A 56013-nucleotide genomic window follows, 5' to 3' on the forward strand; every position below is an offset into this window, starting at 1 on the left:
TGGCACCAACACCGTCACCTTCACCGTCACCCTCAGCAATGCCAGCAATCTGCCGGTCACCGTCGCCTACGCCACCGCCAACGGCACCGCGCTGGCCGGCTCCGACTATGTCGCCCAGAACGGCACCTTGACCTTCGCGCCCGGCCAGACCACCGCGACCATCACCATCACGATCCTGGACGACGCGGTCTACGAAGGCCCCGAGTCCTTCTCCGTCGAACTCTCCAGCCCGACCAACGCCGTCATCCTCGACGGCTCCGGCATCGCCACCATCAAGGACGACGGTACCGGCACTATCGTCGATCCCACGCCGACCGATCCGCCGCCGGCGCCCGATGACGACCGGCCGCGCGTGCTGGCCATCAGCAATGCCGTCGCGGCCGAAGGCTCGCCGCTCGACTTCACCGTCACGCTCAGCAACGCCTCGACCACCGCCACCAGCATCACGCTGACGCTCAGCGACGGCAGCGGCAGCATCGCCACCGACACCCCGCAGCAGATGCTGGTGTCCTTCGACGGTGGAACGACCTTCACCACGCTGAGCGGCATCACCAGCGGCACGGCCGTGAGCATCTCGGTGCCGGCCGGCGTGACCAGCTTCCTGGTGCGCGTGCCCACCACCGACGACACCGTCTTCGAAGGTCCGGAAACGCTGACGCTGCGGGCGGCCACCCCGACCGACACCAGCGCGGGCACGCTGCCGGTCACCGGCACCGGCACGCTCTACGACGACGGCACGAACAAGAGCACCAATGATCTGGTCTTCAGCGGCGCGCTGTCCGAGGAAGGCCTGAGCGGCGGTCTGGCCGACACCACCGGCGCGACGACCGGTGCCGACACCACCAATGCCACCACCTTCACCGGCACCCTGGCGCTGTCGAGCGCGCTGACCAGCGCCGGCCTGGTGCTGGCCTGGAGCGCCACCCAGGCCGCCTCGCTGCAGTCCTCCGCCACCGGCACCGCGCTGACCTGGACCGTCAGTGCCGACGGCCGGACCCTGACCGGAGCAGCCGACGGCAGCACCATCTTGACCGCGGTGCTGAACGACACCGGGGCCTACAGCGTCACGCTGTCGGGCCCGGTGCGCCATGCCGGCAGCGGCGAGGACACGCTGTCCTTCAACCTTGGCTTCACCGCCACCCAGGGCAGCTACAGCGCCAGCGGCGTGGCCACCATCACCGTCGAGGACGATGCGCCGGCCACGATCGCCGACCAGTCCACCAGCGTCACGCTGCAGGACACCAACCTGCTGATCACGCTCGACACCTCCGGCTCGATGCTGTCGACGCTGACCACCGGCGCCCTCACAGGCACGACCCGGCTGGATGCCGCGATCGCGGCGATCAAGAAGCTGCTCGACAGCTATGCCGAGTTCGGCAATGTCGCGGTGCAGCTGGTCACCTTCTCCGACACGGCCACCGCACCCAGCAGCACCTGGATGAGCGTCAGCGCGGCCAAGCTGCTGCTGGAGAACCTGACGACCGGCGGCAACACCAACTACGACGCCGCGCTGGCGGCGGCGCAGGCCGCCTTCTCGACCTCCGGCCGGCTGACGACCGGCCAGAACGTCGCCTACTTCTTCTCCGACGGCAACCCGACCGCACCGAGCGGATCCATCGGCGTGAGCCCTGCCGAGGAAGCCGCCTGGGCCGGCTTCCTGGCCTCGCAGCAGATGAACGCCTACGCGATCGGCATGACCTCCGATGTCAGCGCCTCGCGGCTCGACCCGATCGCCTGGACCACCACCGGCGGCACCGCGGCCAGCTCGATCATCGTGACCGATCTGAACCAGCTCAGCGGCGTGCTGCAGAGCACCGTGCCGATCCCGACCGGCGATCTGGTGACCGGCGGCGAGATCCGCGGTGGCGGCCAGATCGGCGCCGACGGCGGCTTCGTGCAGTCGGTGACCATCGACGGGATCAGCTACACGCTGGCCAGCGCCAGCGCCCGCACCATCGTCGTCAGCGGCGGCACCAGCACGATGCAGTCCTTCGACCCCTCCAGCAAGCTGCTGACGGTCACCACCGCGCAGGGCGGGCGCTTCATCATCGACATGGACGACGGCACCTACGAATACCGGGTGCCGGCCAGCGTCGCGGCCAAGGTCGCCACCGAGGAGATGCGCTACGTGGTGTCGGACAAGGACGGCGACACCGCCTCGGCCACCGTGACGGTGCGGGTCAACGATCCGTCCATCGTCGGCACGACCAATGCCGACACCCTGACCGGCGACGCCACCACCGCCGACTACATCAGCGGGCTGAGTGGCAACGACACCCTCAGCGGCCTGGGCGGCAGTGACACCCTGGTGGGCGGCACCGGCAGCGACTGGCTGACCGGCGGCGCGGGCAATGACGTGTTCGCCTGGTCGCTCAATGACCAGGGCAGCAAGGGTGCGCCGGCGGTCGACACCATCACCGACTTCGAGATCGGCGCCGACATCCTGGACCTGCGCGACCTGCTGGTCGGCGAGGGCTTCGGTGCCGGCAACACCGCCGGCAACCTGGCGAACTATCTGGACTTCGAGGTCAGCGGCACCACGACCACGATCCATGTCAGCACCACCGGCGCCTTCACCGGCGGCACCTACAGCGCCGCCGCCGAGGACCAGACCATCGTGCTGCAGAACGTCGACCTGCCCTCGGCGCTGGGCCTGACCAGCGGCGCGACCGACGCGCAGATCATCAGCGCGATGCTGACTCAGGGCAAGCTGGTGGTGGACCCGGCCTCGGGCACCTGATCGGATCGGATCAGACCCAACCGGATCAGACCGACAAGAACGAAGGGGCTGCAGTCGCAGCCCCTTTTTCATTGCATCGCGCGGCGGATCCGCGCTCGCATCAACAGTCGGCTCAGCGGTCGGATCAGCGGATCGCCGGCCCGGTCACGCCATCGACCCCGGCCGCCCACAGCGCAGGCAGATCGGCCGGATCGCGCACGCCCTCGACGAAGACCTGCAGTCCCACCCCGTGCAGCATGCCGACCGAGCTGCGCAGCCAGAGCCGGCGCGTCTCGTCGCCAGCCAGACCGGCGGTCCAGGTCGAGGCCAGCTTCACATAGTCCAGACCCGCCTCGAGCAGCCGGCCGATCGAGGCCAGCCGGTCGCCGGCATGCTCCAGCCCGACCCGCACGCCCAGCGGCCGCAGCAGCCGGCACATCTCGTCGAGCGACTCCGGATGGCGCTGCAGCGCCATCTCGTCCACCTCGATCCACAGCCACTGTGCGGCTTCGCCGGCCGCAGCCACCCGCGCACGCAGCCTCGGCAGGAAATGCGGATCGGCCAGCGACTGCGGCGACAGGTTGACGCCACGCGGCTGGTGGTCGGCGCCGATCGCGGTCAGCACCAGCGCGACTGCGGCCATGTCGACATCGCTGCCCAGCCCGGTGCGCAGGGCCATCGGCAGCCAGCGGCTGGCCGGCTCCAGCGGTCCGCCCTCGACCAGCTGCAGCCGCAGCGGACATTCCTGATGCAGCAGCACCCCGCGCGCATCGCGCACCGGATAGGGCTGCAGCTGGATGCGCGCGGCCATCAGCGTGTCGAGCAGCGCCCGGCGCCAGGCATCCTCGCCGCCCTGCACCGGCGCCTCGTCGATGCCATCGAGGTGGCAGCGGAACGGCCCGGCCGCCTCGGCCACCGCCAGCGCCCGGTCGGCGGTGGCCAGCAGCTCGGCCACCGGGCGATCGCGGTGGCAGGCGGTGGCCGACATGACCACCGCGACATCGTCCAGCCCCTCGATCACCGTGCGCAGGCGCCGCATCAGCGCCTCGGTCAGCTCGCGCACGGGGCGCTCGCGCGAGTGGATCACCGCGAAGTCGCTGCCGTTGAGCCGGCCAGCCACCAGCGGTGCCGGCTGTCCGGGCGCCGCCTCGGCCAGCACCGCGGCGATCGAGCGCAGCAGCTCGTCGGTGCGCAGATGGCCAAGCCGGCGATTGACATCAGCCAGCGCCAGCAGCCGCACCAGCACGATCTGCGTCTCGCCGGCGCCGTCCTCGCGGCCCAGCTCCGAATCCAGCACAGCCATGAAATGCCCGCGGTGCGCCAGCCCGGTCAGCGCGTCGCAGCTGGCCTGACGCCGCAGCTGGTCGACCTGGCGCGACTGCTCCTGGAAGAACTGGTTGACCCGCCCGACCATCATGTTCATGGCCTGCGCCACCCGGCGCAGCTCCGGCGTGGCCGGCTCGGCCATGCTGACGAAGCGGCGCTGCGTCAGCGCCTCGGCCTGCTCCACCACCGCATCGAGCTGTCCGCGCAGGCGCCGCACCGCCAGATGGCCGACCAGCGCGGCCAGCACGCCCACGCCCAGCGCCCACAGCGTCATGCGCACGCTCGACCACCACAGATCGGCATGCGCGAAGGCCGACTGGCTGCGCAGCTCCAGCGTGCCGATCTGGTTCCAGCCGTTCGAGACCTGGGCCACCCCGGCACGCGGATGCACCGGCACCTGGTCGACGAACCAGGCCGGCACGTCACGCACCGCCACCTGCGCGGTGCGCTCCACCAGGACACGGCCGTCGGCGCCAACCAGCCGGATCGACTGATAGTGCCCGGTGTCGAACTGCGAGGCGATCGCCAGCTCCAGCAGCGCCGCGTCCCCGCGCTGCTGCGACAGCGACAGCGCCAGCGTCTGCGCGTTGTCGTTGTTCTTCATCGACAGCTGGGTCTCGAGCGAGCCTCGCGCCGTCCAGACCGACATCAGCACGCTGCCGGCGCTGGCCAGCACGATCGTGCCCATGATGAGGATCCACACCTGCCGGATCAGGGACATGGCGGCTCCTTCGAAGTGCGTGTCGTCGTCATTGCAAAAATCATCGTTGTTTTTTCACCAACCGGTACCAATGCAAAGCCTCAGAAAAGACCCTGCTCGCGGGCCTTGATCAGCACCTCTCGCCAGCGGGACAGCCGCGCGGAGGGGTCACCGGCGCCAGGGCCCTGCGTGCCCTGCCACAGTCCGTCGGCATTGAAGCTGAACACCGGCTGCAGGTCGGGCCGGCGCGAGGCCGGGCGGATGTCGCCGATCAGGTTGTCGAGGATCAGCGGCTCGGCCGTCGGTGCCGGATAGTAGGCCAGCACCATGTGCGCCTGCTGCACCCCGCCGACGCCGCCCAGCGTCGCGCGCACATAGACCAGACGCAGCTTCGCCTGCGGCACGCCCGCGGCCATCAGCGCGAAATACTTGCCGATCGCGTAGTCCTCGCAGTCGCCCTGGCCCTGGGCGAACATCTCCAGCGGCGTGGCCCAGTAGTCGACCTGCCCCCAGACCTCGATGTCGTCACGGAAATAGATGCGCCGGTTGAAGAACTGGTTGACCAGCTCCAGACGACGCTCGTCGTCCATGCGCTGGCCCATCTGCACCGTCTCGATCAGGGCCTGCGCCAGATCGACGCTGCGTGCGCCGTGGCGCTGCGCCTGGCGCAGCATCTGCTGGGTGTCCCAGGCCCGCGCGCCGGCCGACCACAGTCCGCCGCCCAGCGCCAGCGCCAGCGCGGCCACCACAGGCAGCAGCGCCAGCAGCACCGGCGAGGCCCGCCCCCGCAGGGACCAGCCTCGCCAGCGATCGCGCACAAGCGGAGGTGAACCGGACACGACAACATCCATGCCCGCCTTGTCGGCAAGGAGTTGTCAGAACCGTAGGCATCGGTCACGAAACCGCACGCCCGGAAGTGAACAATGCGATTTTGTGCTCAGGCCACTTGGAGTCGACCGACCCGCTGTGGAATACTCGTTGAAGGTTGTTCGCGAGTTGCTCTCACATTTCCGCTCGGGAATCCAACCTCCATCCGCGTGTCACGAAGGGAGAGACACGCCGGCAATGTGTTTCTCCATCAAATGTCCCGTCCGAAGGCCAGCACAAGGATCCAGGAAACAATGAACAAGGCAGCCTCTCATCTCGTCATCGGCCTGATCGCCTTCGCCTGCCAGGTCGCCGTTGCCCAGAGCACCGACCCGCTCAAGGATGCGGTCCAGCGTGCGATCACCACCAACCCCGAGGTCACTGCACGGCTCAACGCCTTCCGGGCCTCCACCGACGAGATCGACGTGGCCCGCGGCGCCTACTACCCGCGCGTCGACCTCTCGGCCGAGGCCAACCGGATCAACGAGCGCATCGGCTCGGTCACCCAGAACATGAACAGCGCGGGTGTCGCGCTGTCGGCCACCCAGCTGCTGTGGGACGGCTTCCAGACGATGAACCAGGTCGACCGGCTGAACCATGCCCGCCTGGTGCGCTATTTCGAGTTCATCGACACCAGCGAGCAGGTCGCGCTCGAGAGCGTGCGCGCCTACATCGACGTGCAGCGCCAGCGCAAGCTGGTGCGCATGGCCGAGGACAACTATGTCCAGCACCGCCATGTGCATGACCAGATCCAGTCGCGGGTGCGCGCCGGCGTCGGCCGCGGCGTCGACCAGGAGCAGGCCGCCGCCCGTCTGGCGCTGGCGGAGTCGAACCTGACCACCGAGACCTCCAACCTGCATGACGTGACCGAGCGCTTCCGCCGGCTCACCAGCGGCCTGCCGCCGGTCGAAATGCCGGCGGTGACCGGCCTGGAGCGCGGCCTGCCCGCCACCAGCGGCGCGGCGCTGGAGCAGTCGGTCAAGCGCAATGCAGCGATCGCCGCGGCAGTCGAGAACCTGCGCGCCGCGCAGTCGGTCTCGCGCGAGCGTGAAGGCAATCTCTACCAGCCCCGGGTCGAGGCCCGGGTGCGTGCCGCGGCCGGCCGCAACCTCGACGGCACGCTCGACCAGAAGCGCGACACCACCGCCGGCGTGGCGCTGAACTGGAACCTGTTCAACGGCGGCGCCGACAAGGCCCGCGTGCGCCAGGCCGCCAATCTGCTGGGCCAGGCCACCGACACCCGCGACAAGGCCTGCCGCGATGCCCGCCAGACCGCCGCGATCGCCTACCAGGACACCCAGAAACTCGCCGAGCAGCAGGCCTACCTCGACCGTCATGTGCTGTCGAGCGAGAAGGTGCGCGATGCCTATCGCCAGCAGTTCGACATCGGCCAGCGCACGCTGCTGGACCTGCTGAACTCCGAGAACGAGCTCTACGGCGCCCGCCGCGCCTACGTCAATGCCGAGCATGACCTGCAGGTCGCACGGGCCCGCACCCATGCGGCCACCAGCACCCTGGTCGCCTCGCTCGGCCTGACCCGTGCCGGCAGCGCGGAAGACGAGCCCGCGGAAGGCCGCTACTGGCAGGCCGGCGACGATGCCGCCACCCGCTGCCCGATCAGCGCCACCGATCTGGTCGTCACCCCCAAGGCCGATCTGGACGCACGGGCGCGTCAGCTCGGCGCCTCGCTGGCGCCGATGCCGGCCGCACGCGGCGCCGCACCGGCAGCAGCAGCCGCGCCGGCCGCCCCGGTCGACATCTCCGCACCGGATCCGGCGCCCAGCACCCCGGTCTCGCAGCGCCTGCTCGACTGGGCGGCCACCTGGACCAGCAAGGACGCGACCCGCTACCTCAGCTTCTACGACCCGAGCTTCAAGCCCGAAGGCAGCGCCTCGCGCAGCACCTGGTTCGCCAATCGCACCAAGCTGCTGCAGAAGAGCGGCCCGGTCGAGATGAAGATCGCCAATGTGCAGCGCCGCACCGTCTCGGCCAATGTGGTGGAGACCCGCTTCGACCAGATCTATACCTCCAAGGACCTGAACGACAAGGCCCAGAAGGTGCTGACCTGGAAGCGCCGTGGCGCCGAGTGGTACATCGTCAAGGAAAGCACCAAGCGCTGATGCGCCTCTCCCCTGCCGGCCCCACGGGGCCGGCAGCGTCCCCGGCCTCGCGCCACAACCCGCCCCCACCTCTTCGCTTCCCCGCTTCCTGCCGCCCGTGTTGTGCAGCGCTTGCACAACAGATGTTCACATTCTCTCGTCCAACAGCGATCCCGCGATCGTGCTGAGCGGCGTGACCGTGAGCGGCCGCAGCAGCGGTGTGCTGAAGACCCGCCAGGTGCTGACCTCGGTCGACATTCTCGGGGCCGACCGCATCGAGGATCGCAACGTCGCGCAGAGCTGGGAACTGCTCGGCCTGCTGCCCGGCATCCAGCTCACCGAGACCCGCATGGGCGCCGAGTCGGGCAAGCCGACCTTCCGCGCCTTCAACGGCGAGGGCTACATCAACGGCATCAAGGTGCTGATCGACGGCATCCCGAGCAATGTCAACAGCGGCAACCAGCGCTTCATCGACATGGTGTTCCCGCTGGACATCGACAGCATCGAGGTGGTGCGCGGCACCAATGATCCGCGCCACGGCCTGCATGCGATCGGCGGCAGCATCGATGTGGTGACCCGCCAGGGCGGCAACGACGGCGAGGCACGGCTGAGCGCGGGCAGCTTCTCGACCCGCGAGGTCCAGATCGCGTTCGGGCAGGAGGCCGACGGCTTCGCGCAGAACTACTTCGTCGGCCACCAGCATTCCGACGGCTACCGGGCGCACTCGGCGTCGGAGCGGCAGGCGGTCGGCGGCAAGTGGTTCCTGTCCTCGCCGAGCGGCGACCTGCGGCTGGGCCTGATCGCGCGTCTGTCGGCGCAGCGGGCCGAGGAGCCGGGCTTCATGACCGCAGCGCAGATGGCCGCGGACCGCTGGCAGAGCTTCGCGCACAACGCCAACGACGGCGACACCCGCGACATGCGCCAGGCCAGCGTGCATCTGGACTGGAAGATCCGCCCCGATCTGCACCTGTCGGGCCGGCTCTACAACAACATCTTTCAGCCAGCCGACCACCACCTCCAACGACGACAGCCATTCGCTCGACAACAGCGCGGTCTTCGTGCAAGCGCTGGTCCAGGCCACGCCGACGCTGCGGCTGGTGCCGGGCTGGCGCATCGACCGCTTCCGGGGCGACACCCTGATCAACACCAGCGGCCTGCGCGGCAGCCTGCAGGACTACGGCCCCATCAACCAGCCCAAGCTCAGCATGATCTGGAGCCCCTCGGCCTCGACCAGCGTCTATGCCAACTGGGGCCGCACCTTCCAGATCCTGACCGGCTCGCGGGCGCCGGCCTATCTGACTTCGGCCTCGCAGGCGCCCTTCGGCGCCTCGATCAACACCGGGCAGGAGCTGGGCGTGAAGCTCGCGCCGCTGGACGGGCTGGAGACACGGGTGGCGCTGTGGCGGCAGGATGCCACCGACGAGGTCGCCAACATGCCCAGCACCGGCACCACCGTCGGCCTGGGCCGCACCCGCCGCCAGGGCCTGGACCTGCAGGCGACGCTGCGCGCCAGCGAGCAGCTGCGCCTGTGGGCCTCGCACTCGCTGCAGGAGGCGCGGGTGGTGCAGGCCTACACCGCCAGCGGCGTGTCGCTGGCGGGCAAGGAGGTGTTCTCGACGCCGCGCCACATCTCCAATCTCGGCATCGAATACAGCCCGGACGCCCAGTGGCGCCTGACGCTGCAGGGCCGCGCCCAGGGCAGCCACTACATCGACGACCTGAACGCGCAGGGCAAGCATGGCGCCCATGTGCTGTTCGACCTGAGCGTGCGCCGCGCCCTCTCGAGCCGTGCCAGCCTGGACCTGCAGGTGCGCAACCTGGCCGACCGCCAGCATGCCTACACCTGGTACGACAACTTCTTCTGGCCCTCGGGCAGCGCGCAGCCGATGAGTTCGCCGGGAGCACCCCGCTCGGTGACGCTGGCCCTCAACCTCAAGATGTAAGAACCGGATCCGCGCTCGAGTAGACCAGGCGCGGATCCAGCGGCGAGCACGGGTCGGCCCGCAGCAGCCCCTGGCGGACCATCGCGGCCAGCGTGCGCCGGCGCAGGTGATCAGGCTCGCGCTGCAGCAGCTGCGCCAGCACCTGCAGGCCGAGCGAGCGCCCGCTGCACAGCCTCAGGATGGTGTCGCGCAGCAGCGCGGCCTCGACCCGCGGCCGCACTGCCACCGGAGCGGCCAGAGCCATCAGCTCGGCACGCGCCGGATCCTGCAGGGCATCCAGCGCCAGGATCGGCACGGGCGGCCCGAGGAGCGCAGGCTCGGTCTGCGGCGGGGCTCGATCGGCACGACTTGCGCCAGCGACCGCGCCGCGATGGCCTCCAGCTCGGTCTGGAGCGCCCGGGCCTGGACGCTGGTGGTCACCGAACCGGCCCTCGCCGAGTCACTGTTGTGCTTCCTGCCCCCGTCAGGCCTTGACTGCGGCTGGCCAAGCTGCGGCGCCAGTCGCACCGACCGGCGCCGCAGCAGCCCAGGCCGCGTGGGTCCAGAGCGAGCGGGGGCCACCCTGGCAGCGCATCGCGCTGCTGGCCCGACAGCATGGCGCGCTGCTGATCATCAACCTGGCTGGAGCTTCGCCGGCGACGGCGCCTCCATCGTCGAGAAGACGATGACCTCGCTGGGCGAGCAGCTCGAGGCCGGCAGCCGCTGGCAGGGCAACCCGGCGCAGGCGACCGGCGGGGCCTGCTGAACGGCCGGCATGGCGGCCGGGCCGGATGCGCTCAGGGCGCCGCCGGCACGCTCAGGCCGAACAGCTCCGCCATCGCCACCCGGTACTGCGCCAGGCCGATGGCATTGGTGTTGTGGTGGGTGCCACCCTCGACCAGCTCGAAGCGCTTGGGGCCGCGCGCAGCCTCGAACAGGCGCCGGCCCAGCTCGGGCCGGATGGTGCGGTCTTCGCTGCCATGCACCACCAGCAGCGGCGAGCCGATCTGCGCGACCCGCTCGACCGAGGCGAAACGCTGGGTGATCAGCGGCTCCAGCGGCAGCCAGCCCCAGCGGTAGGAGGCGACCACCTCCGGAATCGAGGTGAAGGTGCCCTCCACCAGCGTGCCGGCCTCGTCCGCCACCCGGGTGGCCAGATCGATCGCAATCGCCCCGCCCAGCGAGTGCCCGAAGATGTAGCGCGGCCGCCCGGGATGCTCGCGGGCCAGCCAGTCCCAGGCCGCCCAGGCGTCCTCCAGGGCCAGGGTCTCCGAAGGCAGCTCATCGCTGCTGCGGCCAAAGCCCCGGTAGTCGATCGCCAGCACCGAGAAGCCGAGCTGCCGCAGCCGCTGCGCCCGCGCCGCCGAGCCCACCACATTGAAGCGCGCCCCGTGCAGATAGAGCAGCACCGGCGCCTGCGGATCACTGGCGAAGCGCTCGTGCGCGCTCCACAGGCCATGCAGCCGCACCGGCCGATCCGTCTCGGCAGAGCGGAAATCGATCCAGACCTCGTCCATGCCTCGCGCGATCTCCTCGGCTCGCCCCCAGCTGCGATCCGAGGGCTGGAAGATCCAGGCCCGCTGACGCTCGTCCAGAGAACTGCAGCCCGCCGACAGCAGCGCCAGCGTGGAAGACAGGATCAGCAGGAAACTCAGCGCGGACAGGCGTTTCATGGCCGACGCATGGTCGCAGAAACGGGAAAGGGGAATGCGGCATGGGGCTTACCGGCAGCAAACCCGACGCCAAAACAAAAAAGGACTTGGCACTGCTGCCAAGTCCTTGTCGCTGAACGCTTGTTGCGTCTTCTGTTCTGGTGGGCCCTGAGTGACTCGAACACTCGACCTACGGATTAAGAGTCCGCTGCTCTACCAACTGAGCTAAGAGCCCGTCACCACCGCGTGTGCGGTGAACGGTGAAACACTGAATTCTGGTGGGCCCTGAGTGACTCGAACACTCGACCTACGGATTAAGAGTCCGCTGCTCTACCAACTGAGCTAAGAGCCCGCATTCACTGCCCATGGGCAGTGAAGACGAATGAAACACACGACAGCTAGGCAAGTCTGGTGGGCCCTGAGTGACTCGAACACTCGACCTACGGATTAAGAGTCCGCTGCTCTACCAACTGAGCTAAGAGCCCTTGCCTGCTGGCCCTGATTTTCATCAAGACCGTGACTATATCATGTTTTTGGTGGGTCGTGCGGGACTCGAACCTGCGACCTACGGATTAAAAGTCCGCTGCTCTACCAACTGAGCTAACGACCCCCACCGGCCCGGCCAATCAGTCACTGATCAGCCGAGCCCTAGATTCTAATACACCTCACCTTGGTGCCGTCAAGCACCTCGTACGTCTGCGCGCACGCCTTCGAGAATCTGCGCCGCGGCAGCCAGACCGAAGCTGGCGGTGACCATCACGCTGGAGCCGTAGCCGTGGCAGTTCAGGCTGCCGTCGACGGCGCAGGCGCCGTCCGTCTGCGGGCGCTGCACCGTCTCGCGCGAGAAGATGCAGCGCACGCCGATGCGCCCCTGGCGCGGCGCGCCCTCGCGGCGCAGCTGCTGGCGCAGCCGGGCCAGCAGCGGGTCGTGCGTGACCTCGGCCAGATCGGCCGCCTCCACCCGCTCGGGGTGCGACTTGCCGCCTGCCGCGCCAGCCATCACCAGCCGGTGCCCGCCGGCCAGCGCCCAGCGCGCCATCGCCAGCTTGGCGGCATTGCGGTCGCAGGCGTCGATGACCCCGTCGACCTCGATCGGCAGCAGGGCCGGCCAGTTCTCCGGCTCGACGAAATCCTCGACCGCATGCACCCGGCAGCCCGGATGGATGTCGGCGATGCGCTCGCGCAGCGCCTGCACCTTGGCCGCGCCGACGGTCGCGCCCAGCGCCTGGATCTGGCGGTTGATGTTGGATTCGGCGACATGATCCAGATCGATCAGCACCAGCTCGGCCACGCCGCTGCGCGCCAGCGCCTCGACCGCCCACGAACCGACGCCGCCGACGCCCACCACCGCCACCCGGGCCGCACGCACCCGCGCATAGGCCGCGTCGCCCCAGAGCCGGCGCAGGCCGCCGAAGCGGCGCTCGAGATCGGCATCACCCTCTTGTGCGGCGAGCGTCGACATCACGGGAAGCACAGAAGCCACGCTCACTTCAGCTGCCTGATGCGCTCGGCGGCGGCCTGCGCGGCCTCGGACTGCGGATAGTTGCGCACCAGCTCCTCGAGGGTGCGGCGGGCGCTCTTCGGATCCTTCAGCTCGATCTGGCAGTTGGCCAGCGCCAGCAGCGCCTCGGAGGCGCGCGGATGGTCCGGCGTCGAGCTGACCAGCGTGCGGAAGATGGTCATCGCCTCCTTGACCTCGCCCTTGCCGTAGAGGGCGTTGCCGAGCCAGTACTGCACATGGCCCTGGTAGGGGCTGGAGGGAAAGCGCTTCTGGAAGCTGGTCAGCGCGGCGGCAGCATTGGCGAACTCGCCCTTGCGCAGGATGCCGATCGCCTCGTCGTAGGCCTTCTTCTCGGGCGCCTCGACCACCGCGTCGCGGCCGTCGAGCGAGACGCGCTGCGGCTCGAGCCGGCGCATGCGCTCGTCGATCGCGGCGAACTGGTCCTTGAGCTTGCGCTGCAGCTCGGCGATCTCGCGGGCCAGGTCCTTGCCGGACTGCACCTGCTGCTCGTCCTGGCCACGCAGCTTCGCCAGGTCGGCGCGCAGCGATTCGATCTGGGCATTGAGGTCCAGCAGGCTGCGCTTGAGCGTCTCGACCTGCTCGGCCAGCTCGCGCTGGCGCGCATCGCGCTCGCTGCTCTCCTGCTGGGCGCGCTCGAAGCGGCCGCGCAGCTCGACGATGGCCTTGCGGGCCTCCTCGTCATCGAACAGCCCGGCCTGGGCGCCGACGGGCCAGGCCGCGGTCAGCGCCAGCAGCAGCGCCGCCGGAGCCCGTGCAGCGCGGATCGACAGGGGGCGGCGCGTCATCTCAGCGGTCCTTCAGCTCGGCGCGGCGGTTCTTGGCCCAGGCGGCCTCGTCGCTGCCCTGGGCGGCCGGGCGCTCCTTGCCGAAGCTGACCGCCTCGAGCTGGCCGTCCTGCGCGCCCAGCAGCACCATCGAGCGCACCACCGCATCGGCGCGCTTCTGGCCCAGCGCCAGGTTGTACTCGCGGCCGCCGCGCTCGTCGGTGTGGCCCTCGACGATCATGCGGCGCTTGCGGTCGGCGCTCATGCGGCGGGCATGGGCCTCGACGACGCTGCGGTACTCGTCCTTGACGACGAAGCTGTCGAAGTCGAAGTAGACGACACGGCCGGCGCCCGCTGCCGCATCGGCATTGCGGCCGGTGTCGACCGGGGTGACGGCGGAGCTGCCGACGCCGCCGGTGCCGGCCCCCTGGGCCGCGCCGGTGCCGGCGCCGGAAATCGTGCCGGTGCCGCGGCTCTCGACCGGCGCGGGCGGCTCGACGCGGGTGTTCGAGGCGCAGCCCGCCAGGAAGGCGGCGCTCAGGCCCAGGGACAGGAAGGCGGCGCGGGAGCGAAGGATCTTGGACATTGCATGTTCTCCGTGAAAGCGGCCAGGTTCAGCGGCCGAAAGGACCCCAGACCGGCTCGCGCACATCGACCATCGGCGGGCTCAGGCGGGCCTTGATGGACCCGTCGAGCGTGGTGGTCATCAGCACATCGCGCCCGCCGGAGCGGCTGGCGTAGATGATGAGCCGACTGTTGGGCGCGAAGCTCGGGCTTTCGTCGTCGTTGGTGTCGGTGAGTGCGGTCACGGTTCCCGAGGACAGGTCCATCAGCTGCAGGCGGAAGGATCCGCCGCCGTTGCGGGTGATGTAGGCCATCCAGCGGCCGTCGGGGCTCAGTGCGGGACTGATGTTGTAGCTGCCGGAAAAGGTCACCCGCTCGGCGTTGCCGCCGGCCGCGCTCATGCGGTAGATCTGCGGGCCGCCGCCGCGGTCGCTGACGAAGTAGATCGAGCGGCCGTCGGACGACCAAGCCGCCTCGGTCTCGATGCTCGAGGCCTGGGTGAGCCGGCGCGGCTCGCCGCCACCGCCGCGCCCCACCAGATAGATCTCGGAGTTGCCGTCGCGCGTGAGCGTCACCGCCAGCTGGCTGCCGTCGGGCGACCAGGCCGGCGCGCTGTTGGAGCCCTTGAAGCTGGCCACCACCCGGCGCTGGCCGGAGGAGACGTCCTGCACATAGACCACCGGCTTGCCGCTCTCGAAGGAGACATAGGCCAGGTTGCCACCGTCGGGCGACCAGGCCGGCGAGATGATGGGCTGCGCGCCGCCGACCGCCACCTTCGCGCCCTCGCCGTCGGCATCGGCGACGAAGAGCGTGTAGCGGCCGGCGCTCTTGGAGACATAGGCGATGCGGGTCGAGAAGATGCCGCGCTCGCCGGTGAGCTTCTGGTAGATCTCGTCGGCGATGCGGTGCGCGGCGCGGCGCAGGTCCTCGCGCGGCACCGCCAGCGACTGGCCGAGCAGGTCGGCGCCCTTCACCACATCCCAGAGCCGGTAGCGCAGGTCATGGCGGCCGTCGGCCAGGCGGGTGGCCGAGCCGCCGGCCAGCGCGTCGGCGCCCCGGTTGCGCCAGCCGGGAAAGTCGGGGCGAGAGAGCTCGTCGATCGCCTCGCCGGCGGCCGGCACGATGCGGAACAGCCCGCTGCGCTCCAGGTCGGCGCGAATCACCTGCGAGATCGGCACCGCGGCACGGTCCTCGTCGCGGAAGGGCGCGATCGCGACCGGGATCTGCGAGGCGCCGATGCCGGAGATCTCGACGCGGAACTGGGCCTGCGCGGCCGGCACGGCTGCCAGGCCACCCAGCACGGCGCAGCCGGCCGCGGCCTGATGCAGGAAATGACGACGATCGTTGAATCTCATCGGTGGGTTCATCGGTGGGTTCATCGGGCCGGAGGTCGTGGAGAGCCCGGCGGCCGAGGCGCGTCGCCGCACTCCAGCCAGATCTTCAGGTAGCGGTAGTAGGACGCCTCGGCATTGTGGACGGCCAGCACGAAACCGAGACGACCGTCGAGAAAGCCCCGGCGCAGGATCCAGGTGCGCACGAAGGCCCACAGGCCATGGCCGATCGCGCGGCCCAGGCCGCCGCGACGCCCGCGCGCGGCCAGGTCGGCGGCGCGTCCGCTCGAATAGCGGTTCATCTTGTCGTTGGCCACCGTCAGCGTGACCATGCTCTCGTGCAGCAGATGGCCGTGGCCGTCGAGGTCGGCGCTGCGCCCGGACCAGAGCAGGCGCTCGTGCACGCGGTCATCGCTGAAGCGCGCGCCCTCTCGCGGGAAGAGCCGCAGCACCCGGTCGGGATACCAGCCGCCGTGGCGCATCCACTGGCCGCAGAAGGACGACAGCCGCGGCAGCCGCCACGCCAGGTCCGCCGGCGGCGCGGCGACGAGGCGCGCGACCTCGGCCGCCAGCGCCTCGTCGAGCCATTCGTCGGCGTCCAGGCTCAGCACCCAGCGCCCGCGCGCCAGCGCCAGCGCCCGGTTCTTCTGCGCGCCGAAGCCGGGCCAGTCCGGGGTGATCTCGACCCGCGCGCCCAGCCGGCGCGCGATCGCCACCGTGTCGTCGGTGCTGCCGCTGTCGACGACGACAATCTCGCCGGCGAAGGCCACCGAGCGCAGGCAGCGTTCCAGCCGCGCGGCCTCGTCGCGGGTGATGACAACGACGGACAGCTCAGGCACGGGCATGGCGCTGCCGGAGCGGGCCGCGCTGGATTCGCGGGAATCGGAAGGATCGGTCATGGGCATGCAAGGCGCCGATTGTAGGCATCTGCCGGAACCGGCAGGCCAGCCGCGGTCTGAAGGACAGGTGCGGCGCAGCGTCGATAATCGGCCCCGACACTTCGAGGAGACGCCGATGACCCCGCCGATCAGCCGCTTTCCCGTGCCCGACCTGGCCGACCTGCCCGAGGACCTGCGCACGCGCATCCTGGCGGTGCAGGAGAAGGCCGGCTTCGTGCCGAATGTCTTCCTGGCGCTGGCGCACCGCCCGGACGAATGCCGCGCCTTCTTCGACTACCACGACGCGCTGATGCTGCGCCCCTCCGGCCTGAGCAAGGGCGAGAAGGAAATGATCGTCGTGGCGACCTCGGGCGCGAACCGCTGCCTGTACTGCGTCGTCGCGCACGGCGCGATCCTGCGCATCCTCGAGAAGAATCCGCTGATCGCCGACCAGATCGCGGTCGACCACCGCAAGTCCGACGCCACGCCGCGCCAGAAGGCGATGCTCGACATGGCGCTCAGGCTCTGCCGCGAACCCGACGCGGTCGACGAGACCGACTTCGCCCGGCTGCACGAGCACGGCTTCTCCGACGAGGACATCTGGGACATCGGCGCGATCACCGCCTTCTTCGGCCTGTCCAACCGCATGGCCCACCTGCTGGCGATGCGGCCCAACGACGAGTTCTTCCTGATGGGACGGGTGCCGCGCGCGCCGCGCCCCTGAACCCTGCGCCAGCCCTCCCCCTGCCCTTCAAGTCCTTTCCCGGATGACGATGTCCCGTGCTGCCCCCGCCTCGATCAGCGGCTTCACCTTCCTGCGCCACGGCGTGAAGCTCGGCTTCCCGTTCGAGGCCTCGATCCGCTCGATCCTGCCGCTGGTCGACGAGTTCGTCATCGCGCTGGGCGCCGGCCAGGACGAGACCGAGGCGCGCATCCACGCGCTGGCCGCCGAGCAGCCCAAGATCCGCATCATCCCGACCCTCTGGAACGAGCGCATGGCCGAGAAGGGCTTCGTCTACGCGCAGCAGAAGATGATCGCCCAGTACGCCTGCACCGGCGACTGGGCCTTCTACCTCGAGGGCGACGAGGTGCTGCACGAGGCCGAGCTGCCGGCCATCCGCGCCGCGGTCGACCGCCACCACGCCAATCCGGCGGTCGAGGCGCTGGTGTTCGACTACCTGCACTTCTACGGCTCGCCAGAATGGCTGGCCGTGAGCCCGGCCTGGTACCGGCGCGAATGCCGGCTGATCCGCAACACCATCCGCAGCTACGCGCCCGACGGCCAGTTCTGGGTCGTGATGGACCGCCACCGCCGCGGCCGCCACCCGCAGGCGGCGCTGGCCGGCGCGCACATCTACCACTACGGCCATGTGCGCCGGCTCGACTACATGCAGGCCAAGATGGACCAGGTCAGCAAGTACTGGTCGCACCAGCCGCCGAAGATGAGCTACTCGATCGATCCGCAGGCGCTGCGCCGCTTCGAGGGCACGCACCCGGCCTGCATGGCCCACTGGCTGGCGCATGACGCCGAGCCCGTCTTCACGCCCGATCCGGCCCACCCGCTGACCCGCCGCGAGCGCAAGCACCGCAAGGCGATGGTGCTCGAGCGCTGGTTCGGGCTGGACCTGAGCCACAAGCACTACAGGCTGGTGGCCTGACAATACAGGCATGAGTTCCCGCTACACCATCGTCATCCCGGTGCTGAACCAGTGGCGCTACACCGCGCTGTGCCTCGACAGCCTGCAGGCGCAGGGCGTTCGACCCGCCGACATCCTCGTCATCGACAACGCCAGCACCGACGAGACCCCGGCCCGTCTGGCAGAACGTGCTGCAGAGGACGGCCTGGGCACGCTGGCCAACCGGGTCAACCTGGGCTGCGGCGGCGCCTGGACGCAGGGCGCGCTGCTGGCGCGCGAGTCCGACTGGGTCGTGCTGCTGAACAACGACGTGCTGGCCGGACCGCGCGCGATCGACGCGATGCTCGATGCGGCAGAGGCCCGCGGGCTGAAGGTGGTCAGCCCAGGCCTGCTCGAGGGCCAGGAAGACTACGGCTTCGCGGCCTTCGCGCCGCAGTACCTGCTGAAGATGGCCGGCACGGTGCGCCGCGGCTGGTTCCACGGCGTGTGCTTCGCGGTGCACCGCAGCGTGTTCGAGGCGATCGGATTCCCCGACACCGACCGCCGTCTGGGTGGCCACGAGGACATGGAGTACCTGGTGCGCTGCCTGCGCGCGGGCATCGAGGTCGGCACCGTCGGCGACGCGGTCTTCCACCACTTCGGCTCGATCACGCAGAAGGCGATGAAGCAGGAGTCCGGCGCGAAGTCGCTCGGCGACCGGCACTATTTCTACAGCCGCCTGGGCATGGGCTGGCTGGCGCGCAAGCGCTTCAAGCTGCAGCGCGAGCGCCAGCGCCGGCAGTGGAGCGCCGAGGAAAACGCGCGCAGCGGCCACAGCCTGCACATGCTGCGGGTCGAGGGCCAGTGGCGATCGGTCTGAACGCCCCCACCGTCCGCCAGCACCTGTCACGCTCCCGTCAACGCCTTTGCACGCATGAGTTCATTCCCCGGGGACGACCGTCCCCTCGTCACCATCCTGTTCCTGGCCTACCAGCAGTCTCAGTGGGCCCGGGCCTCGGCCGAGGCCTGCCTGGCCCAGACCGGCGGCCCCTACGAGATCATCCTGTCGGATGACCACTCGAGCGACGGCACTTTCGAGATCCTGCAGCGGGTCGCCGCTGACTACCGCGGCCCGCACCGGGTCGTCGTGCGGCAGTCGCCCCAGAACGTGGGCATCGGCCAGCACTACAACGATCTGGTGGCGCTGGCGCAGGGCGAGCTGCTGGTGACGATGGCCGCCGACGACTTCTCGGTCCCGGATCGGGTCGAGCGCCTGCTCGCGGCCTGGGAGTCTTCGGGCCGGCGTGCCGACCTGATCGCCTCGCATGTGATCGACATGGACACCGAGGGCGGGCTGCACGACATCATGCCGGTCGACGACCTGTCGCGCTGGCGCGGTCTGCAGACCTGGGCCGAGAAGCGCCCCTATGTGATCGGTGCCACGCATGCCTTCACGAAGCGCATGATGGAGCGCTTCGGCCCGCTGGACCCGGAGGTCTTCTACGAGGACCAGATCATGGCCTTCCGTGCGCTGGCCGGTGGCGGCGCGCTGACGGTGGATGCGGCGCTGGTGCACTACCGCCGCGGCGGCACCTCGCGCCGACCGACCTTCCAGGATCCGGACCAGATGAAGCGCTGGACACGCCGCCAGACGCTGCGCGAGCTGGCCGAGATGCGCCAGCTGCTCGGGGATGCCGAACGGCTGGGGCCGCAGGCCGTCGCGCTGGTCCGGCAGCATCTGGGCCTCAACCCCTACCGTTCGGACTACATGTTCCGGCTGGGCGAGGCGACGACCGCAGCCGAGCGCTGGGCGCTGGCACGCAGCTACCGCGAGCTGCCCTGGTGGTGGCGCACCCGCAAGGCGCTGCACCAGATCTTCCCGGGACCGACGGTGGCGATCAAGCGACTGCAGTCCCGCCTGCGCCGCAGGGACTGATCCTCCGGTCGCAGGCTCGCTCAGGCCGTCTCGGCCTCGACAGACCTGCAGGCCGGGGCCGGGGTCCTGGCACGATCCTCGGCCGCAGGCAAGCCGAGCATCGGCACGGTCAGGAACCAGGGCTCGAGCAGACTGACGCGGGGCCGATCGGCACGGCTCATGTCCTCGCGCTCCAGGGCCAGCCAGGGGCTGTAGGCCGGATCGCGCTCGAGCCGCACGCCCCAGCGCCGGCTCATGCACTCGACCTCCCGACGGAAACGCTCGGCCTTGGCCGGCGTGTCGTCCGCGCCACGCGAGACCGATTCATGGTGGTAGAGCTCGGCGTGCGGCGTCCAGACATTGCGCAGCCCCGCCTCGCGCAGCTTCAGGCACAGGTCGACATCGTTGAAGGCCACTGCCAGATGACGCTCGTCGAGTCCGCCGACCGCATCGAAATGGGCACGGCGCAGCACTAGGCAGGCGGCGGTGACCGCACTGAAGGACTGCAGCAGCATCGCCCGGCCCATGTAGCCGGCACAGTCGCGCGCGAGGAACTTGTGCGCATGCCCGGCAATGCCGCGCGGACCGAGCAGGATGACGCCGCCATGCTGCAGCCGGCCGTCGCCATAGAGCAGCCGCGCACCGACCGCGCCGACACCGTCCTGCGCGGCCAGCGCCACCATCTCGTCGAGCCACTCCGGCGTGATGACCTCGATGTCGTTGTTCAGCAGCACCAGGAATTCGCCGTCGGTGCGCCGGGCGGCCGCATTGTTCAGCGCCGAATAGTTGAAGGGCCGGTCGTCGCGCATCACTCGCACGCGGGCATCGCGACGCGTGAGGTCCGCGAGGTAGTCGAGCGTGGCCGGATCGTCCGAGCCATTGTCGATCACCAGGATCTCGTAGTTCGGGTAGGTGGTCAGCGCCAGCACGCTGTCGAGGCAGGTGCGCAGCAGCGCCAGCCCGTTGCGGGTAGGCACCAGGATGGAGACCCGCGGCGCCGGCTCCGGCCGCGACCAGATCACCCGGCAGCCGCCTCGTCCGTCATCGATCGCCTGTGCAGCCAGACCGCGCCGATCCAGATGCTCCTGGACCGCCCGGACACGCGCCCGGGCCGCGTAGGACTTGTGCGCGTCTCCCGTCGAGGTGCTGCCCTGATGCATGCGCCAGTGATAGAGGATGTGCGGAATGTGGACAACATCGCCGCCGTCCGGGCGCGGATCCAGCTCTTCCGTGCAGCGCAGCAGCAGGTCATGGTCCTGCGCGCCCTCGAAGCCCGCACGCAGACCGCCCAGCCGACGCACCCGCGCGGTGGCGATCATCGTGAAATGGCTCGGATAGTTCTGGCCGAGCAGCAGCTCAGGATTCCAGTCCGGCTTGAAGTAGGGCTCGCGGCGCACGCCGGCGGCATCGATCTTGTCCTCGTCCGAGTACAGCACCTGCGCCTGCGGCCAGTGACCGATCGCCTCGGCCATCAGCAGAAGTGCATGCTCGCGCAGCAGGTCGTCCTGATCGATCCAGCCGACATGGCTGCCGCGCACCAGCGCCAGCGCGGTGTTGCTGCAGGCGGAAATATGGCCGTTGGTCTCGCGCGCGACGACGCGGATGCGCGGATCGCGCCGCGCATGTTCGTGCAGGCGTGGCAGCACCCGGGCATCGGTGGAGGCATCGTCGGCGATGCACAGTTCCCAGTTCGGATAGAGCTGGCGACGCACCGAGGCGATGGCTTCGTCCAGCCAGCTCAGGTCCGGGTTGTAGACCGGCATGACCAGCGACAGCAGCGGCCGCGCCGGCAGCAGCTGCAGCCGGCGCTCGAGCGCCTCGAGGTTCTCGCCCTCGATCCGGTCGAACCGGTCGATCCACTCGGCATGCGACAGCGGCGCAGGCGGTCTGGCGACCCGCACCCGATGGCGGCGCTGCAGCCGCTCCCGGTTGAGCTGGCGCAGCCGCACCAGCATGCGGCGCCACAGCGGCGCCGCGCCACCCTGATTCTCTTGATGTTCTGTCATGGCTTTCCCCTGTCTGAGCATGTTGTCGGCTTCCGGACCGGAGCACGGCCCGTGCCGGCCGGCTCAGTCGGAAAGCGGGGCAGTCTGGCCCGGATTCGTTTCCAGACTTTGTGCGCGCACCATGTCGGCATAGACACCGCGCTGCGCGATCAGTCCCTCGTGCGTGCCCGACTCGACCACCCGGCCATCGCCGAACACGAAGATGCGATCCGCGCGCCGCACGGTGCTGAGCCGGTGCGCGATCAGGATGATCGTCTTCTGGCCGGACAGTTGCTCGATGCTTTGCTGAACGACCCGCTCGGATTCGGCATCCAGCGCCGAGGTGGCCTCGTCGAAGATCCACACCGCGCTGTCCTTGTAGAGCGCACGCGCGATGGCCAGGCGCTGACGCTGGCCGCCCGAGAGCCGGCTGCCGTTGACGCCGATGACGCTCTCCAGACCGTCGGGCTGCTGCTCGACGAAGCTCCACAGGTTGGCGGCCTTCAGGCAACTGATGACACGCGCGTCGTCGCGCGGCTGCGCGTAGGTGACGTTGGCGGCGATCGAGCCGTCGAACAGCACGATGTCCTGCGACACCACCGCGAAGTGGCGCCGCAGCGAGGGCCGGCGGATGTCCTGGATCGACACCCCGTCGATCAGCACATCGCCGCCGGTCGGCTGCACGAAGCCCAGCAGCGTGCTGACCATCGTGGTCTTGCCCGCCCCGGAGGCGCCGACGAAGGCCACCGTCTGGCCGGGGCGGATCGCCATCGACACGCCGTCGATCGCCGGGCGCGGGCTGTCGGGATAGCAGACCTCGAGCGCACGCACGTCGATGTCGCCGCGACAGGCCGGCAGGTCGCGCGAGCCCGGGTCGGGCTCCTCGGGCGCGTCGATCAGGTCGAAGGCGCCACGCAGCCCGATCAGGCTGTGAATGAAGGACTGCGACACGTCGGTGAGCTGCTTCAGCGGCGAGATCGTCATCAGGAGCGCGGTCAGGAAGGCGACGAAGTCGCCGACGCTGGCCTCGCCATTGCGCGCCTGCCACAGCGCCAGCGACAGGATGATCGACACCGCCAGCGCCGAGACGATCTGGGTCGCCGGCGTCAGCAGCGCGCTGCTGGCGATGCGCTTGACCATCAGCCGGCGCAGCGTCCAGGCCTCGGACTCGAAGCGGCCGCGCTCGAAGGCATGCGCATCGAAGGTGCGCACGATGCGCCAGGCCCGCGCGGCGTCGTCGACGATGTTGACCAGGCGCTGCTGCGACTCGTACTCCAGGCTGCCGACCGCGCTGACGCGCTTGTGCAGTCGCCGCACCACGACGATCATCAGCGGCACCGTCACCATCGCCAGGATGGTGAGCTGGAAGTTCAGGTACAGCAGATAGCCGAACAGGAACAGGAAGGTCGAGGACGCCCGCAGCAGCGTGTTGAAGTTGTTCGACAGCGTGGTGATCGAGCCCTGCGGGTCGTTGATCGTCTTGCTGACCGCCAGGCCCGGCGTCAGCCAGCCGAAGACCTTGGCATCGACCTTCAGCAGCGAGCCCATCAGGTCGCGGCGCACGTCGTAGACCACCCGCGAGGAGGCGTCGGCCATCAGGTAGGTGCCGGCGAAGGTGGTCAGGCCGCGCACCGCGAACAGCAGGATCACCACCACCGGCACCATCCAGATCGGGAAGCTGTCGGCCGCCTGGAAGCCGCTGTCGAGCAGCTTCTTGAACAGCGCCGGGATCAGCGGCTCGATCGCCGAGGTCATCAGCAGCGCGACGATCGCGGCGATGTAGCGGGCCTTGTGCTGCGCCACATAGGTGAGCAGCCGCCGGAGCGTGTCGCGATGGCTGGGCTGGGCGGGAGTCTCTGTGCTCATTCGTCTCGGTCGGTCGTCACATCAGGACGATGTCGTACTGCTCCGGGTTCATCGTCGCCTCCGCCTGCAGCGAGATCGGCTTGCCGATGAAGTCGCTCAGGCCGGCCAGGTGCGGGCTTTCCTCGTCGAGCAGCATCTCGATCACCGCCGGGCAGGCGATGACACGGAATTCCTTCGGATTGAACTGCCGCGCCTCGCGCAGGATCTCACGCAGGATGTCGTAGCAGACCGAGCGCGCGGTCTTGACCTGGCCGCGGCCGCCGCAGGTCGGGCACGGCTGGCACAGCATGTGCGCCAGCGACTCGCGGGTGCGCTTGCGGGTCATCTCGACCAGACCGAGCTGGGTGAAGCCGCTGACCGTGATCTTGGTGCGGTCGCGCGCGAGCTGCTTGCGCAGCTCCAGCAGCACCTGCTCCTGGTGGTCGGAGCGGGTCATGTCGATGAAGTCGATGATGATGATGCCGCCCAGATTGCGCAGCCGCAGCTGGCGCGCGATCGCCTGCGCGGCCTCGAGATTGGTCTTGAAGATGGTGTCGTCGAAGTTGCGCGCACCGACGAAGCCGCCGGTGTTCACATCGATGGTGGTCAGCGCCTCGGTCTGGTCGACCACCAGATAGCCGCCCGACTTCAGGTCGACCCGGCGCGCCAGCGCGCGCTCGATCTCCTGGTCGATGTTGTAGAGGTCGAAGATCGGCCGCTCGCCGCGGTAGTGCTGCAGCCGCCCGACCGCGCCGGGCGTGTAGAGCTGGCCAAACTCGCGCAGCAGGTCGTACTGCATGCGCGAGTCGATGCGGATCGAGCCGGTGCGGTCATCGACCAGATCGCGCAGCACCCGCTGCACCAGGCTCAGGTCCTCGAACAGCAGCGAGCCCGGCGGCGACTTCAGCGCCCGCTCGCGGATCAGCGCCCAGGTCTTGCGCAGGTAGGCGATGTCGTCGCCCAGCTCGGCGTCGGACGCATCCTCGGCATTGGTGCGCAGGATGAAGCCCCCGCCGCCGCCGGTCTCGCGGTTGCCCACCAGCGCGGTCATGCGCTGGCGCAGCTGGTCGCGCAGCTCGTGCGAGCCGATCTTCTGCGAGATGCCGATGTGGTCGTCCTGCGGCAGATGCACCAGCAGCCGCCCGGCGATGCTGATCTGGGTCGACAGCCGCGCGCCCTTGGTGCCGATCGGGTCCTTGATGACCTGCACCACCAGCGTCTGGCCTTCATAGACCAGCTTCTCGATCGGCGGCAGCGTCGTGCCCTCGCCGTGGTGGCCTCGGGCCGTCTGGCCGTTGATCTGCACATCGGCGACATGCAGGAAGGCGGCACGCTCCAGGCCGATGTCGATGAACGCGCTCTGCATGCCGGGCAGCACGCGCGCGACGCGGCCGGCATAGATGTTGCCGACCAGGCCGCGCTCGAGCGTGCGCTCGACATGCAGTTCCTGGATGGCTCCGTTCTCGACGATGGCCACGCGCGTCTCCTGCGGCGACCAGTTCACCAGAATGTCATGCATCAGCATCGGTGGGGCTTTCTGTCTGTGTTGTGGCGGCGCTGCCCGGATCAGGCCCGATCAGGATCAGACCGTGGCGCCGGCCTCCCGCAGCAGGCCCGCGGTCTCGAACAGGGGCAGGCCCATGATGCCCGAATAGCTGCCGGCGATGTGCTCGATCCAGGCGGCCGCGCCGCTCTGGATCGCATAGGCGCCGGCCTTGCCCATCGGCTCGCCGGAGGCCACATAGGCGGCGATGCGCTCGGGGCCGATCGGCGCGAAGCGCACCGTCGAGCGGCTCAGGCGCAGCAGCGGCGCGCGCGCGTCCGGCAGCGGCCAGGCCAGCGCGACCGCGGTCAGCACCTGGTGCTCGCGGCCCGACAGCGCCGTCAGCATCTCGCGGGCCTCGGCGGCGTCGGCCGGCTTGCCCAGGATGCGTCCGTCCAGCGCCACGGTGGTGTCGGCGCACAGGATGGGCAGCGGCGCCAGCGCGCGCCGGGCCAGCCGCAGCCGCGCGGCCTCCAGCTTGGCCAGCGTGACCCGCTGGACATAGTCGAGCGCCGCCTCGTCCGGCAGCACGGCCTCGAGCGCCTCGGCATCCTCGTCGTCACCGGGCAGCAGCAGCTCGTGGCGCACGCCGATCTGGTCGAGCAGCTGGCGCCGGCGCGGGCTCTGCGAGGCAAGGTGGATCCGGAAGGTCATCGAAGGCGACTCGGGCTCATTCACGGTGATAGGGATGGCCGGCGTTGACCGACCAGGCGCGGTAGAGCGCCTCGGCCAGCATCACCCGCACGAAGGCATGCGGCAGCGTCAGGTCCGACAGGCGCACGCGCTCGTCGGCGTCCTCGCGCAGCGCCGGATCGAGCCCGTCGGGCCCGCCGATCAGCAGCGCGACATCCCGCCCGTCGTGCTGCCAGGCCTGCAGCCGCTCGGCCAGCGCGACGGTGCTCAGCCGGGTGCCGCGCTCGTCGAGCACCACCCGGCGCACGCCACGCGGCAGCGCGGCCTCGATGCGCGCGCGCTCGGCCGCCATCAGCGCCTCCACCGGCTTGCCGGTGGTGCGCGGCTCGGTCTTGACGGCCTTGAGCTCCAGCCGGCAGTCCGGCGGGAAGCGCTTGGCATAGTCGTCGTAGGCCGTCTCGGCCCAGGCCGGCATGCGCTGGCCGACCGCGACGATCGTCAGCTTCACGGCGCGGACCGGGCGTCAGCCGCGCTTGGGCGCCGCGCGCTTGCGGGCAGCGGGTGCGGCGGCCTTGCGCTCGGGCGCATTGATGACGACGGTCTGGATCTTCGGCGTGGACTTGCGGGCGGCCGTCTTGCGCGGGGCGGCGGTCTTGCGGGCGGCCGGCGCGCCTTCCGTGGCGGAGGCCGCACGCGGAGCGCGCTTGGCAGCCGGCTTGACCGGCTTGGCCACCGCTTCGGCAGCGGAGGAGCCGCGCTTGCGCGCGGCCGCCTTGCGGGCCGGCACGTCGACGCCGGCCTGTTCGCCCTCGCCGTCGTCCTCGTCGGCCGGTCCTTCCGAGGCCTTGGCCAGACCCTTGCGCTGGCTGGCCAGCTTCATGCGCACCGCCTTGCCGCCCCAGATCTCCTCGAGGTGGTAGTACTGCCGGATGGCCGGCTGCATGATGTGGACGACGGCCGAGCCACAGTCGACGATGATCCACTCGCCGTTGTCCTCGCCCTCCATGCTCAGGATCTCGCCACCGATGCCCTTGACCTCGTCGCGCACGCCGGCGGCGAGGGCCTTGGTCTGGCGGTTGCTCGTGCCCGAGGCGATCACCACCCGCTCGAAGAGCGGCGAGAGATGCTCGGTGTTGAAGACCACGATGTCCTGGGCCTTGACGCCCTCGAGGCCATCGACGATGGCGCGTTGCAGCTTGCGGATGTCCATTAGATCCGTTCTTGTTCCGTGTTCGGGGGGTGGGGATGGTACAGGCCGTGGCGTTCAATATAGCCTGCCACCGCCGGCGCCACCATCCGGGGCGCCAGGCTGGACGCCGGCTCGCCTGCAGCCAGCCGCGTCCTCAGTTCGGTCGACGACACCGTCATCGGCATCATCGCCAGCGGCACGACCCGCGCGCCGGCCTCGGCCAGCGCCACGGGCATCTGCACCGCGTCGCCGGCCCGGCCGGCCACCGCCAGAACGACCCGCCCGAGCAGATCGCGCCAGCCGTGCCAGGTGGCGAAGTTGGCCAGCTGGTCCTGTCCGATGATCAGGAACCAGTCGGCCGGCTCGCCCGGATGCCGCTGCCCGTCGCGCCGCTGCAGCTCGGCGACGGTGTCGAGCGTGTAGCTCGGTCCGTCGCGTTCGATCTCGCAGCGCTCGAGCACGAAGGCGGGATTGTCGCCGATCGCGAGCCCGACCATCGCGGCGCGATGCGCCGCCGGGGCCATCTGTCGGGTTTTCTGCCACGCCCGACCCACCGGAATCCAGCGCAGCTCGTCCAGACCGAGCTGCGCCAGCGCCGCGTCGGCCAGTTCGCGGTGCGCCAGGTGGACCGGATCGAAGCTGCCGCCGAACAGGCCGATGCGGCGCACCCGCCGCCCGGCCCGGAGCGACTCAAAGGCCATCGGTGCCGGATGCTTCGGCGGCTTCGGCTTCGGCGAGCCAGTCGCGTGGACGCAGGAAGTCGGTGGCCAGGCGCGCCTCGGGCGTGCCGGGCTCCGGCGCCCAGCGGTAGCGCCAGCTCACGTTCGGCGGCATCGACATCAGGATGGATTCGGTGCGCCCGCCCGACTGCAGACCGAACAGCGTGCCCCGGTCCCAGACCAGGTTGAACTCGACGTAGCGACCACGCCGGTAGGCCTGGAAGTCGCGTTCGCGCTCGCCGTACGGGGTGTCGCGGCGGCGCTGCGCGATCGGCAGCCAGCCCTTGAGCAGCGCGTCGCCCACATCCTTCAGCATCGCGAAGCTGCCCTGCGCGCCCAGCGCCGAGAAGTCGTCGAAGAAGATGCCGCCGATGCCGCGCGGCTCGTCGCGGTGCTTCAGGAAGAAGTACTCGTCGCACCAGGCCTTGAAGCGCGGGTACAGCGCCGGATCGTGCGGATCGAGCGCGTCGCGGCAGGCGCGGTGGAAATGCACCGCGTCTTCCTCGAAGCCGTAGTAGGGCGTGAGGTCCATGCCGCCGCCGAACCAGCGCACCGTCTGCCCGGCCGCCGGGCCCTCGGTCGGCGTGGCCGAGAGCATGCGCACGTTCATGTGCACCGTCGGCACATAGGGGTTGCGCGGGTGGAAGACCAGCGACACGCCCATCGCCTCGAAGGGCGCGCCGGCCAGCTCCGGCCGGTGCTGCGTGGCCGAGGGCGGCAGGGCCGGCCCGCGCACCTGCGAGAAGGCGCAGCCGCCACGCTCGAGCAGCGCGCCGCCCTCGATCAGCCGGGTGATGCCCGCGCCCTCGAGCCGACCGCCGGGCGGGCGCTCCCAGGCGTCCGTCAGGAAGGGCGTGCCGTCCTCGGCGCCCACCGCATCGCAGATCGACTGCTGCAGGCCCAGCAGCCAGCCGCGCACCGCCTCGTTCGACAGCGGCTGCTCGTCGGGCATGGCCATGTCAGGCGCTGCCGCCGCGCTTGATCGCGCGGTAGCCGATGTCGTTGCGGTACTGCATGCCATCGAACTGGATCGACTGCACGCCGATGTAGGCGCGCTGCTGCGCGGTGCGCACCGAGTCGCCCAGCGCCGTCACGCACAGCACCCGGCCACCGCTGGTGACGACGGTGCCGTTCGGGCCGGTGGCGGTGCCGGCATGGAAGACCTTGCAGTCCTCGGTCTCGGCCGGCAGGCCGCGCAGCGTGTCGCCCTTCTTCGGGTCGAGCGGATAGCCACCGGCGGCCATCACCACGCCCAGCGCGACGCGGCGGTCCCAGTCCAGCGTGACCTGGTCGAGCGTGCCGTCGGTGGCATGCAGCAGCACCTCGAGCAGGTCGCTCTTCAGGCGCATCATGATCGGCTGCGTCTCCGGGTCGCCCATGCGGGTGTTGAACTCCAGCGTCTTCACGCCGCCGGCGGGGTCGATCATCAGGCCGGCGTACAGGAAGCCGGTGAAGGGCATGCCGTCGCGGCGCATGCCCTCGACCGTCGGGCGGATGATCTCCTGGATCACCTTGGCATGGATGTTGGGCGTGACCACCGGCGCGGGCGAGTAGGCGCCCATGCCGCCGGTGTTTGGACCCTGGTCGGCATCCTGCAGCCGCTTGTGGTCCTGGCTGGTGGCCAGCGCGAGGATGTTGCGGCCGTCCACCATGACGATGAAGCTGGCCTCCTCGCCCTGCAGGAACTCCTCGATGACCACCCGGGCGCCGGCGTCGTTGTGCTGCACGCCGAGCTTGTTGTCGAGCAGCATCCAGTCGACCGCCTCATGGGCCTCGGCCAGCGTCATCGCCACGACCACGCCCTTGCCGGCGGCCAGGCCATCGGCCTTGACGACGATCGGCGCGCCGAGCTTGTCCACATAGGCGTGTGCGGCGGCGGCATCGCTGAAGGTCTCGTAGGCGGCGGTCGGGATCCTGTGCCGCTTCATGAAGTCCTTGGCGAAGGCCTTGGAACTCTCGAGCTGCGCGGCCGCCTTCGAAGGGCCGAAGATGCGCAGGCCGCGCGCGCGGAAGGCGTCGACCACGCCCAGCGCCAGCGTCGCCTCGGGGCCGACCACCGTCAGGCCGATCTTCTCGGATTCGGCGAAGTCGGCCAGCGCGCCCACATCGTTGCCGATCGGCACGTTGACGATGCGCTGGTCCAGGGCGGTGCCGCCGTTGCCCGGCGCCACATAGACCTTGTGGACCCGGGGGGACTGCGCCAGCTTCCAGGCCAGGGCATGCTCGCGGCCGCCGCCGCCAATAACCAGTACTTTCATAGACATCCGAAATCAGTCGAGGTAGTTTGCCACAGCGATCGGCAGCACCGGAGGCTGCCAGCGGTAGTCGTCCGAGAGCGCATCGCGCGCGGAATCCGCGCCCGGCAGCGTGATGCCCAGCCGGGGCAGCAGCAGATCGGCCAGCCAGTCGGCCCGCACCGGGCGCTGCTCAAGGGCCTGCGCATCGGGGGTCGGAACGTGGTCGGATTGCCACAGCAGCAGGGGAATGCGGTAGCCGGCCGGCGTCATCGGGCTGTGGCCGGCATGGTTGCGGTCATGGCCGACATCCTGGCCATGGTCGGACACCGCCAGCCAGAGCTTGTGGGTCGGCTCATCGCCCGGCACGGCCTGGAGCTGCTTGAGCAGCGCCGCCAGCACCCCGTCGTGATAGCGCAGTGCGGTGTCGTATTCGGTGCGGAAACGCCGGATCCACGGCCAGCGGCCCTGCGCGACCATCGCCGCGGAGACCGCATCGTCGGCGGAGCCGGTCTCGGGCTGGCCTTCCGGGTAGCGGTAGCGGTAATGCGGATGGGCGCCCAGCAGATGCACCACGATCAGCTTCAGCGGCGCCGGATCGGCCAGCGCGCGGTCGACCTGCGGCAGCAGCTCGCCGTCGAGCGTGCGCGCCGAGCGGCCCGGCACCCGGTTGATGTAGACCTGCTCGTCGGCCAGACCGCCATGGCGGGTGCGGATCGCCAGATCATCATGGTTGCTGATCCAGTGGATGCGGTAGCCGGCCGCACGCGCCAGCGCCAGCAGGTCCTGGCGGCTGCCGTCGGCGGCGGTCGGCCGCAGCATCGCGTCGAGCGCCGGCACGGTCGAGGCCGCCACCGACCAGGCATGGCGCATCACCAGCAGCTCATGGCGATGACGCTCCAGCGCCGGCGTGGTGGCCCGCGCATAGCCGTACAGGCCGAGGTTGTCGCGGTTGATGCTCTCGGTGATCACCAGCATCGCGACATGGCGCTGGGTCGCCGGCCCCGCCACGCCGGACCGGGTCGCGCGGTCGATCCAGCCCTGGTGCTCGAGCGCGGCGTCGCGCAGCGCCGCCCGGGTGCCGGCCAGCTGCGCCGGCCACTGCGGCCAGAAGGCCAGCGGATGCATGTCGCGCCACGGCCCGCTGGCGGTGGCGCCCAGCGCCAGCAGCACCGGCAGCAGCGCCTGCGGCCAGCTCAGCCCCCAGGACAGGCCGCGATCGTCCGGACCGGGATCGCGGGCCAGGACCTCGCGGGCGATGCGGTCCAGCACCGTCAGCGCCGCCAGCACCAGCAGACTGGCCAGCGCCACCGGCACCACATGCTGCTCCAGGTATTGCAGCGCCTCGTCGCCGTGGGTGTTGGCCAGCGAGGTCAGCACCAGCGAGCTGTCCGGCGCCGCACCATAGCTGAAATGCAGGAAGCCGCGCACCGCCGCATCGACGACGAAGGGCACGGTCCACAGCAGGAAGGCGGGCCGGCGCAGCGCCGGCCGAATGATGCGCAAGGACAGCAGCCACCATCCGGGCAGGAACAGCACTGCCATCTTGGCCGCCCCCAGCAGCGGCTGGCCCGGCAGACCCAGCAACAGCACCAGCACCGAGCCCAGCAGCAGCCAGCCCGCACGCGCCGCACGTCGCGGCCGCTCGACCGCCATCGCGGCGGCCGCCGACATTTCCATTGCCATCGCCTGTCCCCTCGCACCGCGCCTGGACCGCACCCGCAGAGGCGCGCGGCCCGGGCTCGAGCTTGTCGTGTCGTATCGTGTCTTGTTCTGTCTGGTTCCGCGCTCCGGGCCTGAAGCCCGGGGTTCAGAGCACCGCGTTGTGGAACACGTCCTGCACGTCGTCCAGATCCTCGATGACATCGAGCAGCTTCTGCATGCGCGCGGCATCGTCGCCGGCCAGCTCGACCGGGTTGTCGGCGCGCATCGTCACCTCGGCGATCTCGGCCTGCAGGCCGGCGGCCGTCAGCGCGTCGCGCACCGCCTCGAAGTCGGTCGGCGCGGTCAGCACCTCGATCGAGCCGTCGTCGCCGACGACCACATCGTCGGCACCGGCCTCCAGCGCCACCTCCATCACCTTGTCCTCGCTGGTGCCGGGCGCGAAGACGATCTGGCCGCAGTGCTTGAACTGGAAGGCCACCGAGCCTTCGGTGCCCAGGTTGCCGCCGTACTTGCTGAAGGCGTGGCGCACCTCGGCCACCGTGCGCACCCGGTTGTCGGTCATCGTGTCGACGATGATGGCCGCGCCGCCGATGCCGTAGCCCTCGTAGCGGATTTCCTCGTAGGTCACGCCATCGAGGTTGCCGGTGGCCTTGTCGACATTGCGCTTGATGTTGTCGGCCGGCATGTTGGCGGCCTTGGCCTTCTCGATGGCCAGGCGCAGGCGCGGATTCATCGCGATGTCGCCGCCGCCCTCGCGGGCCGCGACGATGATCTCGCGGGTGATGCGGGTCCAGACCTTGCCGCGCTTTTCGTCCTGACGACCCTTGCGGTGCTGGATGTTCGCCCACTTGGAATGACCGGCCATGGATGGATGCTCCTGTAACTGTTGTTCAGCTGAGTTCGGTGGGGCGCCATTCTACTTTTCGGCGGCAGACCGGCCGGCGCTGCTGACCGCCAGGTGCCGACCACGAACCCACTGACACCGCCCGGACGACCGTTCGCGCCCGTGGATCACCGTTCGTCGCATCGCGGCTGCGCGGCGGCGCCGGACAGCGAACCATGACGCCATCGTCAACGCCTTCCGGGAGAGGCCCTCCATGTCGCGCCGCCCTCTGTTCCTGCTCCTTGCCGCCATCAAGCTCAGCGTGCTCGTCGCCATGACCGCACCGGCCGTTTCGGCCATGTCGACCGACGGGGCGCCGGCCGGCCCCCAGATCGTCGCCACCGCAGCCCTGCCGGCGACAGACTTCGACCAGGCCGACGCCACCTTCCGCCGCGCCAGCGACGGCGACCGCGCAGCCATCGCACCAGCGCTGGCGCAGTTCACCGCACTGCTGCAGGCCCGCCCCGGCGATCCCCGGCTGATGGCCTATGCCGGTGCGGCCACCGCGATGCAGGCGCGCACCACCTGGCTGCCGTGGAAGAAGATCGGCCATGCCGAGGACGGTCTGGCGCTGATCGACAAGGCGCTGGCACGGCTGACGCCAGCACACGACGCGGAACGGCATCACGGCGTGCCGGTGGCGCTGGAGACGCGGCTCACCGCCGCCGCCACCTTCCTGGCGCTGCCGGCGATGTTCCACCGCGGCGAGCGCGGCCGGCGCCTGCTCGAGCAGGTTCAGCGCGACCCGGCGCTGGCGGCGACGCCGGCGGCCTTCCGCGAGGCGGTGCAGCGCCTGGCCGCGAAGGAGGCCGCATGAACGCCCTGAAGACCCCGCCGGTGATCGAGCTGCAGGGCGTGCACAAGACCTACCGGCTCGGCGCGCACACGGTGCCGGCGCTGCGCGGCGTCGACCTGGCGGTGCGGCCGGGTGAGCTGGTGGCGCTGACCGGCCCGTCGGGCAGCGGCAAGAGCACGATCCTGAACATCGCCGGCCTGATCGACCGCGCCGACGCCGGCACGGTGCGGCTGCGCGGCCAGACGGTCGACGCCGGCGACGAGGCCGCCGCGACCGCACTGCGCCGCGACGCCATCGGCTTCATCTTCCAGGGCTTCAACCTGGTGCCGGTGATGACGGTGGCCGACAACGTCGACTACCCGCTGTTCCTGGCCGGGGTGCCGGCGGCCGAGCGGCGCGCGCGCGTCGCCGCGGCGCTCGACGCGGTGGGCCTGCGCGAGCACGCCGGCCACCGCCCCGACGCGCTCTCCGGCGGCCAGCGCCAGCGGGTGGCCATCGCCCGCGCGCTGATCAAGCGCCCGGGTCTGGTCATCGCCGACGAGCCGACCGCCAGCCTCGACTCGGCCACGGCCACCCAGATGCTCGACCTGATGCGCGAGCTCGGCCACCGCGACGGCGCCGCCTTCCTGATCGCCACGCACGACGAGCGGCTGACGCGCCGCTGCGACCGCGTCATCGCGCTGCGCGACGGCGTGATCGCCACCACGGACACGGAGATGCCCGCATGACGGCCCTGTCGACTCCCCTGCTCGCCTGGGCGCGCTTCGCCTGGCTCAACACGCGGCGCAACCGGCGCCGCTCGCTGGTCACGGTGGCGATCGCCGCGCTCGGCACCGCGGCGATTCTGCTGGCCGGCGGCTTTGCGCTCTCGACCTACCAGGGCCTGGCCGAGGCCTCGGCACGCACCACCGGCCACCTGGTGCTGGCACGCACGGCGCAGTTCGACGGCTTCGAGGACACGCCGCTGCAGCACGGCCTGACGGATGCGCAGGCGCTGCGCCAGCGGCTGCTGGCCGACCCGGCGGTGCGCCAGGTGCTGCCGCGCGTCGAGTTCGGCGGGCTGATCAGCAACGGCGACAAGTCGGTGATCATGATGGGCGTCGGCATCGAGCCGGACGCCGAGTTCGCGGTCAAGGGCCCCTTCCTGACGGTGGAGGCCGGGCGCGAGCTGGCCGGCACCGAGCGCGGCGCGGTGATGCTCGGCGCCGGGCTGGCGCGCAACCTGAAGGCGCTGCCGGGCGCGTCGCTGACGCTGCTGGCCGGCACGACCGAAGGCGCGATGAACGCGCTCGACGTCACGGTGGTCGGCATCGTCTCCACCGGCGTGCCCGAGATCGACCAGCGCCTGGTCTACACCGACGTCGCCACCGCGCAGCGCCTGCTGGTGACCGACCGGGTGTCGAGCCTGGGGATTTTCCTGGACCGCATGGAGGCGACGCTGCCGGCGCGCGCGCGGCTCGGCGCGAGCCTGCCCGACCTGACGCTGCGCACCTGGGAGGAACAGGCGCCCTTCTACCGCAGCGTGCGCGAACTCTACAACCGCATCTTCGGCGCGCTCGGGCTGATCATCGGCGTGATCGTCGTCGTCGTGGTCGCCAACGCGATGGCGATGTCGGTGATCGAGCGCACCCGGGAGATCGGCACGCTGCGCGCGCTGGGCACGCGGCCGGGTCAGCTGCTGCAGACGCTGGCGATGGAGGGGCTGCTTCTGGGCGCCGCCGGCGGCGCGATCGGCGCGGCGATCACGGTGGCGGTGTCGGTGGCGCTGCAGCTCTTCCCGGTGATGATGCCGCCGCCGCCCGGGCGCTCGATCGGCAATCCCCTGCTGATCACGCTGGACGCCGGGCTGATGCTGGCCACGCTCGGGCTGGTGACGGTGCTGGTGGTGCTGGCCTCCGCGCTGGTGGCGCGACGCACGGTGCGTCTGCCGGTGGTCGCCGCGCTGGGACATGTCTGAGGAACAGATCATGAACAAGCTCTTCTCGCTGCGGCCGCTGCGGCTGGCCGCCCTCTGCGCCGCTGCCGCCCTCTCCGCGCCCACCGGGGCCGCGGACCCCAGCCCCGACGTCGCCCGCCTGCTCGCCGACGCCGACCGCTTCCGCATGACCGACGACAACCTCGTCGTCGAGACGCGCGTCACCACCACGTCGCCCGACAAGGAGCGGCTCTACACCGTCTATGCGCAGAGCGGCCGGCGCTCGCTGGTCGTCATGCGCTCGCCGGCCGAGCAGGGCCAGAAGGTGCTGATGCTGGGCGACGACTTCTGGCTCCTGATGCCGGGCACGCAGCGGCCGATGCGCATCACGCCGATGCAGAAGCTGCTGGGCGACGCCTCGACCGGCGACATCGCCACGCTGCGCTGGTCGCAGGACTACGCCGCGACGCTGGTCGGCGCCGAGCCCTGCGCCGAGGGCGCAGCGCCCTCGGAACCGGCACCGGCAGCGGCCGCCTGCTGGCACCTGAGCCTGGCGGCGCAGCGCAAGGGCGTCAGCTACGCGCGCATCGAGCTGTGGATCGGCCGCACGCACCACGAGCCGGTGCGCGCCGACCTGTACGTGCAGTCGGACAAGCTGGCCAAGCAGGCGCGCTTCATCGCCGACCGGCCCGAGCGGCCGACCCGCATCGACGTGATGGAGCTGAGCGACCAGCTCGGCAACGGCCGGCGCACCCGCATCGAGTACCTGTCGCGCCAGGTGCGCCGCGTGCCGGAGTCCTGGCTGAACCCGATGGCGCTGGTGCGCAACCCGACGCTGGAGTGAGCCCGATGACACCGATCGCGCCCCTGCTGGCGATGGCCATGGCCATGGCGGCGCCCCCGGTGGCCCGCGCCGACGAGGCGGCGCCGTCCTCCACCTCGACCCGCTTCGCGCTCTCGGGCGAGCTGCAGCTGGCGCGCGAGTTCCAGCAGCCGGCCACCACCGGCGCCTGGGCCGAGGCGCGGGCGCGCTGGCCCGGGCGCATCGCCGCGCCGCGCCACCGCAGCAGCGCGCAGGTCCAGCTGCGCGCCGACGCCCGCCGTGCGCTCGACGCGCAGACCGGCCTGGGCCTGCATCTGGACGCCCAGAGCGCGCTGCAGCGCACCGACGGCGACGCGCAGATCGCCACACCGGGCCGCGTCAACGAGCTCTACGCCCACCTCGACCTCGCCGACTGGCAGCTCGCCGCCGGCCGGCGCATCGTCGCCTGGGACGTCGGCCAGGCCTTCCGGCCGAACGACGTGGTGCAGCGCGAGGAACGCCGCCCGCTGCTGCCGACCACGCCGCAGGGCCGCGCGGTGCTGCAGGCCGAGCAGGTCGATGCCGACAGCGCCACCAGCCTGGTCGCGGTCGAGCCGCAGCGCGAGGCGGCCGAGCGCGCGCTGGCGCTGCGCCATTTCCGCCGCCTGGGCGCGTTGGATGCCTATCTGCACGCCGACTGGCGCCAGGACCGCCACGCCGGCCTCGGCGCCGCGCTGGCCTGGGTCGCCAGCGACGCGGTGGCGCTGCATGCCTCGACACGCTGGCAGCCGCACCAGGCGCGCCACCAGACGCTGGCCGGTCTGAGCTGGACCGGCGGTCCGGACCTGACGCTGCTGGCCGAGGCCTGGCATGACGGCACGGCCACGAGCCGCCCCGCGCAGCGCAACCTCTACCTGCGCGCCAGCCTGAAGAGCGGCGCCTGGGAGCCCTCGCTCGATCTGCTCTGGCAGCAGCGCGACGGCGGACGCAGCCTCGGCGCCGGCCTGCGCTGGAGCGGCGACCGCTGGCGGGTGGATGCCGCGTGGCGCCGCCTCGGCGGCCCCCAGGCTGCGGCGATGCGTCAGGGCCCGCTGCGCCAGAGCGGCGCGATCGCGGCGACACTGGCGTTCTGATGACAAGCCCACAAGCCCTGCCCTCGCCCCAGCCGCTGCACCATGGCATGGCCCGCCGCGTGCTGTGGACGATCGGCGCCTGCGTGCTGATCGCCCTGTTCCTGATGACGATGCTCGGTCACCCGCTCGGCCCCGGGCTGGTGTATTCGCTCTCGATCGGCCTGAGCTGCTGGGCGCTGATCGATGTCGGCCGGCTGCTGGTGGCACGCTGGCGCCTGGCGCGCAACCCCGGCGACATGCCGGCCGCGCAGGGCTGGCCGGGCTGGGGCTGGATGGGCACGCTGATCGTCTTCGGCTCGCTGGTCGGCTATCTGGGCGGCGGTCGCCTCGGCGCCTGGCTGAACGGCCACGCGCCCGGACAGCTCGACCCTCTGCACGAGGCGGCCGGCATCAGCATCGCGCCGATGCTGATGGTCACGCTGACCGTCGGCCTGGTGCTGACCGCCTTCCAGTCGCTGCAGAGCCGCCGGCTGCTGGCCGAGGCCGAGGCCGAGGCGGTGCGCCGCCTGGCCGCCGAGACCCGCCTGAAGCTGCTGGAAAGCCAGCTCGAGCCGCACATGCTCTTCAACACCCTGGCCAATCTGCGGGTGCTGGTCGATCTGGACCCGCCGCGCGCGGGCGTGATGCTCGATCACCTGATCGATTTCCTGCGCGCCACGCTGCAGGGCTCGCGGGTGGCCGAGCATGCGCTGGCCGACGAGTTCGACCGGCTGCGCGACTATCTGGCGCTGATGCAGGTGCGCATGGGCGAGCGGCTGGAGAGCCGCTTCGAGCTGCCGCCCGAACTGGCCGCGCTGCCGGTGCCGGCGCTGCTGCTGCAGCCGCTGGTCGAGAACGCGATCCGCCACGGCCTGGAGCCCTGCGTCGACGGCGGCCGGCTGACGGTGCGCGCTGCGCAGTTCGACGGACGGCTGCGCCTGACGGTGCACGACACCGGCGTCGGCCTGGACGGCGCACCGGGTGCGGGGACGCAGGCCATGCCGCCGGGCACCGGCTTCGGCCTCGACCAGGTGCGCGAGCGGCTGCGCACGCTGCACGGCGATCAGGCGCAGTTCACGCTGCAGTCGGGACCTGAGGGCACGCAGGCCTGCGTCGAGCTGCCGATGCCCGCCGCCCTTTCAAGTTCGAACCCAGGAGAACCGGCCCGATGAACCCCGACCTGGACGCCAGCGCGCTGATCGCCGAGGACGAGCCGCTGCTGGCCGCGCACCTGCGCCACGCGCTGCAGCAGGCGTGGCCGGCGCTGCGCATCGTCGGCCTGGCCGCCAACGGCGTGCAGGCGCTCGAGCGCACGCTGGCGCTGCGGCCGCAGATCGTGTTTCTCGACATCCGCATGCCCGGCCTGGACGGGCTGGAGGTCGCCCGCGCGCTGGCCGAGGACTGGCCGGAGGCCGACGCGGCCGGCTTCCCGCTGCTGGTCTTCGTGACCGCCTACGACCAGCACGCGGTGCAGGCCTTCGAGCTGCAGGCGGCCGACTATCTGCTCAAGCCGGTGCAGCCGGCGCGGCTGGCCCGCTGCCTGGAGCGACTGCAGACGCAGCTGCAGGCCCAGCAGGAGCCGCGCCCGGACGCCGCGCCGCCATTCGAGGACCTGGTGGGCCGGCTGCAGCAGCTGATGCAGGCCGCCGAGCCGGCCGCGCGGCGCCCGTCCGAGCGGCTGGAGGTGATCGCCGCGCAGCAGGGCGCGGTCACCGAGATGGTGCCGGTCGACGACGTCATCTACTTCGAGGCCGCCGACAAGTACCTGCGGGTGGTCACCGCACGGCGCGAGCACCTGATCCGGCTGTCGCTGCGGGAACTGCTCGGCCAGCTCGACGAGCAGCGCTTCTGGCAGATCCACCGCGGCACGGTGGTGCAGGCACGCTGCATCGCCCGCGCGGTGCGCGACGAGCAGGGCCGCACCACGCTGGAGCTGCGCGACCGGCCCGAGCGGCTGGCGGTCAGCCGGGTGTTCGCGGGGCGCTTCCGGGGGCTTTGACCCCAAGGCGCCGAATCAGCCCAGCATCTCCAGCAGCGTGCGCGCCACCACCTTCGTGGCGCGGCGCAGGTCATCGAGCACCAGATGCTCGTCGGCGCGCTTGGCGTTGGACTCGCGCACGGTGCGGGGGCCGGCGCCGTAGATCACCGCCGGAATGCCCTGCGCGCAGTACAGCCGCACATCGGTGTAGAGCGGCGTGCCCGACACCGGAATCGCCTCGCCGAAGACCTCGGCGCCGTGGCGGCAGATCGCCTCGACCAGCGGCCGGTTGCCCGGCAGCGGCTTGAGCGACTCGGCCAGCAGCAGGCGGCGGATGTCGACGCTCACGCCCGGCCGGCTGGCAGCGGCCTCGGTGATGAGGCGGCGGATCCCGGCCTCGACCTGCACCGGATCCTCCTCGGGAATCATCCGGCGGTCGATCTTCATCACCACCTTGCCCGGAATGACGTTGGTGTTGGTGCCGCCCTGGATCCAGCCGACGTTGATGTAGGGATGGCTGATGCCAGGCACCTGCGAGCGGATCTCGGCGCGGTAGCGCGTGTTCTCGGCGTAGAGCGCGTTCATGATCGCCACCGCACCCTGCAGCGCGTCGACGCCGCTGTCGGGAATCGCGGCATGCGCCATCACGCCGTGCACCGTCACCTCCAGCTGCAGGCAGCCGTTGTGCGCGGTGATGACCTCGTGGCCGAAGCCGGCGGCGATCAGGTAGTCGGGCTTCGTCAGGCCTTGTCCGAGCAGCCAGCCGGGGCCCAGCTCGCCGCCGAACTCCTCGTCGTAGGTGAAATGCAGCTCGATGCCGCCCTTCAGAGGAACGCCGGCGGACCGTAGCGCCTCCACCGCGCGGGTGGCGAAGGTGAAGGTGGCGAAGTCGCTCTTGCTGACCGCAGCGGCGCGGCCGTAGAGCCGGCCGTCGACGATCTCGCCGCCGTAGGGGTCGTGCGTCCAGCCCTCGCCGGGCGGCACCACGTCGCCGTGGGCGTTGAGCGCGATGACCGGGCCGCCCGCGTCATAGGCGCGGCGCACGATCAGGTTGGTGATCGACTCCAGGCCGTAGTCACGGACTTCCTGCTGCGGCACGGCGTGCTTCTCGGCGTCGAAGCCGAAGCCGGCGAGCAGCTCGGCGGTGCGCTCAGCGTGCGGGGCGTTGTTGCCGGGCGGGGTGTCGGTGGGCACCTGCACCAGCGCCTGCAGGAAGCGCACCTCGTCGTCGAAATGGGCGTCGATCCAGGCATCGAGCTGGGCGAAACGGTCGGAGTGGCTGGGGGTCGTGGTCATGCGGAGTGCTCCCGGTTCAGTTGTTCGAGCAGGTCGGCGAAGGCGCGCACGGCCAGTTCGGTGTCGTCGTTGGTGGTGGATTCGAGCGGGTTGTGGCTGATGCCGGCGTTCAGGCCGCGCACGAAGAGCATGGCCTGCGGCATCACCTCATGCAGCTTCATCGCGTCATGGCCGGCGCCGCTGGGCAGGCGGTGCACCGGCAGGCCGGTCGCGGCGACGGCCCGCTCCCAGCGCGTCTGCCACGCCGGATCGCTCGGCGCGGCCGAGGCGCGCATCGTTTCGTCCAGCGTCACCGACACGCCGCGCCGCTGGCAGATCGCGGCCAGCTCGGTGCGCACGTCGTGCAGGCAGGCGTCGCGCGCCGCGTCGGTCGTGGCGCGGATGTCCAGGCTGAAGCGGCAGCGGCCGGGCACGACGTTGATCGAGCCGTTCGGCACCTCCAGGATGCCGACCGTGCCGACCACATGCGGCACCGAAGCCGCGCGCCGCTCGACGAACAGCGCCAGCTCGGCCACCGCCAGCGCGGCATCGCGGCGGCGGCCCATCGGCGTCGTGCCCGCATGGCTGGCCATGCCGCTGATTTCGCCGACGAAGCGCACGCTGCCGTTGATCGAGGTGACCACGCCCAGCGGCAGGTCCAGCTCCGCGAGCACCGGCCCCTGTTCGATGTGGACCTCGACGAAGCCGAGGTACTTCGCCGGGTCGCGCGCCAGCGCAGGGATGTCGTCGATGCACAGCCCGGCGTGCTGCATCGCGGCGCGCATCGTCACGCCGTCGGCGTCCACCTGGTCGAGCCAGGCCGGATCGAACTGCCCGACCAGCGCGCCCGAGCCGAGGAAGGTCGCCTTGTAGCGCTGGCCCTCCTCCTCCGCGAAGCCGACGACCTCGATGCCGAAGGGCAGCCGGCGCCCGGCGCGGTGCAGTTCGGCCACCACCGCCATCGGCACGAGGATGCCCAGGCGCCCGTCGTACTTGCCGCCATTGCGCACGGTGTCGTAATGGCTGCCGGTGAGCAGCCGCGGCGCGGCGCGGTCGCTGCCGTGGTAGACACCGACGACATTGCCGACCGCGTCGATCTCGACCTCGTCGAAGCCGCAGTCGGCCTTCATCCAGTGGCTCAGGCGCTGGGCGCAGGCACGGTGGGCGTCGGTCAGGTAGGTGACGGTCAGCTCGCCGCGCTCGGCGTAGCCGGGGTCGCTGTGCTGCGCGAGCCGCTCGGCCCAGTCCCAGACGCGGTTGCCCAGATCGGGGGACACGCCGAACTTGTCGTTCAGCCGGATCTCGGCGATGCGGTGGATGTTGCGCAGGCACTCCTCGCGCTCGAAGTCCACCGGGTTGCCCAGGCGGCGGGCGAAGGTGGCGATGATCTCGTGCCGCCCCAGCCCGAGGCCGCGCGGCCCGCGCACGGCCAGGATGAAGGGGAAGCCGAACTTCGCGTTGTAGTCGGCGTTGAGCTGCTGCAGCCGGGCGAATTCCTCGGGCGTGCAGTCGGTCAGGCCGGCCTTGCCCTGCTCGTTCGTCGATTCAGCGGTGAGCGTCTTCGACACCATCGCCTTGCCGGCCAGCTCCGGGTGGGCGCGGATCAGCGCGAGCTGCGGCTCCAGCCCCGCGTCTCGCACGACGGTGACGAGAGCGTGTTTCAGCCCGGCCAGGCTCGTGAACGGCCGCAGCGCGGCGGCGCGTTCGGCGATCCACGGCGAGTGCTCGTAGGTGCCGTCCAGCAGCGCCACGAACTCGGCGGGCGTGGCGGCGTTGAGCTGTTCGATCGTCAACGGCATGGTGCTCATTCCCAGACGAAGGCGGTGTCGGCGTTGAAGGGATGCACCTGCTGCCAGTGGCGGGCGATGTCGATGCGGCGGCAGACCCAGACGCGGTCATGCGCCTGCACATGGTCGAGGAAACGCTGCAGCGCCCGCATCCGGCCCGGGCGTCCGAGCAGGCGGCAGTGCATGCCGATGCTCATCATCGAGGGCCGCTCGTCCCCTTCGGCGTAATGCACGTCGAAGGCATCGCGCAGGTACTGGAAGAACTCGTCGCCGTGGCTGTAGCCCTGCGGCAGCGCGAAGCGCATGTCGTTGCAGTCGAGCGTGTACGGGACGACGAGGTGCGGCGCCAGCGCGCCGTCGGTCTTCCTCACCTGCAGCCAGAACGGCAGGTCGTCGCCGTAGTAGTCGCTGTCGTAGGCGAAACCGCCGTGGTCGGCGACGAGGCGGCGCGTGTTGGGGCTGTCGCGGCCGGTGTACCAGCCGGCTGCGCGCTCGCCGGTCAGCCGCTCGATGATCGCCATCGCCTCGGCCAGGTGGGCGCGCTCGGTGGCCTCGTCGACATTCTGGTAGTGGATCCACTTCAGGCCGTGGCAGGCGATCTCGTGGCCCAGCTCGCGGAAGGCGGCCGTCACCTCGGGCGAGCGCTGCAGCGCCGTCGACACGCCGAAGATGGTCAGCGGCAGGCCGCGGCGCTCGAACTCGCGCAGGATGCGCCAGACGCCGACGCGGCTGCCGTATTCGTAGATGCCCTCCATCGACAGATGGCGGGCCGGGTAGCTGGCCGGGTTGAACATCTCGGACAGAAACTGCTCGCTGCCGGCATCGCCGTGCAGCACCGAGTTCTCGCCGCCCTCCTCGAAGTTCAGCACGAACTGCACCGCCACCCGCGCCTGCCCCGGCCACAGCGCCTGGGGCGGATTGCGGCCGTGGCCTCTCAGGTCGCGGGGATAGCGGACAGGCTGCGGATCGGTCATGGCATCGGCTCGCGGCAAGGAGAGAAGATTGACGTGTATCTCGAAGTGTATACACTTTCCCTCATCCTGCAATTCCTGCGCAGCCCCCTCCCCCTCGACGACGAAAGGACCTCCATGGGACGCCTCAGCACCCATGTGCTCGACACGATGCACGGCAGCCCGGCGGCCGGCATGGCGGTACGCCTGGAACGCATCGGCGACCAGGGCACCGAACTGGTGCAATCGATCGTGCTCAACGACGACGGCCGCAACCCGGACGGCCCGCTGCTGGGCCCCGGCCCCCTGCCGACGGGCCGCTACCGGCTGACCTTCTCGGTCGCCAGCTATTTCCGTGCCCGCGGCGTCGTGCTGCCCGAGCCGGCCTTTCTCGACGAGGTGCCGATCGAGTTCGGCATCGCCGAGCCCGAGGGCCATTACCATGTGCCGCTGCTGGTCAGCCCTTGGGCCTACTCGACCTACCGAGGCTCCTGAGCGATGGACATCGCCTATCTCTTCGACTGGCTCAACCTGCTGCTGCGCTGGGCCCATGTCATCACCGCCGTCGCCTGGATCGGCGCGTCGTTCTACTTCGTGATGCTGGACAACAGCCTCTCGCCGCCCACCCATGACGACCTGAAGAAGAAGGGCGTCGACGGCGAGATGTGGGCGGTGCACGGCGGCGGCTTCTACCACTCGAACAAGTACATGGTGGCGCCGCGCTGGCTGCCGCTGCCCGACAAGCTGCACTGGTCCTACTGGGAGAGCTATTCCACCTGGCTGACCGGCTTCGGGCTGTTCACCACGCTCTATCTCTACAACGCCGGCACCTTCCTGGTCGACAAGACGGTGTTCGACTGGAGCCCGGGCGCGGCCATCGGCGCGGCGCTGGGTTTCCTGGCGGCGTTCTGGCTGATCTACGACGGCATCTGCCGCACGCTCGGCCAGCGCAAGAACGGCGACATCGTCGTCGGCCTCTGCGTCTTCGTCTTCGTGGTGTTCGCGTCCTGGCTGGCCTGCCAGCTCTTCGCGGGGCGGGCGGCCTTCCTGCTGGTCGGCGCGATGCTGGCCACCGCGATGAGCGCCAACGTCTTCTTCTGGATCATTCCCGGCCAGCGCAAGGTGGTGGCCTCGCTGCGCGCCGGCCAGACACCCGACCCGGTCCACGGCAAGCGGGGCAAGCAGCGCAGCGTGCACAACACCTATTTCACGCTGCCGGTGCTGATCGCGATGATCTCCAACCACTACGGCTGGCTCTACCAGGGTCCGAACAACTGGCTGGTGCTGGTGCTGCTGATGCTGGCCGGCGCGCTGATCCGCCACAGCTTCGTCGCGCGCCACAAGGCCCATGTGCTGGGCAAGCGCACGCCCTGGGAACACGCGGTCGCCGGCACGCTGGTGCTGCTGGGTCTGGCGATCTGGCTGGCCCCGCCGCCGCCGAGCGCTGCCGCGCAGGCCGCTGCCGCCAAGCCGGTCACCTTCGCCGAGGTCAAGGCGGTCATCGACCAGCGCTGCACGATGTGCCACAACGCGCAGGTGCAGAGCAAGAACGTCGCGCTGCACACGCCGGAGCTGATCCAGCAGCACGCGCAGGCGGTCTTCCAGCAGGCCTCGGTGCTCAAGCTGATGCCGATGAACAACGCCACGCAGATCACCGAGGCCGAGCGCGCGCTGCTGGGGCGCTGGTTCGAGGCGGGCGCGCCCACGGCGCCCTGAACCGCCATGCCTGACCACTACCAGGTCCTGGGTCTGGCGCGCCACGCCGAAGCCGCCGTCGTCAAGGCGGCCTATCGGGCGCTGGTGTCGCTCTACCACCCAGACCGCAACCCGGCCCCGGACGCGATCGAGCGGATCCAGCGCATCAACATCGCCCACGATGTGCTCTCGGATCCGGCCCGCCGGCTCGCCTATGACGCCACGCTGGCCGACGCGACGCCCCCGCCCGCGGCGGACACGGACGACGGCGCCGACACGATCGCCGAACGCTGGAAGATCGCCTCGAACTTCTTCCCGGAGATCGGCCGGCACCATGCCCGGCTGGAACGGCTGTCGGCGCACCTGGCCGACGAGTTCCAGCGGCACCTGCTCCAGCGCCAGCAGTACGCCGACGCGGCAGCGATCGCCGATCGTCTGCGCATCGAGTTTCTCGGCCGCCACTTCGGCACCGACGAAGCCGTGCTCGCCTATGCGGAGCAGCTGCTGCTGGCGCGGGAGGTCGAGGCGGTGCGCTTCGTCAGCCAGATCGTCTCGGTGCTCGGGCGCAGCGTCGACGCCGACAGCGTGCGCGAGAAGGTCTCGCAGCGCTTTCCCCGCACCGTCGACAGCCTGCGCAAGCGCGCCCTGTACGCCCGCATCGCGCACCAGGGCGACGGCGCGCCCGACCGGCAGGCCCTCCACGACCTGGTGAGCCTGTGCGACGGCGTCGTTCAGCGACCGCTGCTGCGCGCCGGCGGCACGCTGCTGCTCGGCATGCACGATCTGAAGTTCGAGAACGACGAAGAGCTGCGCCAGCTCGTCGTGCGTCGTCTGGCCGCCGAATTCGGTTGAAGGCGCCCCATGGACAACATGGGGTGCCAAGCCCATGTCGAGCGCGTGCGCTGGAGACGATGTCCAATGCCAGCCTCGTCCCCGCCACCGAATGCCCCGAGACGCCATGACCTTCGCCGACCCCGCCGCGCTGCTGCGCCAGCTCTTCGATGCCGCCGTGGCCAGCGCGCAGCCCGCGCTGTGCGTGCCGCCGCACCTGCCCGATCCGGCCCGCGTGCGCGGCCGGCTGATCGTCATCGGTGCCGGCAAGGCCTCGGCAGCGATGGCGCAGGCGGTGGAAAACCACTGGCCGGGGCCGCTGGCCGGGCTGGTCGTCACCCGCTACGGCTACGGCGCGCCCTGCGAGCGCATCGAGATCGTCGAGGCCGCGCATCCGGTGCCCGACGCTGCCGGCCTGGCCGCGGCGCAGCGGCTGCTCGCGCTGCCCGAGACGCTCGCCATCACCGCCGACGATCTGGTGCTGTGCCTGATCTCGGGCGGCGGCTCGGCGCTGCTGCCGCTGCCGGCGGGCGCGCTCACGCTGGAGGACAAGCAGGCGATCAACCGCGCGCTGCTGGCCTCGGGCGCGACCATCTCGGAGATGAACACCGTGCGCCGGCACCTGTCGGCGATCAAGGGCGGACGGCTGGCCGCGGCCTTCCATCCGGCGCGCATGCTCACGCTGCTGCTGTCGGACGTGCCCGGCGACGCCCCCGTCGACATCGCCTCCGGCCCGACGGTGGCCGACCCGAGCACCTGCGCCGACGCGCTCGAGATCGTCGCCCGCCACCGCATCGCGCTGCCCGAGGCGGCGCGGCAGTTGCTTGAATCAGGCGCGGGCGAATCGGTCAAGCCGGGCGACCCGCGCCTGGCGGCCAACGAGGTGCGCATGATCGCCGCGCCACAGATGGCGCTGGAGGCCGCAGCCCGCGTGGCCGAGGCCGCCGGCCTGCCGGCCCACATCCTCGGCGACGCGATCGAGGGCGAGGCGCGCGAGGTCGGCCGGGTGCTGGCCGGGCTGGCGCAGCAGGTCGCCGGGCGCGGCCAGCCCTTCGCGGCGCCGTGCGTGCTGCTGTCGGGCGGCGAGACCACGGTGACGGTGCGCGGCCCGGGCCGCGGCGGTCGCAATGTGGAATGCCTGCTCGGCTTCGGCGTGGCGCTGGGCGAGCACCCGCGCATTCACGCGCTGATGGCCGACACCGACGGCGTCGACGGCCGCGAGGAGATCGCCGGCGCGCTGTGGACGCCGGGCACGATCGCACGCGCCGCGGCCGCCGGCCTGAAGCCCCGCGCGCACCTCGACGACAACGACGGCCACGGCTTCTTCCAGGCACTCGGCCAGTCGCTCGTCACCGGCCCGACCCGCACGAACGTGAACGATTTCCGGGCGGTTCTGGTGATCTGAGCGGCGCTGCCCCCGGTTGGCGCATCGAACATGACTTTGGTCATGTCGTTACCCGCTCGCCACATCCCGATCTGAAAATGAATCTACTCTCCCGGCAGGGCCTCGCGCCTCGCCAAAGTCGCAGGCTGTCACGCGGCCGGCATGTCTTTTTCGGGAGAGTCAGATGAACCGTCCACCCTTCGCACGCCAGGCCCTTGCGCTGGCACTGGCCACCACCACCCTGGGCGCCGCAGCCCAGACCACGCCCGCAGCCCAGCTCGAAAAGTCGCAGGTGCTCGCCGGCGGCAATGTCGTCACCGCCTACCGCGTGCCGGTGGTCAGCAGCACCGGCGCGGTCAAGTACTACGACATGTCCTTCGTGCTGGGCGTCAGCACTGCCGGCGTGCCGAGCTTCTCGAAGTTCACCACGGCGGTCTCGCCGACCACGCAGGGCATCAACTTCGTCGCCGGCACCTACAAGGCCAGCGACGGCAAGACCTGCCAAGTCTCGACATCGATGCTGACGGGCGGCCGCCAGCAAGTCACCATCAGCTGCAACAACAAGGAAGCATCAGACCCCTTGAGTCTCAGTCTCAGCACCGGACTGCTTGCGGGTCACCCGTTTCAGGTCGATCTGACCAAAGCCAATATCGGCAACATCACCGGGTACGCTCAGTACGCCTGGGGCAAGGTGCTCTACGCCTATTGGGGTTGGAACTGGGGATGCCTGCACAACAGCGACATCGTCAGCGCGGTGCAGGCGGGGAACCAGATCTCGATCGGTGGCTATGACCTCGGGAATGTGCAGATCTGCGGCTCCATCCTGACTCGGCAGTGATGTAAGCGCCACCGGCTCGGCAAGCCATACCAGATCGAGTCAAGTCCCGCCCTGAAAGCGCCGAAATCGGCAGTCATGTCGATTGACCGCCCTTGGGCCGGAGAACACACCATGACCCGATCGAATCCCGTGCTGCCACGCCTGCTGCCTGTGCTGCTGGGCGCCTTGCTGATCAGTGGCACCGCTCAGGCGGGCGAGGCCGCCTCCGCGCCTGCGCATGTCTCGCCCGCCAAGGCAGCAGCCAAGGCGGCTGCGCAGGCAGCGGCCCAGAAGGAAGCAGCCAAGCCTGAGGCTGCACCCGCCAAGGAAGCCCCGGCGGCCGCCGCAGCCGCGCCGGCGCGTGTCAGCGACGAGGAGCTGCGCCAGCGGCTGGAGGCCCGCATCGCCGCAGTCCGTGCCGCCCAGACCGAGCCCAAGCCGGCTGCGCGCAAGCCGGCGCATGTGCGCAAGGTCGCCGCGCCGGCCGCCGCACTCGGTGCCACGGCGGTGGCCGCCCATGCCGCCGCAGGCCACGGAGCCGGCCATGCCGCACCGCACTGGTCCTACGGCGGCGACGGCGGCCCGGCCGAGTGGGGCAAGCTGCAGTCCGAGTTCTCGCTGTGCGGCAGCGGCAAGCGCCAGAGCCCGATCGACATCCGCGGCGGCGTCAAGGTCGATCTCGAACCGATCCGCTTCGACTACCGGCCCACCGGCTTCAACGTGATCGACAACGGCCACACGGTGCAGGCCAATCTCGGCAGCGGCAACACCATCGAGGTCGGTGGCAGGCGCTACGAGCTGGTGCAGTTCCACTTCCATCGGCCGTCGGAGGAGCGCATCAACGGCCGCCAGTTCGAGATGGTCGCCCACCTGGTGCACAAGGATCCGGAAGGCCGCCTGGCGGTGGTGGCGGTGCTGATGGACCAGGGCAAGCAGCATCCGATGGTCCAGCTGGTCTGGAACAGCCTGCCGCTGGAGAAGAAGGAAGAGACGATGTCGCCGGTGCCGATCGACATGAACCTGATGCTGCCGGAGGACCGCCGCTACTACACCTACATGGGCTCGCTGACCACGCCGCCGTGCAGCGAGGGCGTGCTGTGGCTGGTGCTCAAGCAGCCGGCGCAGCTGTCGGCCGAACAGCTGGCGGTGTTCGCCAAGCTCTATCCGATGAACGCGCGCCCGATCCAGCAGGCCAGCGGCCGCATGATCAAGGAATCGAACTGAGCGGTCCCGCCGCTCTGGCTTGACCCGGTCGGACCCGCGACGGTGCCGAGGCTGATAGGCTCGGCACCGTCGTTCGTTTCCAGAGACCGCATTCCATCATGTTCACCGGCATCGTCCAGGCCGTCGCCACCGTGGCGGCCCTCTCCGACCGCCCCGGTCTGCGCAGCTTCACGCTGCAGTTCCCGCCCGGCTTTCTCGCCGGCCAGGAGATCGGCGCCAGCGTCGCCTGCGACGGCACCTGCCTGACCGTCGTCCGGCACCATGACGGCGACCGCGCCGACTTCGACGTGATGCAGCAGAGCCTGGCGCTCACGACGCTGGGCACGCTGCAGGTCGGCAGCCGCCTCAATGTCGAACGCGCCGCACGCGACGGCGTCGAGATCGGCGGCCACCCGCTCTCCGGCCACATCGACTTCCAGGCCACGCTGGTCGAGGTTCGCCACCCCGAGAACAACCATGTGCTGCGCATCCAGGTGCCGCCGCAGTGGATGCGCTACATCTTCCCGAAGGGCTACATCGCCATCAACGGCGCCAGCCTGACCATCGCCGAGGTCGACCGCGCGGCCGGCTGCTTCGAGGTCTGGCTGATCCCGGAGACGCTGCGCCAGACCACCTTCGGCGACAAGCGGCCCGGCGACGCGCTCAACATCGAGATCGAGCGCCAGACCCAGGTGATGGTCGACACCGTGCGCGCGGCGGTCGACGAGCGGCTGGGCAGCATGCTGCCGGCGCTGAAGGCACTGCTGCGCGAGCGCGGCGTGGAGATCGACGCATGAACACCCCGATGGACAACACCCCGAAGACCGTCCCGTCCGACGCGCAGGCCGTCGCCGACACCGTCGAGTGGCTGGAGAAGGCCGTCATCGGCCTGAACCTGTGTCCCTTCGCCAAGGCGGTGCATGTCAAGCAGCAGATCCGCTACCAGGTCAGCCACGCCACCGACGCCGAGGGCCTGCTGCAGGAGCTGGTGAGCGAGCTGGAGCTGCTGGCCGAGACCTCGCCCGAGAAGATCGAGACGACGCTGCTGATCCATCCGCAGGCCCTGACCGACTTCATGGACTTCAACGACTTTCTCGAAGTCGCCGATGCGGCGGTGGAGGCGCTGCAGCTCGACGGCATCCTGCAGGTCGCCAGCTTCCACCCCGACTACCAATTCGACGAGACGCACGCCGACGACATCGAGAACTTCAGCAACCGTTCGCCCTGGCCGACGCTGCACCTGATCCGCGAGGCCAGCATCGACGCGGCGGTCGAGGCCTTCCCCGACGCAGCCGACATCTACGAGCGCAACATCGAGACGCTGCAGCGGCTCGGCCACGCCGGCTGGAAGAAGCTGTTCACCGCCTGATACCATTACGTTCCACGCGAATCGGGGCCCGCACCCGTGAAAGCATCATGGTGCTGACGTGCCCTGTTCTTTCATTTGTGACATGAATCAAGCTGCTGCAGCCTGTTTTCCTGTTGTGATCTGGCGGAAAAGCCCCGCCTTTCATCGGGCTTCACATCCGAGATTCAAGGCGATGATGTGAATTGTCGACAGAACTGACGGCAATCCTCGCTATGCTCGGGCTTGTCGGCAGTCGAAGAATCGGGCTATTCGCAGGCTCGTCGCGTGAGCCTGAAGGTCGGTCCAGCACCGGCCACATCTGAAAAATCAGGACACGACCCCATCGGGGGCACCCGATTCACAGCAGCTGGCGTGCTCGCTAGACTGCGCCCACTTTTCGATCACCCGATCGGAAGCCCACGCAACTCAGGCAAGGAGACCCCCCAGATGAATGCACGGACTGTCCGCTCTGTCGCTCTTCACACGACGCTCTGCACGCTGCTGATGAGCGGTGCAGGCCTGACGATGGCGGCCCCGGAACCGGCCGCGAGCGATGAAGGGGATCGTCCTGCGCTGCTGTCGGTCTCCACGCTGACCAGCACCACCACCGCAGCGGTCGCCGCCGTGGCCGAGGCGGCCTCCGCGCCGGTCAGCGCCGCGGTCAGTGCAGTCAGCGCCGTCACCACGGCCATCGCCGAGCCGGTGCAGCGCATCCGCAGCGCCGCAGCCACCACCACCGCCCGGGTCACCGGCCAGCCTCACCAGACCGGTGCGGCCTCCTACTACGCCGACAAGTTCCACGGCCGCAAGACCGCCAGCGGCGAGACCTTCGACAACGGCGAGCTGACGATGGCGCACCGCACGCTGCCGCTGGGCACGCTGGTGAAGGTGACCAATCTGGCCAACAACACCAGCGTGGTGGTGCGGGTCAACGACCGCGGTCCTTACGCTGGCGGCCGCGTCGCCGACCTGTCGCGGGCCGCGGCCGAAAAGCTCAAGATGATCCAGCGCGGCATCGTCGACGTGGCGCTGCACATCGTGCCGCCAGGCACGGCCGACAAGGACGGCAGCCCCAAGCGCGGCAGCAACTGAGGCCGGATCAAGAAGCGCAGCGCGCCCGCAACGCCCGTCCGGCGCGCGAGCCGTTCGGCCGGCCCAGCTCGGCGCAGATCCATTCGCCGCAGGCGGCCAGCGCCTCCAGATCAACGCCAGTGGACTCGCCCAGGCCGTGCAGCAGCCAGACCAGGTCCTCGGTCGCCACATTGCCGGTGGCGCCCTTCGCGTAGGGACAGCCGCCCAGGCCGGCCACCGAGCTGTCGAACACCCGCACGCCCTGGCGCCAGGCCTCGGCCACGTTGGCCACGCCCATGCCCCAGGTGTCGTGGAAATGGCCGGCCAGACGCGCCGCCGGCACCTGTTCGCCCACCGTGCCGATCAGGCGCTGCACGCCCGCCGGCGTGCCGATGCCGATGGTGTCGCCCAGCGAGACCTCGAAGCAGCCCATCTGCAGCAGCTCGCGCGCGATCGTGGCCACCGCCTCGGGCGCGACCTCGCCCTGGTAGGGGCAGCCGAGCACGCAGGAGATGTAGCCGCGCACCCGCACGCCGGCGGTCTGCGCCGCCGCCAGGATGGGCTCGAAGCGCGCGATCGACTCGGCCACCGTGCAGTTGATGTTCTTCTGCGAGAAGGCCTCGGAAGCCGCGGCGAAGACCGCGACCTCGCGGGCGCCGGCCGCCAGCGCCGCCTCGAAGCCCTTGAGGTTGGGCGTCAGCACGGGGTAGTTCACGCCGGGAAACTCGGCCGCCGAGGGCAGCCCGGCCATCACCTCGGCATGGTCGGCCATCTGCGGCACCCATTTCGGCGAGACGAAGGCGGTGGCCTCGATGTCCTTCAGGCCGGCGGCGGCAAGGCGGCGGATCAGCGCGAGCTTGGTCGCGGTCGCAATGGCCTGGCGCTCGTTCTGCAGGCCGTCGCGCGGGCCGACCTCGACCAGGCGCACCGTCGGGGCCGCGGGAGATGCAGGGGGCGCAGGAGGGCGGGAAGACATGCTCATGGCGCCCATCATGCCGCAGCGCCCGTGCCTGCGGCCTCGGCCGCCTCCGCGGCGAAGTTCACCAGCTCGGCGCCGTCGCTCACCTGATCGCCGACGGCGAAGCGGAAGGCCTGCAGCCGGCCGCGTGCCGGCGCGGTCAGCGTGTGCTCCATCTTCATCGCCTCCATCACCAGCAGCGGCGTGCCGGCCTCGACCACCGTGCCCGGCGTGGCCAGCAGCGCGATGACCTTGCCCGGCATCGGCGCCTTCAGGCCGCCGCCGTGCTCGTCGCCGCGCCCGCCGGCCTGCAGCCGCGCCACCCGCACCACCGGCCAGGTGCGGCCGTCGAGAAAGACCTGGCGGCGCTCGGCGCTGACCACCACCGCCGCCTGCACCCGGCGCTCGCCCAGCCGCGCCGCCAGCGTGCCGTCGGGGCCGAGCCGACCGCTGGCCTGCAGCCGCGTGCCGCCGATCGACAGCCACCAGCCGCCCGCCGCATCGGGCTGCGCGCCGACCGTCAGCGTCTGCTCGCCGCAGCGCAGCGCGAGGCGGCGCTCGGGCGCGAGGTTGAGCCGCCAGCCGTCGGCCACGCTCCACGGCGAGGCGGCGTCGCCGGCCGCGGCCTCGGCGGCCTCGCGCTGCAGCTCGGCCAGCGCCGCCAGCGCCCAGACCTCGTCGGGCACCGGCTGCGGCGCCGGGAACAGCAGCGCCTGCTCGCGCTCGATCAGCGCGGTGTCGAGATCGGCCTGCGCAAAGGCGGGCGTGGCCACCAGGCGCTGCAGGAACTCGACATTGCTCGTCACGCCGGCGATGCGGTACTGCGCCAGGGCCGCGCGCAGGCGCGCCAGCGCCCGCGGGCGGTCGCGGTCGTGCACGATCAGCTTGGCGATCATCGGGTCGTAGTGCGGGGTGATCTCGTCGCCCTGCTCCACCCCGGTGTCGACGCGCACATGCGGGCCCTCCAACGGCGGCGCCAGGTGCAGCAGCCGCCCGGTCGACGGCAGGAAGCCCTTGTCCGCATCCTCGGCATAGACACGGGCCTCGATCGCGTGGCCGTCGATCGCCAGCGCGTCCTGCGTCAGCGGCAGCGGCTCGCCGGCGGCCACCCGCAGCTGCCACTCGACCAGATCGAGCCCGGTGATCATCTCGGTGACCGGGTGCTCGACCTGCAGCCGGGTGTTCATCTCCATGAAGTAGAAGGCGCCGTCGGGCTGGACGATGAATTCCACCGTGCCGGCGCCGACATAGCCGACCGCCCGTGCGGCATCGACCGCCGCGCGGCCCATCGCGGCGCGGCGCTCCGGCGTCATGCCGGGCGCGGGCGCCTCCTCCAGCACCTTCTGGTGGCGGCGCTGCACCGAGCAGTCGCGCTCGAAGAGAAACACGCAGCCGCCCAGGGTGTCGCCGAAGACCTGGATCTCGATGTGGCGCGGACGCAGCACATACTTCTCGACCAGCACATGCGAGTCGCCGAAGGCGTTCAGCGCCTCGCGCTGGCAGGAGGCCAGCGCGGCGGCGAAGTCCTCCGGGCGGTCGACCCGGCGCATGCCCTTGCCGCCGCCGCCGGCGCTGGCCTTGATCAGCACCGGATAGCCGATCTCGGCGGCGCGCTCGGCCAGGAAGTCCGGCTCCTGGCGATCGCCGTGGTAGCCGGGCGTCAGCGGCACGCCGGCCTCGGCCATCAGCGCCTTGGCGGCCGACTTGCTGCCCATCGCGCGGATCGCACTGGCCGGCGGGCCGATGAAGACCATGCCGGCGGCGGCGCAGGCCTCGGCGAAGTCCTCGTTCTCGGACAGGAAGCCGTAGCCGGGGTGGATCGCCTGCGCGCCGGTGGCGCGGGCCGCCTCCAGGATGCGGTCGCCGCGCAGATAGCTCTCGCGCGCGGCGGCCGCACCGATGCAGACCGCCTCGTCGGCCAGCCGCACATGGCGCGCGTTCGCGTCAGCCTCGGAATGCACCGCCACCGTGGCGATGCCCAGGCGCCGCGCGGTGCGGATGACCCGGCAGGCGATCTCGCCGCGGTTGGCGATCAGGATCTTCGTGAACATGGCTCAGGCTCCGGAATCGGGGGATGACGGCAGCGTCCAGGCCGCCGGCCGCTTGTCCAGGAAGGCGGCCAGCCCTTCGCGGGCCTCGTCGGTGGCGCGCAGCGTGGCGATGCGCCGCGCGGTGTCCTCGACCAGCGCATCGGTGATCGGCCGGTTGGCGACGGCGCGGATCAGGTCGGTCGCCGCGGCCTGCGCCTGCGGGCCGCCGGTCAGCAGCGCCTCGATCAGCGCCTCGATCTGGGGGTCGAGCCCGTCGTCAGTCGTCACCTCATGCACCAGCCCCAGCTCGCGGGCCCGCGCGGCCGGGATGCGCTCGGCGGTCTGGAAATAGCGGTAGGCCTGGCGCTCGCCGATCGCGCGGATCACATAGGGACTGATCGCCGACGGAATGATGCCGAAGCGCACCTCGGAGGTCGCGAACACCGCCCGCTCGGCGGCGACGCAGAGGTCGCAGGCGGCCGCCAGCCCCATGCCGCCGCCGAGCGCGGCGCCCTGCACCCGGGCGAGCGTCGGCGTCACGCAGGTCGACAGCGTGCGGAACAGCCCGGCGAGCCGGCGCGCGTCGGCGAGGTTGTCCTCGACCGAGGCCTCGCCCTGGCGGCGCATCCAGTTCAGGTCGGCGCCGGCCGAGAAGCTGCGGCCCTCGCCGGCCAGCACGATGGCGCGCACCGCCGGGTCGGCGTCGAGCTGGCGCAGCGTGTCGGTCAGCTCGGCGATCAGCGTCTCGTCGAAGGCGTTGTGCACCGCAGGCCGGGCCATCCAGATCCAGGCCGCCGGGCCGCGGCGCTCGATGCGCAGCGTCGCCAGGGATGTCGTCGTGGAGATCGTCATCGGTCCGTCCCCCTCACATGCGGAACACGCCGAACTTCGTCGGCGCCACCGGCGCGTTCAGCGCCGCCGACAGCGACAGCGCCAGCACCCGGCGGGTCTGCGCCGGATCGACCAGCCCGTCGTCCCAGAGCCGCGCGGTGGCGTAGTACGGGTGGCCCTGGGCCTCGTACTGCGCGCGGATCGGCGCCTTGAACGCCGCCTCGTCGTCGGCCGACCAGGCACCGCCCCGGGCCTCGATGCCGTCGCGCCGCACGGTGGCCAGCACGCTGGCGGCCTGCTCGCCGCCCATCACGCTGATGCGCGAGTTCGGCCACATCCACAGGAAGCGCGGGCTGTAGGCACGGCCGCACATGCCGTAGTTGCCGGCGCCGAAGCTGCCGCCGATCAGCATCGTCACCTTGGGCACCTGCGCGGTGGCCACCGCGGTCACCATCTTGGCGCCGTCCTTGGCGATGCCGCCGCTCTCGTATTTCTGGCCGACCATGAAGCCGGTGATGTTCTGCAGGAAGACGAGCGGAATGCCGCGCTGCGCACACAGCTCGATGAAGTGCGCGCCTTTCTGCGCCGACTCGCCGAACAGGATGCCGTTGTTGGCGATCAGGCCAACCGGCATGCCGTGCAGATGCGCGAAGCCGGTC

At 70.6% G+C, this 56013-nt stretch carries 51 protein-coding genes, 4 tRNA genes and 1 pseudogene (1 of these 56 only partly in view); 24 read left to right on the forward strand and 32 right to left on the reverse strand.

The features are described 5' to 3' along the window. A partial coding sequence (locus tag HZU84_RS14115; protein WP_180692966.1) for a Calx-beta domain-containing protein occupies positions 1-2740 on the forward strand: 2740 nt, incomplete at its 5' end. A 124-nt stretch (positions 2741-2864) separates the two neighbouring features. On the opposite strand, the gene HZU84_RS20995 is transcribed toward HZU84_RS14115, so the two are convergent. Together HZU84_RS20995 and HZU84_RS14125 are read right to left on the reverse strand one after the other, a co-directional pair. Further along, positions 2865-4766, reverse strand: a complete 1902-nt coding sequence (locus HZU84_RS20995; protein ID WP_149503716.1) for a bifunctional diguanylate cyclase/phosphodiesterase — start codon at positions 4764-4766, stop codon at positions 2865-2867. An 80-nt stretch (positions 4767-4846) separates the two neighbouring features. Next, complete coding sequence (locus HZU84_RS14125) at positions 4847-5584, reverse strand: transglutaminase-like cysteine peptidase (RefSeq protein ID WP_244954272.1); 738 nt, start codon at positions 5582-5584, stop codon at positions 4847-4849. Positions 5585-5866: 282 nt separating this feature from the next. Here HZU84_RS14125 and HZU84_RS14130 point away from each other — a divergent pair, with 282 nt between their 5' ends. From HZU84_RS14130 to HZU84_RS20660, 3 genes and pseudogenes are all read left to right on the forward strand, one after another. Further along, positions 5867-7732: a TolC family outer membrane protein gene (locus HZU84_RS14130; protein WP_149503718.1), complete on the forward strand. Its 1866-nt coding sequence runs from the start codon at positions 5867-5869 to the stop codon at positions 7730-7732. 217 nt (positions 7733-7949) lie between these two features. Next, positions 7950-8210 (forward strand): annotated as a pseudogene (locus HZU84_RS20655) (TonB-dependent receptor plug domain-containing protein); the annotation flags it as partial. A gap of 460 nt (positions 8211-8670) precedes the next feature. Next, on the forward strand, positions 8671-9654 hold the full coding sequence (locus HZU84_RS20660; protein ID WP_244954522.1) for a TonB-dependent receptor domain-containing protein: 984 nt from the start codon (positions 8671-8673) through the stop codon (positions 9652-9654). Here HZU84_RS20660 and HZU84_RS14140 read toward each other — a convergent pair. From HZU84_RS14140 to HZU84_RS14195, 12 genes are all read right to left on the reverse strand, one after another. Then, positions 9644-9949: a hypothetical protein gene (locus tag HZU84_RS14140; RefSeq protein WP_149503719.1), complete on the reverse strand. Its 306-nt coding sequence runs from the start codon at positions 9947-9949 to the stop codon at positions 9644-9646. The two genes, HZU84_RS20660 and HZU84_RS14140, sit on opposite strands and share 11 nt — an antisense overlap. 317 nt (positions 9950-10266) lie before the next feature. Next, the gene (locus HZU84_RS14145; RefSeq protein ID WP_180692967.1) at positions 10267-10410 is read right to left on the reverse strand and encodes a hypothetical protein; all 144 of its coding nucleotides are present in this window, start codon (positions 10408-10410) and stop codon (positions 10267-10269) included. Positions 10411-10430: 20 nt separating this feature from the next. Continuing rightward, positions 10431-11306, reverse strand: a complete 876-nt coding sequence (locus HZU84_RS14150; RefSeq protein WP_149503720.1) for an alpha/beta hydrolase — start codon at positions 11304-11306, stop codon at positions 10431-10433. Positions 11307-11444: 138 nt separating this feature from the next. Beyond that, a tRNA-Lys gene (locus HZU84_RS14155) sits at positions 11445-11520 on the reverse strand. Positions 11521-11561: 41 nt separating this feature from the next. Next, a tRNA-Lys gene (locus HZU84_RS14160) sits at positions 11562-11637 on the reverse strand. 57 nt (positions 11638-11694) lie between these two features. After that, positions 11695-11770 (reverse strand) — tRNA-Lys (locus HZU84_RS14165). A 49-nt stretch (positions 11771-11819) separates the two neighbouring features. Next, positions 11820-11895: transfer RNA gene (locus HZU84_RS14170), tRNA-Lys, on the reverse strand. Positions 11896-11964: 69 nt separating this feature from the next. Next, positions 11965-12747 carry a tRNA threonylcarbamoyladenosine dehydratase gene (locus tag HZU84_RS14175; RefSeq protein WP_149503721.1) on the reverse strand — a complete coding sequence of 261 codons (783 nt, stop codon included), beginning with the start codon at positions 12745-12747 and terminating at the stop codon, positions 11965-11967. Between the two features lie 23 nt (positions 12748-12770). After that, positions 12771-13592 carry a tol-pal system protein YbgF gene (ybgF, locus tag HZU84_RS14180; RefSeq protein WP_149503722.1) on the reverse strand — a complete coding sequence of 274 codons (822 nt, stop codon included), beginning with the start codon at positions 13590-13592 and terminating at the stop codon, positions 12771-12773. Between the two features lies 1 nt (position 13593). Further along, positions 13594-14157 carry a peptidoglycan-associated lipoprotein Pal gene (gene pal, locus HZU84_RS14185; protein ID WP_149503723.1) on the reverse strand — a complete coding sequence of 188 codons (564 nt, stop codon included), beginning with the start codon at positions 14155-14157 and terminating at the stop codon, positions 13594-13596. Positions 14158-14185: 28 nt separating this feature from the next. Further along, positions 14186-15502 (reverse strand): Tol-Pal system beta propeller repeat protein TolB, encoded by a 1317-nt coding sequence (gene tolB, locus HZU84_RS14190; RefSeq protein WP_149503724.1) that lies wholly within the window; start codon positions 15500-15502, stop codon positions 14186-14188. 8 nt (positions 15503-15510) lie between these two features. Next, positions 15511-16311, reverse strand: a complete 801-nt coding sequence (locus tag HZU84_RS14195) for a glycosyltransferase family 2 protein (RefSeq protein WP_149505251.1) — start codon at positions 16309-16311, stop codon at positions 15511-15513. 169 nt (positions 16312-16480) lie between these two features. Here HZU84_RS14195 and HZU84_RS14200 point away from each other — a divergent pair, with 169 nt between their 5' ends. Genes HZU84_RS14200 through HZU84_RS14215 form a run of 4 tightly spaced genes read left to right on the forward strand, consistent with a single transcriptional unit; the run spans position 16481 to position 19896 of the window. After that, positions 16481-17068: a peroxidase-related enzyme gene (locus HZU84_RS14200; protein WP_149503725.1), complete on the forward strand. Its 588-nt coding sequence runs from the start codon at positions 16481-16483 to the stop codon at positions 17066-17068. Between the two features lie 43 nt (positions 17069-17111). Continuing rightward, positions 17112-18002 (forward strand): glycosyltransferase family protein, encoded by an 891-nt coding sequence (locus HZU84_RS14205; protein ID WP_257644613.1) that lies wholly within the window; start codon positions 17112-17114, stop codon positions 18000-18002. Between the two features lie 10 nt (positions 18003-18012). Continuing rightward, on the forward strand, positions 18013-18840 hold the full coding sequence (locus HZU84_RS14210) for a glycosyltransferase family 2 protein (RefSeq protein ID WP_149503726.1): 828 nt from the start codon (positions 18013-18015) through the stop codon (positions 18838-18840). A 54-nt stretch (positions 18841-18894) separates the two neighbouring features. Further along, positions 18895-19896, forward strand: coding sequence for a glycosyltransferase family 2 protein (locus HZU84_RS14215; RefSeq protein WP_149503727.1), 1002 nt, complete (start codon positions 18895-18897; stop codon positions 19894-19896). Between the two features lie 20 nt (positions 19897-19916). Here the strand turns inward: HZU84_RS14215 and HZU84_RS14220 are convergent, their stop codons facing one another. From HZU84_RS14220 to HZU84_RS14270, 11 genes are all read right to left on the reverse strand, one after another. Then, a complete protein-coding gene (locus tag HZU84_RS14220) occupies positions 19917-21881 on the reverse strand; it encodes a glycosyltransferase family 2 protein (protein ID WP_244954273.1) in 1965 nt (654 codons plus the stop codon). Between the two features lie 63 nt (positions 21882-21944). Beyond that, positions 21945-23726 carry an ABC transporter ATP-binding protein gene (locus HZU84_RS14225; protein WP_149503728.1) on the reverse strand — a complete coding sequence of 594 codons (1782 nt, stop codon included), beginning with the start codon at positions 23724-23726 and terminating at the stop codon, positions 21945-21947. 16 nt (positions 23727-23742) lie between these two features. Continuing rightward, positions 23743-25227 (reverse strand): ribonuclease G, encoded by a 1485-nt coding sequence (gene rng / locus HZU84_RS14230; protein WP_149505254.1) that lies wholly within the window; start codon positions 25225-25227, stop codon positions 23743-23745. Between the two features lie 60 nt (positions 25228-25287). Continuing rightward, positions 25288-25902 carry a Maf family protein gene (locus HZU84_RS14235; protein ID WP_149503729.1) on the reverse strand — a complete coding sequence of 205 codons (615 nt, stop codon included), beginning with the start codon at positions 25900-25902 and terminating at the stop codon, positions 25288-25290. A 16-nt stretch (positions 25903-25918) separates the two neighbouring features. After that, positions 25919-26389: a 23S rRNA (pseudouridine(1915)-N(3))-methyltransferase RlmH gene (gene rlmH, locus HZU84_RS14240; RefSeq protein ID WP_037478939.1), complete on the reverse strand. Its 471-nt coding sequence runs from the start codon at positions 26387-26389 to the stop codon at positions 25919-25921. A 15-nt stretch (positions 26390-26404) separates the two neighbouring features. Next, a complete protein-coding gene (gene rsfS / locus HZU84_RS14245; RefSeq protein WP_149503730.1) occupies positions 26405-27091 on the reverse strand; it encodes a ribosome silencing factor in 687 nt (228 codons plus the stop codon). Beyond that, a complete protein-coding gene (gene nadD / locus HZU84_RS14250) occupies positions 27091-27771 on the reverse strand; it encodes a nicotinate (nicotinamide) nucleotide adenylyltransferase (protein ID WP_149503731.1) in 681 nt (226 codons plus the stop codon). The genes rsfS and nadD overlap by 1 nt, the downstream gene beginning before the upstream one ends. Further along, complete coding sequence (gene hemF / locus HZU84_RS14255) at positions 27761-28747, reverse strand: oxygen-dependent coproporphyrinogen oxidase (protein WP_149503732.1); 987 nt, start codon at positions 28745-28747, stop codon at positions 27761-27763. Before hemF ends, nadD begins: the two co-directional genes overlap by 11 nt. Position 28748: 1 nt before the next feature. Beyond that, on the reverse strand, positions 28749-30047 hold the full coding sequence (gene purD / locus HZU84_RS14260) for a phosphoribosylamine--glycine ligase (RefSeq protein WP_149505255.1): 1299 nt from the start codon (positions 30045-30047) through the stop codon (positions 28749-28751). Between the two features lie 12 nt (positions 30048-30059). Continuing rightward, positions 30060-31703 (reverse strand): phosphoethanolamine transferase, encoded by a 1644-nt coding sequence (locus HZU84_RS14265; protein WP_180692969.1) that lies wholly within the window; start codon positions 31701-31703, stop codon positions 30060-30062. Between the two features lie 130 nt (positions 31704-31833). Beyond that, positions 31834-32553, reverse strand: coding sequence for a YebC/PmpR family DNA-binding transcriptional regulator (locus HZU84_RS14270; RefSeq protein WP_149503734.1), 720 nt, complete (start codon positions 32551-32553; stop codon positions 31834-31836). A 232-nt stretch (positions 32554-32785) separates the two neighbouring features. Here HZU84_RS14270 and HZU84_RS14275 point away from each other — a divergent pair, with 232 nt between their 5' ends. Genes HZU84_RS14275 through HZU84_RS14305 form a run of 7 tightly spaced genes read left to right on the forward strand, consistent with a single transcriptional unit; the run spans position 32786 to position 39195 of the window. After that, positions 32786-33388, forward strand: a complete 603-nt coding sequence (locus tag HZU84_RS14275) for a hypothetical protein (protein ID WP_149503735.1) — start codon at positions 32786-32788, stop codon at positions 33386-33388. After that, the gene (locus tag HZU84_RS14280; RefSeq protein WP_219340954.1) at positions 33385-34095 is read left to right on the forward strand and encodes an ABC transporter ATP-binding protein; all 711 of its coding nucleotides are present in this window, start codon (positions 33385-33387) and stop codon (positions 34093-34095) included. The genes HZU84_RS14275 and HZU84_RS14280 overlap by 4 nt, the downstream gene beginning before the upstream one ends. Beyond that, positions 34092-35324 (forward strand): ABC transporter permease, encoded by a 1233-nt coding sequence (locus HZU84_RS14285; protein WP_149503736.1) that lies wholly within the window; start codon positions 34092-34094, stop codon positions 35322-35324. The genes HZU84_RS14280 and HZU84_RS14285 overlap by 4 nt, the downstream gene beginning before the upstream one ends. Positions 35325-35334: 10 nt before the next feature. Next, complete coding sequence (locus tag HZU84_RS14290; protein ID WP_149503737.1) at positions 35335-36126, forward strand: outer membrane lipoprotein-sorting protein; 792 nt, start codon at positions 35335-35337, stop codon at positions 36124-36126. A gap of 5 nt (positions 36127-36131) precedes the next feature. Then, positions 36132-37217: a hypothetical protein gene (locus HZU84_RS14295; RefSeq protein WP_149503738.1), complete on the forward strand. Its 1086-nt coding sequence runs from the start codon at positions 36132-36134 to the stop codon at positions 37215-37217. Beyond that, positions 37217-38368 (forward strand): sensor histidine kinase, encoded by a 1152-nt coding sequence (locus tag HZU84_RS14300; protein ID WP_149503739.1) that lies wholly within the window; start codon positions 37217-37219, stop codon positions 38366-38368. The genes HZU84_RS14295 and HZU84_RS14300 overlap by 1 nt, the downstream gene beginning before the upstream one ends. Then, positions 38365-39195 (forward strand): LytR/AlgR family response regulator transcription factor, encoded by an 831-nt coding sequence (locus tag HZU84_RS14305; protein ID WP_244954274.1) that lies wholly within the window; start codon positions 38365-38367, stop codon positions 39193-39195. Before HZU84_RS14300 ends, HZU84_RS14305 begins: the two co-directional genes overlap by 4 nt. Before the next feature lie 15 nt (positions 39196-39210). Here the strand turns inward: HZU84_RS14305 and HZU84_RS14310 are convergent, their stop codons facing one another. Genes HZU84_RS14310 through puuE form a run of 3 tightly spaced genes read right to left on the reverse strand, consistent with a single transcriptional unit; the run spans position 39211 to position 43210 of the window. Further along, positions 39211-40470: a M20 family metallopeptidase gene (locus HZU84_RS14310; RefSeq protein ID WP_149503740.1), complete on the reverse strand. Its 1260-nt coding sequence runs from the start codon at positions 40468-40470 to the stop codon at positions 39211-39213. Next, positions 40467-42248, reverse strand: coding sequence for a 2-oxo-4-hydroxy-4-carboxy-5-ureidoimidazoline decarboxylase (gene uraD, locus HZU84_RS14315; protein ID WP_149503741.1), 1782 nt, complete (start codon positions 42246-42248; stop codon positions 40467-40469). The genes HZU84_RS14310 and uraD overlap by 4 nt, the downstream gene beginning before the upstream one ends. Positions 42249-42253: 5 nt before the next feature. Then, entirely contained in the window at positions 42254-43210 is a 957-nt protein-coding gene (gene puuE, locus HZU84_RS14320) for an allantoinase PuuE (RefSeq protein ID WP_149503742.1), read from the reverse strand. A gap of 114 nt (positions 43211-43324) precedes the next feature. Between puuE and uraH the strand changes: the two genes are divergently transcribed. The 9 genes from uraH to HZU84_RS21000 all read left to right on the forward strand — a co-directional run bounded on the left by uraH (position 43325) and on the right by HZU84_RS21000 (position 51556). Further along, complete coding sequence (uraH, locus tag HZU84_RS14325) at positions 43325-43681, forward strand: hydroxyisourate hydrolase (protein ID WP_149503743.1); 357 nt, start codon at positions 43325-43327, stop codon at positions 43679-43681. 3 nt (positions 43682-43684) lie between these two features. Beyond that, a complete protein-coding gene (locus tag HZU84_RS14330) occupies positions 43685-44902 on the forward strand; it encodes a urate hydroxylase PuuD (RefSeq protein ID WP_149503744.1) in 1218 nt (405 codons plus the stop codon). A gap of 6 nt (positions 44903-44908) precedes the next feature. Beyond that, entirely contained in the window at positions 44909-45733 is an 825-nt protein-coding gene (locus HZU84_RS14335) for a J domain-containing protein (protein WP_149503745.1), read from the forward strand. Between the two features lie 106 nt (positions 45734-45839). Continuing rightward, positions 45840-47117: a glycerate kinase type-2 family protein gene (locus HZU84_RS14340; protein ID WP_149503746.1), complete on the forward strand. Its 1278-nt coding sequence runs from the start codon at positions 45840-45842 to the stop codon at positions 47115-47117. A 163-nt stretch (positions 47118-47280) separates the two neighbouring features. Then, positions 47281-47934 (forward strand): hypothetical protein, encoded by a 654-nt coding sequence (locus HZU84_RS14345; RefSeq protein ID WP_149503747.1) that lies wholly within the window; start codon positions 47281-47283, stop codon positions 47932-47934. A gap of 111 nt (positions 47935-48045) precedes the next feature. After that, entirely contained in the window at positions 48046-49137 is a 1092-nt protein-coding gene (locus tag HZU84_RS14350) for a carbonic anhydrase (RefSeq protein WP_149503748.1), read from the forward strand. Positions 49138-49235: 98 nt separating this feature from the next. Then, positions 49236-49913: a riboflavin synthase subunit alpha gene (locus HZU84_RS14355; protein ID WP_149503749.1), complete on the forward strand. Its 678-nt coding sequence runs from the start codon at positions 49236-49238 to the stop codon at positions 49911-49913. Further along, positions 49910-50485, forward strand: coding sequence for a DUF1415 domain-containing protein (locus HZU84_RS14360; RefSeq protein WP_149503750.1), 576 nt, complete (start codon positions 49910-49912; stop codon positions 50483-50485). Before HZU84_RS14355 ends, HZU84_RS14360 begins: the two co-directional genes overlap by 4 nt. 426 nt (positions 50486-50911) lie before the next feature. Beyond that, positions 50912-51556: a septal ring lytic transglycosylase RlpA family protein gene (locus HZU84_RS21000; protein ID WP_276528770.1), complete on the forward strand. Its 645-nt coding sequence runs from the start codon at positions 50912-50914 to the stop codon at positions 51554-51556. A gap of 7 nt (positions 51557-51563) precedes the next feature. On the opposite strand, the gene HZU84_RS14370 is transcribed toward HZU84_RS21000, so the two are convergent. The 4 genes in view from HZU84_RS14370 to HZU84_RS14385 are tightly spaced (at most 13 nt apart) and all read right to left on the reverse strand, a layout consistent with a single transcriptional unit that may run on beyond the window. Further along, the gene (locus HZU84_RS14370) at positions 51564-52517 is read right to left on the reverse strand and encodes a hydroxymethylglutaryl-CoA lyase (protein WP_276528771.1); all 954 of its coding nucleotides are present in this window, start codon (positions 52515-52517) and stop codon (positions 51564-51566) included. Positions 52518-52525: 8 nt separating this feature from the next. Then, positions 52526-54544 carry an acetyl/propionyl/methylcrotonyl-CoA carboxylase subunit alpha gene (locus HZU84_RS14375; RefSeq protein ID WP_149503751.1) on the reverse strand — a complete coding sequence of 673 codons (2019 nt, stop codon included), beginning with the start codon at positions 54542-54544 and terminating at the stop codon, positions 52526-52528. A gap of 3 nt (positions 54545-54547) precedes the next feature. Then, complete coding sequence (locus HZU84_RS14380; RefSeq protein WP_149503752.1) at positions 54548-55375, reverse strand: enoyl-CoA hydratase/isomerase family protein; 828 nt, start codon at positions 55373-55375, stop codon at positions 54548-54550. A 13-nt stretch (positions 55376-55388) separates the two neighbouring features. Further along, a protein-coding gene (locus tag HZU84_RS14385) for a carboxyl transferase domain-containing protein (protein WP_149503753.1) crosses the window boundary here: on the reverse strand, positions 55389-56013 show its 3' end. It continues 983 nt past the right edge of the window; only the last 625 of its 1608 coding nucleotides appear in the window; the start codon falls outside the window, past its right edge; it ends in the stop codon at positions 55389-55391.

This window comes from Sphaerotilus sulfidivorans (genome assembly GCF_013426975.1).
GTDB lineage: Bacteria > Pseudomonadota > Gammaproteobacteria > Burkholderiales > Burkholderiaceae_C > Sphaerotilus > Sphaerotilus sulfidivorans.

What these genes read in the sequence shown, in the direction of transcription:
- HZU84_RS20995 (WP_149503716.1), bottom strand. Translation starts at nt 4,766, where the DNA reads ATGTCCCTGATCCGGCAGGTGTGGATCCTCATCATGGGCACGATCGTG.
- HZU84_RS14130 (WP_149503718.1), top strand. Translation starts at nt 5,867, where the DNA reads ATGAACAAGGCAGCCTCTCATCTCGTCATCGGCCTGATCGCCTTCGCC.
- HZU84_RS14145 (WP_180692967.1), bottom strand. Translation starts at nt 10,410, where the DNA reads ATGCCGGCCGTTCAGCAGGCCCCGCCGGTCGCCTGCGCCGGGTTGCCC.
- HZU84_RS14150 (WP_149503720.1), bottom strand. Translation starts at nt 11,306, where the DNA reads ATGAAACGCCTGTCCGCGCTGAGTTTCCTGCTGATCCTGTCTTCCACG.
- HZU84_RS14175 (WP_149503721.1), bottom strand. Translation starts at nt 12,747, where the DNA reads ATGTCGACGCTCGCCGCACAAGAGGGTGATGCCGATCTCGAGCGCCGC.
- ybgF (WP_149503722.1), bottom strand. Translation starts at nt 13,592, where the DNA reads ATGACGCGCCGCCCCCTGTCGATCCGCGCTGCACGGGCTCCGGCGGCG.
- pal (WP_149503723.1), bottom strand. Translation starts at nt 14,157, where the DNA reads ATGTCCAAGATCCTTCGCTCCCGCGCCGCCTTCCTGTCCCTGGGCCTG.
- tolB (WP_149503724.1), bottom strand. Translation starts at nt 15,502, where the DNA reads ATGAACCCACCGATGAGATTCAACGATCGTCGTCATTTCCTGCATCAG.
- HZU84_RS14195 (WP_149505251.1), bottom strand. Translation starts at nt 16,311, where the DNA reads ATGCCCGTGCCTGAGCTGTCCGTCGTTGTCATCACCCGCGACGAGGCC.
- HZU84_RS14200 (WP_149503725.1), top strand. Translation starts at nt 16,481, where the DNA reads ATGACCCCGCCGATCAGCCGCTTTCCCGTGCCCGACCTGGCCGACCTG.
- HZU84_RS14205 (WP_257644613.1), top strand. Translation starts at nt 17,112, where the DNA reads ATGACGATGTCCCGTGCTGCCCCCGCCTCGATCAGCGGCTTCACCTTC.
- HZU84_RS14210 (WP_149503726.1), top strand. Translation starts at nt 18,013, where the DNA reads ATGAGTTCCCGCTACACCATCGTCATCCCGGTGCTGAACCAGTGGCGC.
- HZU84_RS14215 (WP_149503727.1), top strand. Translation starts at nt 18,895, where the DNA reads ATGAGTTCATTCCCCGGGGACGACCGTCCCCTCGTCACCATCCTGTTC.
- HZU84_RS14220 (WP_244954273.1), bottom strand. Translation starts at nt 21,881, where the DNA reads ATGACAGAACATCAAGAGAATCAGGGTGGCGCGGCGCCGCTGTGGCGC.
- HZU84_RS14225 (WP_149503728.1), bottom strand. Translation starts at nt 23,726, where the DNA reads ATGAGCACAGAGACTCCCGCCCAGCCCAGCCATCGCGACACGCTCCGG.
- HZU84_RS14235 (WP_149503729.1), bottom strand. Translation starts at nt 25,902, where the DNA reads ATGACCTTCCGGATCCACCTTGCCTCGCAGAGCCCGCGCCGGCGCCAG.
- rsfS (WP_149503730.1), bottom strand. Translation starts at nt 27,091, where the DNA reads ATGGACATCCGCAAGCTGCAACGCGCCATCGTCGATGGCCTCGAGGGC.
- nadD (WP_149503731.1), bottom strand. Translation starts at nt 27,771, where the DNA reads ATGGCCTTTGAGTCGCTCCGGGCCGGGCGGCGGGTGCGCCGCATCGGC.
- hemF (WP_149503732.1), bottom strand. Translation starts at nt 28,747, where the DNA reads ATGGCCATGCCCGACGAGCAGCCGCTGTCGAACGAGGCGGTGCGCGGC.
- purD (WP_149505255.1), bottom strand. Translation starts at nt 30,047, where the DNA reads ATGAAAGTACTGGTTATTGGCGGCGGCGGCCGCGAGCATGCCCTGGCC.
- HZU84_RS14265 (WP_180692969.1), bottom strand. Translation starts at nt 31,703, where the DNA reads ATGGAAATGTCGGCGGCCGCCGCGATGGCGGTCGAGCGGCCGCGACGT.
- HZU84_RS14270 (WP_149503734.1), bottom strand. Translation starts at nt 32,553, where the DNA reads ATGGCCGGTCATTCCAAGTGGGCGAACATCCAGCACCGCAAGGGTCGT.
- HZU84_RS14275 (WP_149503735.1), top strand. Translation starts at nt 32,786, where the DNA reads ATGTCGCGCCGCCCTCTGTTCCTGCTCCTTGCCGCCATCAAGCTCAGC.
- HZU84_RS14280 (WP_219340954.1), top strand. Translation starts at nt 33,385, where the DNA reads ATGAACGCCCTGAAGACCCCGCCGGTGATCGAGCTGCAGGGCGTGCAC.
- HZU84_RS14285 (WP_149503736.1), top strand. Translation starts at nt 34,092, where the DNA reads ATGACGGCCCTGTCGACTCCCCTGCTCGCCTGGGCGCGCTTCGCCTGG.
- HZU84_RS14290 (WP_149503737.1), top strand. Translation starts at nt 35,335, where the DNA reads ATGAACAAGCTCTTCTCGCTGCGGCCGCTGCGGCTGGCCGCCCTCTGC.
- HZU84_RS14295 (WP_149503738.1), top strand. Translation starts at nt 36,132, where the DNA reads ATGACACCGATCGCGCCCCTGCTGGCGATGGCCATGGCCATGGCGGCG.
- HZU84_RS14300 (WP_149503739.1), top strand. Translation starts at nt 37,217, where the DNA reads ATGACAAGCCCACAAGCCCTGCCCTCGCCCCAGCCGCTGCACCATGGC.
- HZU84_RS14305 (WP_244954274.1), top strand. Translation starts at nt 38,365, where the DNA reads ATGAACCCCGACCTGGACGCCAGCGCGCTGATCGCCGAGGACGAGCCG.
- HZU84_RS14310 (WP_149503740.1), bottom strand. Translation starts at nt 40,470, where the DNA reads ATGACCACGACCCCCAGCCACTCCGACCGTTTCGCCCAGCTCGATGCC.
- uraD (WP_149503741.1), bottom strand. Translation starts at nt 42,248, where the DNA reads ATGCCGTTGACGATCGAACAGCTCAACGCCGCCACGCCCGCCGAGTTC.
- puuE (WP_149503742.1), bottom strand. Translation starts at nt 43,210, where the DNA reads ATGACCGATCCGCAGCCTGTCCGCTATCCCCGCGACCTGAGAGGCCAC.
- uraH (WP_149503743.1), top strand. Translation starts at nt 43,325, where the DNA reads ATGGGACGCCTCAGCACCCATGTGCTCGACACGATGCACGGCAGCCCG.
- HZU84_RS14330 (WP_149503744.1), top strand. Translation starts at nt 43,685, where the DNA reads ATGGACATCGCCTATCTCTTCGACTGGCTCAACCTGCTGCTGCGCTGG.
- HZU84_RS14335 (WP_149503745.1), top strand. Translation starts at nt 44,909, where the DNA reads ATGCCTGACCACTACCAGGTCCTGGGTCTGGCGCGCCACGCCGAAGCC.
- HZU84_RS14340 (WP_149503746.1), top strand. Translation starts at nt 45,840, where the DNA reads ATGACCTTCGCCGACCCCGCCGCGCTGCTGCGCCAGCTCTTCGATGCC.
- HZU84_RS14345 (WP_149503747.1), top strand. Translation starts at nt 47,281, where the DNA reads ATGAACCGTCCACCCTTCGCACGCCAGGCCCTTGCGCTGGCACTGGCC.
- HZU84_RS14350 (WP_149503748.1), top strand. Translation starts at nt 48,046, where the DNA reads ATGACCCGATCGAATCCCGTGCTGCCACGCCTGCTGCCTGTGCTGCTG.
- HZU84_RS14355 (WP_149503749.1), top strand. Translation starts at nt 49,236, where the DNA reads ATGTTCACCGGCATCGTCCAGGCCGTCGCCACCGTGGCGGCCCTCTCC.
- HZU84_RS14360 (WP_149503750.1), top strand. Translation starts at nt 49,910, where the DNA reads ATGAACACCCCGATGGACAACACCCCGAAGACCGTCCCGTCCGACGCG.
- HZU84_RS21000 (WP_276528770.1), top strand. Translation starts at nt 50,912, where the DNA reads ATGAATGCACGGACTGTCCGCTCTGTCGCTCTTCACACGACGCTCTGC.
- HZU84_RS14370 (WP_276528771.1), bottom strand. Translation starts at nt 52,517, where the DNA reads ATGAGCATGTCTTCCCGCCCTCCTGCGCCCCCTGCATCTCCCGCGGCC.
- HZU84_RS14375 (WP_149503751.1), bottom strand. Translation starts at nt 54,544, where the DNA reads ATGTTCACGAAGATCCTGATCGCCAACCGCGGCGAGATCGCCTGCCGG.
- HZU84_RS14380 (WP_149503752.1), bottom strand. Translation starts at nt 55,375, where the DNA reads ATGACGATCTCCACGACGACATCCCTGGCGACGCTGCGCATCGAGCGC.